Here is a 57,671-nt window from a genome sequence, read left to right on the forward strand (position 1 = left end):
GTTTAGGTATGAACGCAGCCTACAAAGGCTTTGACCTCTCCCTGCTTTTTGCAGGCCAGGCGCAGGTTAGCCAATATGTACTGCCCGAATCGGGGACAATTGGGAATTTTTATAGTTCGTGGGCCGATAATGCAACAAGCCCTGCCAATCCCAATGGATCCTATCCGAGGGTTTCGGACCGTGCTTCAAGCGCTGTGAGCGGAGGACTTTACAATAGTACATTCTGGCTTAATAACGCTTCTTTCATAAGGCTTAAAAATATTCAGCTGGGCTATTCTTTACCATCAAATGTCCTGTCACACTTACATATTGCAGGCTTAAGGTTATACGCAAGTGCATTTAACCTGTTTACCATTACCAAAGTCAAGGATTACGACCCGGAAGGGACCAGTGGGACAGGACAGTTTTATCCTGAACAGAAAATTATCAACATTGGTGCCAATATCAAATTTTAAAAACCATGAAAAATATTAAATATATAATAGGTAGTGCAATGCTTTTTATGGCCTCGCTAACGGCCTGTAAAAAAGACTTTCTTAATTTATCTCCGACAGACAGGGTTACAGGTAATTCGATCGCAAGCGATACAACTTTGTTTGAAGCTTACGTAACAAACAGATATCTTGGGGTTACCTTGTATTCAAAGGAAGGGAGTTATTCGCCACCGGGCTTTGGTCGTGGCTTTGAATATGCGATGTGGAGTTCTGTTACCGATGAATCCATATATACCAATAATGACGGGTCATGGGTCTTGCAGCAGGGCCAATTGTCGGCCGACAACACCGGGATTGCCGGTACACTTTGGGCACGTAGCTATCGCAGTATCCGGGAATGCAATTATGCCTTGAGTATCATTGATGGTTTGCCGTTGAATGCGGCACACAAAAACAGACTGCTTGGTGAAATCAGATTTATCCGCGCCTTCAGGTATCATGATTTGATTCGTAATTACGGTGGAGTGGTACTGATCGGTGACAAGGTCACAGACCTAAACAGTAATCTTCAGGACCCGAGTCTTTTTAAAAGGTCAACTATTGCTGAATCCATTAACTATGCAATTGCACAATTGGATGATGCTACATCGAAATTACCATTGAACAACAGTTCAGCCTGGGCACTGGGACGGGCGACTAAAGGTGCAGCCCTGGCGGTAAAATCAAGGCTGCTGTTATATGCTGCGAGTCCTTTGTACGATGCAGGAACATGGCAGGCAGCGGCGGCAGCAGCCAAAGCAGTTATGGACCTGGGAAAATATAATATAGACCAGGGCGGTTATGCTAAACTGTTTTTAAATCCGAACAGCCCCGAGATTATATTTGAACGTCTTTATTTTTCAAATACAGCTATACATTTACCAATAGAGCGGGCTAACGGGCCAAATGGATACGATGCATGGGGTGGCAATACACCATTACAGAACTTGGTGGATGCCTATCCGATGGCGAATGGCAAGCCGATCACAGATGCTTCCTCCGGATATGACCCCCAGAATCCCTATGTAAATCGGGATCCGAGATTTTATGCCACGATTTTATATAATAAAGCACCATATCGGGGTAGCACGGTAGATATTTACCTTCCCGGCGGAAAAGACAGCAACCAGGGGCCATCAAATTGGAATACCAGTTTAACAGGTTATTACCTCCGCAAGTTTATGAACGATAGTTATCCAATAGTTAATCCAGCGAGTGTGGCCGGTGCACAGCCTTGGATTTATTTCCGGTATGCGGAAATACTACTCAATTATGCTGAGGCACAGAATGAGGCAGAAGGGCCGGATCAAAGCGTTTATCAGGCTATCAATACTGTCAGATCACGTGCATCTGTGCTCATGCCCCCTCTATCAGGTCTCTCGCAAAGTGAAATGCGCACTGCCATACAGAACGAAAGGCAAATTGAGCTTGCTTTTGAAGAGCATAGGTTTTATGATGTACGCCGCTGGAAAATTGCACCGCAGACGGAAAATGTACCTGCATATGGAATTTCTGCAACAGTAAACAGCGCAAACCCATCAGGTTATACCTATGCTAAAAAAGTGGCATTGACCGGCCGTACATTTAAAGATCAGGAATACTGGTTACCCATCCCATTGACAGAAATACAGGCTTCCAACGGTCAGTTAAAACAAAATGCAGGTTACTGATGCAAAGGCATCGACACATATTATCTAATGATATCCGGAAGCATTATCCAACAAATATATAAATGTTGATTTTAACAGCCGGAACAGTTGTTTTCCGGCTGTTTGATATTTTTAAGCCATGAAGTTATTTTTAACCGCTTTCTGCTTTTTTGCTGTTTTTTTTTATATCCGGCAAAATATTGATGAAAATACACCGATCAATAAAATACAGGTGATCGGATCACATAACAGTTATAAAAAAGCGATAGATCCTGCCCTGATCAAGTTTCTTTCGCGAAAAGATTCAACAAGATATAACTGGCTTGATTACGAGCATACTCCTCTTGTGGACCAGCTGAGCATGGGACTCTGCAATCTGGAAATTGATGTTTATTCCGATAAAAAAGGCGGTAGATTTTCCCATCCCAAAGGCTTGGACTGGGTGAAAGGCCAACCTGAATACGACCCCAAAGGCGAAATGATGGCACCTGGATTTAAGGTTTTCCATATGATCGATATTGATTTCCGGAGCCAGTGCCTTACTTTGAAGAACGGGCTCCAACAGTTAAAGGTATGGTCCGATGCGCATCCAGACCATAACCCTGTGTTTATCACCATAGAACCCAAGGACGATGTATCTGAAAATAAAGAAGTGACAAAACCAGAACCCTTCACCAATGAAACCTTTGAGGCACTGGACAGGGAGTTTTTGGATTATCTGGGAGACGAAAAAATCATTACCCCTGATAAGGTAAGGGGTAAATACGCTACGCTTGACGAGGCTGTGCGGCATAGCAGTTGGCCAACGCTTAAACAGGCTAGGGGTAAGTTCCTGTTTTTGCTGGATAACCGGGATGCCAAACGGGCAATGTACATGAAAGGCCATCCGTCCTTAAAACACCGGGTTCTGTTTACCAGCGCTGATGTGAGTACTCCAGAGGCGGCAATGATGATCATCAATAACCCTAGAGATCCTCAGATACCCCAATTGGTGAAACAAGGTTACATCATACGCACGCGTGCCGATGCAGACACCAAGCAAGCGCGTACAAGTGATTATAGCGATTTTATTGCTGCACAAAATTCCGGTGCACAGATTATCACTACCGATTACTACAAAAAAAGCAATCATTTTAAATCCGATTATATCATAGCATTTGATGGAGCGGATAAATATTTTAGGGTTAATCCTGTAATTAAATAGAAGCCTGTTTATTCTAGTTCACTGGAAAAGCGAATCGAATGGCTGACGCTGCAATGTTGAATTATTGAAACTCGGATTATGGGTGCTTTTGTAAAAGGGCTATAGTTCATGATATCATGAAGACAGATCTAAACCAAAGATCTGTCTTTCCTATATTATAAAATTATAAATGCTTAAAGAAAATTACCATCTCTGCTCAACATCTTTCTTTATGTATTTGTCATAAATACTATTTACAGCTTCTAATTCTTCTTTTGTTAAATCATTTAAATTTAATGTTGAGAGATTGCTTTTGACCTGGACAGGGTTACTTGCGCCTGGAATAACTGCTGAAACCTCTTTATGCATCAAAACGAACTTAAGAGCTTTCTGCGCTAAATTGTCATTACCTAGTATTGCTTTTAGCGCTTCTACAGCTTGTATACCGTTCTCATAATCAACTCCGGAGAATGTTTCCCCTTTGTCGAATGCTTCTCCATTTCTGTTAAATTTGCGATGGTCATTTTCCCCAAATACGGTTTGTCTATCAAATTTTCCTGTCAACAGACCACTTGCCAGAGGAACTCTTGCAAGTATGCCCAAATCTTTTTCAGTGGCCTTTTCAAAGAATAATTCACGCGGTTTTAGCCGGAACATATTGAAGATGATTTCTACTGCTGAAATATCAAACTGGCTCGCATTGATAGCTTCCTCAACTGTTTCTACACTCACACCATAATGCGCGATTTTACCTTGTTGTTTTAGTGTATCCAGCGTTTCAAACACTGCAGGATCTTTATAAACTTCGCTTGGAGGACAGTGAAGCAAAACCAGGTCCAGACTTGAAACTTGTAGATTATCTAAACAAGCATCCACGTATTGTGTTAAATTAGCCTTATCATAAGCTGAAGCAGTATGTGGATTTGCTTTACGGCCGATTTTTGTAACTACATATATTTTGTCTTTGACCGTTTTTATAAATTGCCCAACAGCTTTTTCACTAAGACCATCCTGGTAAATGTCAGCTGTATCAATCAGATTTACACCGCCCTGGTATGCTTCCTGAAGAATGTCAACAGCTTTCGAATGATCGAATTGCTCTCCCCACTTTGCACCTAGCTGCCACGTTCCTATTCCTATTTCGCTAACCTCGTAAGATGTCTTTCCTAATCTTCTATAATTCATATTACTTTCTGTTATGATAAACCACGCTATTTAATATTTATAATCAATGAACAATGTCATAAAAACTATGATGCAAAATTAAAACAACATTCTTCAATCGGCAATATATGGTAACCCAATCATATACTGATAAATTTATCAGTATAGCCTGTATAGTCAAATCCAATATTTTGTTGTAATTTCATACATCCCAAATTGATAAGCAGATATGCACCAGCGAAAGATTCCATTATACGCAGGTTGTGGTTATAGTTTTACCATGCAAATCATTGGTGGGAAATGGAAAATCTGTATAATTGATGCATTGCGGGATGGTCCGTTAAGACCCAGTGAATTGTTTAAAGCGATCCCCGATGCCACTGAACGGGTGATCAATCAAAAGATTAAAGAGTTGTTAAATCACAAAATCATAAATAGAACGATTTATGCTCAGCAGCCTCCGCGCAGTGAATACTTTTTAACCGAGCTTGGTAGATCGGTTTTTCCATTGATCGATTCATTGGATGACTGGGGCGAAAAAAACAGAGCGGTTTATGAAGATGTCAATCCGGAAAATATAAGCAGATAATTGAAGTTTTCAACGTAAATATATTTCAATGGAACCCCTTATTATCAGGAAAGCAGCGTTAAACTTATACCTTTTATTAGTACTGGCAGTTTTATCGTTTCTGTTTTTTATCTATATTTTCAATGAACATTATACAATGATAGCTGTAGGCATCATTGCTGTTGTCGGGCTATTTCCTGGATGGCTTTTTTTTTATGCAATTCGTGAGCTCATCAAAAAAAGCCCTTACCTTACTTTTACCGAAGATGAGCTCATCATTAAAGATCGTGATTTTTACAAGTGGGAAAAGATAGAAGGGTTTGCATTCAGCATAGAAGAAGTAGGACGTGATAATGCAGGCAGCATATATAAAAATTACATCACCCTATCATTAAAGGATGGCACTTCTGCAAAAATTCCGGTATCCCATCTGGACAGGAAGTCAGATGAAATCCTGTATTTACTTAACGAATATAAGCGGGAATCAGATGGTGCAAACGGGCCTTTGAAAGGTTCAGGCTAGGTACTGGAAATGAAATGACAGCAATGTCTTAAAAAAAACGGAAAGAAACAACGATAAACCCGATGAGTTGCACCTACTGTAGAATAGCGAAATTTGCAGACAAAATTCCTCAATTAGCAAACTTTTGATTACTGAATTCCATAGACCTTTGTATAAATAAATAGTAAACTCAAAATGAAAAAAGTACTGATTACCTGAGCCAATAAAAGTATTGGCCTGGAAACTGCAAGACAACTATTGAAAAAAGGATATTATGTTTTCTTAGGGTGTCGTAATCTAAAAAATGGTCAGGAAGCCATTGAAAAACTTAAGTCGGAAGGCTTGAAAGAGGCTGAAGCCGTCTTGATTGATATCACAGATCAGAATTCGGTTGAAGCAGCACGTGCTGAGGTCGGGAAGAAAACTGACGTTCTGGATGCATTGATCAATAATGCTGGAATGAGCGGTGGTATTTCCCAAACCCCATTGACCGCCAACGTTGATGTTATGAATACCGTATTCAATACGAATGTTTATGGTGCCGTAAGGGTTACCCAGGCATTTATTGACCTATTAAGAAAAGCCCAACAGCCACGGATTGTGAATGTATCATCTGGTATGGGTTCTTTGACCCTGTGCAGCGATCCGACATTTCCATATAAGGATTATGTAGGAGGTATCTATAGCCCATCAAAAGCAGCACTTAATATGTATACGATTGCTTTATCACTTGAATTACGCGATTCACCTTTCAAAGTAAATGCTGTAGATCCTGGTTTTACCGCTACTGATTTTAACAATCACCGCGGTACAGGTAGTGTGGAGGATGCGGGTACACGCATTGCCAAGTATGTGCTAATTGGCGAGGATGGGCCAACAGGTAAATACATCAGCGAGGAAATGAACCCTCAAACAGGCGAAATTCCCTGGTAAAATTGGTTATAACCGGCAATGATGATACTGCCGGTTATAATTGTAAAATTGTCGAAATGAAAAAAGAATCTAATACCCCCTTTAAATTTGAATCCCTATCTGCTGTACATCTGTCGTTTGGTTTACCTAAACCCCAGCACCCACTGATCAGTTTGGTGAATAATTCAAACAATGAAATAGATTACAGTAGATTCCCTAATGGAAGTATTCTTAATTTTTATAAAATATCTTACAGAACCATCCTCACCGGGAAATTAAAATATGGCCAGGCATACTATGATTTTGATGATGGCGGCTTGCTGTTTGCTGCTCCCGGCCAGGTGATTGGTAGCGCGGACCATGAAGGTGACCACTCCGGCTATTCATTATTAATCCAGCCCGATCTTTTGTGGGGTTATCCCTTGGCAAAAAAAATCAGACAGTACTGGTTTTTCTCTTATTCGACTAATGAAGCATTACATCTATCTGAATCGGAAAAACTAACCATCCTTTCAATTTTTAAACTCATCGAAGAGGAGTTGAACAACAGAATTGACGATTTTAGCCAAGACGTAATTGTCTCACAGATCGAATTGTTGTTGACTTGTTGTAACCGTTTTTACAAAAGACAATTCATTACCCGCAAGATCGTTAACAATGACATTTTGCTAAGAATGGAGGAGATTTTAGATTTGTACTTTGAAGCAGAAACAGCAATAAATAGGGGCACACCCACCGTTCAATATCTATCGGATCAATTAAATGTATCTCCCAGTTATTTAAGTGATATGCTTCGTACTCACACTGGACAAAGTGCACAGCAACATATCCATGCCAAAATTATAGAGAAAGCAAAGGAAAAGCTATCCACAACAAGTTTATCGGTCAGTGAAATAGCTTATATACTTGGCTTCGAACGCCCGCAATCGTTTAGTACATTATTTAAGTCTAAAACCAAACTTTCACCACTGGAATTCCGGCAATCATTCAATTGATTGGAAAAAACGAAATTGATCACCCCCTTCTCTCTAGAAACAATTTGATGTTTACTTGCCCGCTGATCTACAAGAATTGGCGTTGGTTCTTCTGGCAAGAGTTACACACACCAATTCCAACGGTTTGTATACCGTCCACTATGGGTATGTTCTGGTGGTCGATGGAACATGACATGATTCATTGCCTTAGAAACAGGCACCCGAAAAAGGTGAATTTACGAACCAACTGATTTTTATTTTAATAACGATAGGTAAAAAGGAGGGCCCGATGGCATATCCGTCAGGGGGCAAGTTATCTGCAGATGCATACGATTAACAAAAGTTTCTGGTGCCGACCGGGAGATATAGCCTGTTTTTTTTAAAAATAGCTGAAATAGGTTGCTAAGTTTATACCATTGGAAATGATTTTTTTGCATCGTTTCTAATTCCTATATGCAGCTGGACTGGCTCAGGACATTCATCAAGTGTCGCATATTTTATCGAATGAGATTCATGAACTGCTTATTCTTCCATGTCACAAAGATACTTTATTATAGAAAAATTGTACTGGTTATGTGTTGGTTAATCCAATACTATCAAAGAGGTATCCAGTGTGATCCCACCCAGCGGTCTTAGCTACCGTACACCGAATACTTTTCTCATTAACTCAACCATCACACCGCTAACCCCTACCGTTACAGGTGGTATAAATACCTACACGATAACCCCAGCTCTTCCATCAGGATTAACTTTGAACCCGGCAACTGGGGTGATCAGCGGCATTCCAAATGCAGCCAGTGCAAAGGCTTTTTACCAGGCTACAGCCACAAACGAAGTTGGAAGTACGACGTTTGCTTTTGTCATCACAGTAATACAGGAACTTTCCGTTAAAATCGCCTCGCAGACTGACGCCACGAAATTCGGGGTTATAGACGGATCTGTTAACCTATCGGCAATTGGAGGTATACCACCATATCAATACAGGCTGAACAATGGGGATTTTCAAAATTCAGCTTCTTTTACCAAACTGGAAGCAAAGGAATACATTGCTGCCGTTAGGGATGCAGATGGCGCTTCAGCTACCGTTCTGCTTATGATAAAACAACCTATAAAGGTTACGGAGACGCCGAAAGATATCACTAATGCATTTAGCCCCAATGGAGATGGTATAAATGATAACTGGGTCATAACAGACATAGAATCTTATCCCTCACACCACCTGACTATAACCGACAGGGCAGGAAAGGTGATTTATTCAGTGAAAAACTATAAAAATGAATGGAATGGAATGTGGAACGGAAATTACGTAAGGGAGGGGACCTATTACTATTCTATAGTGTTCGACAACAGGGAATTACCAACAAAAAAAGGATTTATAACTATTGTAAGATAATCATGGACAGAATCAAAAAATAACGGGTTGAAAGTGATCGTTTTGCTTTTAATGATGACTTTAACAAAAGAATCAATTGCGCAGGTGGCGCCCCATAAAACCCAGTTTTTCGAAAATAACGCATTAGTAAACCCCGCCTATGCCGGTGCAAAAGCAACCGGGTCAGGAGCGTTAACCTATGCATCACAATGGAACAGGGTAGAGGGCTCCCCTAAAGTCATATCAGCTGTTGTCAATACACCCTTATCGGAAAAAACCGGCATTGGATTATCTTTCCTTAACGATAAAGCAGGCCTGATAAACCGTACAACTGTACTGGCGGCATATAGCTATAAAGTGAGATTTAACGAAACCAGCGCTATCCGCTTTGGTCTGGGGGCAGGTATAATAAATGATAAGTTTAGCAGTTCTGATGTCAACTCTCCGAACAACAGTTCCGATCCAGCATTCAACAACTACAATAACCACCATGGACTGTCCTGGAAGGCGGTAACCGGCGCTGTATATACGAGTGGAAAGTTTGAAGCACAATTGTCATGGCATGATCTGAACAATAAATTGTCAAACCGTACCAATACCGTTAATGATCCGGGATTGACCGCCAGTGTATCTTATAGGATTAATGTACTGGACAGTGTTAATTTACGTTCCCTAGCAGGGATCAGACAGGTTAATGGATATGGCAGTTATTATGATATAGGTTTTAACGCTGAATACCTAAGATTATTGAACCTGACAGCCCTTTACCATACCAATAAATCTTTAACCTTTGGTTTAGGCCTGAATTTGAAGGATAAGACCCGCTTCGTTTTTTTATATGGAACACAATCCTCGCAGCAGGGGAGCATTACGGGTGAATCGTATGAAGTCTTATTTGCCGTTCCTTTCCGGTTAAAAAGATAGCTCCCAATTTTAATACCATTAAGCTGTTCAACAATTGCGTTGGACAGCTTTTTAGAAATTTTTCGGGAATTACAATCAGGAAAACTACCATATCCAATAGATAATTTAAGAACCTAGGCATGTAGATCAATATGTTTGTCTGTAGAATTGTACACAAAAAACTAGCCGTAGGCAGGGGATCTGGTCTCTGATAACGTTTGCCTTATATTACTTTCAGGCACGCTCAATTAATCCTAATTAGTCGCGTTTATCTTATTTGAATTAGGGGACCCATTAGCGACTTGTTAATTCTCAGCGCCCGTTTGGAAAATATTATTGTTCATTTTCAGTGGATTATCTTTCAGTCCTTGATTTTATGGTTTATCGGTATATTTTTGCGGAATGACCGTAACCGTACTGGCTATTTTAGAGACCGATTTTAAACCCGAAAAAGCATTGGCGAAAGTAATGAACGACCGTTTGGTACGTGCAGCAAAAGAACTTCAGGATGTACATTTTAAACCTTTATCTGGCAGGGGCTTCTCGCATGATGACCTTGTGGTTTATATCAGTTATAACCCGAAATACAAAATCCGTTTCCGTATAGTTAATGATGTTCCTGCGGATATAGAATATTTTGTCGCCGAGTGCTGCGGTAGGCTTGGCTTTATTCTCTGGAAGGCTAACTCAATCGGGATAAGCACTGAATCCGGACGCTCTGATTTTCTTTAGTTCTCTTTGTATTTTCCCTGAAATGTTTAGTTTTGGGCTGGAATACGGTTTCCTATATAATATAATCAATATCCAGGGTCTTTGACCCTTTAAAAAAACAGTTATGGACAAATTCAAACAGGTACAGGAAGTTCTTGCTTCAGTTGAGGCTGATGTGGTAAAATTCTATGATGGTGGGAATGCAACAGCAGGTACACGTGTACGCAAAGCTATGCAGGACCTTAAAAATTTAGCTCAGGAAATCAGGACTGAGGTCACAGAGAAAAAAAACAGCGCAAAATAAATTAAAGACTGTTTTGGGAATAAGGCCACTGGTGTATATCAGTGGCTTTTTATGTATATATAGGATTGATAAGGGAGGGCGTATCACCAAAAACAAAACCGTAAAGGTTACAAATCAAATCCCATATAAGCGGAATTTTTTGGAAAATTATTATTTAACTGTAAATTAATATATTGCAGCCTAATTTGTGATGGTGAAAAATTATAGTGATCAGCAACTTGTCGAGCTCCTTCAAAATGGAGATGAACAAGCCATGGCCGAAATTTATGATCGTTATTGGCAGAAGCTGCTTGCCGTTGCATACAAGCATTCCCGGGATAAATCAGCTGCCAAGGATATTGTGCAGGATATAATGATCAAATTGTGGGACCGCCATGAAGGTGTTCAGATCAGTTCTCTGTCCGCTTATCTTGGTACCGCCGTGAAGTACTCGGTATTTAGTTACCTGGTACGTGAACGCCGGAGAAACGAAATTGCCGATCAGCTTGGTGCACATAATGACCGGGATAAGGGCGACGAGGAAATCTATGCCCAGTTCCTAAAAGAATATATTGATGGAATTGTGGAGGCGCTGCCCGAAAAATGTAGGCTCGTGTTCAAAACCAGTCGTGCAGGCGGCAAAAATATACCACAGATTGCAACGGAATTAAATATCTCAGAAAAAACTGTTGAAGCACATCTAACGAAAGCCCTCAGAACCATTAAATATTCTTTACGTAAATCGGGAATCATTACTAGCTTGTTTATCTATCTCTGGCTGAAATAATATCGCCAAACCTGTTTTTTTGCTCTGTATCTCATCTCAGATTTGCTTGTCAAAGGGCCTTGGCTTAATCCTAATGTTTATTATTTTGAACTTCCTGCCAATACAAATTTGAGCCTCTCACAAACTAATCTTATCGCTAATTAGTCCAATTTTGCTTTATAATTTTAAATTATATAAAATATGAGCAAGAGAATTTTAATTACAGGGGCCGCAAGTGGATTTGGAAAAATAGCTGCATTTGAGTTGGCTAAAAAAGGACACAAAGTAATTGCTACTACGCAAGTTTATCCGCAAATGAGCGACTTGATAAGAGAAGCAAAAGAACAGGAAGTTGAGCTAACCGTTGACAAATTGGATGTAACCAACGCGACCGACATTGCTTACATAACGCAGAAATACGACATTGATATTTTAATCAGCAATGCCGGAGTTATGGAAGCTGGCCCAATCGCTGAGCAACCTTTACATCTAATCCGGTCGATGTTTGACGTTAATGTTTTCGGTGGACTGCAGCTGGCACAAGGGTTCATCAAAAAATTCATAGACGAGAAGAGAGCGGGTAAAATTGTTTTCACAACTTCAATGGGTGAGCTTTGGACGGTGCCTTATGTTGCCGCTTACTGTGCGTCAAAACATGCAATGGGTTCAATTGCCGAAGGTCTTAAAACAGAATTAGCGCCGTTTAATATCAAGATTGCGACTTGTAATCCCGGTATCTTTGGAACTGGTTTTAACGACCGTGGCGTGGATACCATTTTCCGTTGGTACAATACCGAAACCAATTTCACACCCTCATCAGCCTTCGATGGAACGGCGGAAGCTTTGGCTAATCAGTTAGCTCCACATTCTATGGCTGATTGCATTGTTGATGTGGCTTTAGACGATAATTCAAACTTTAGAAATGTACATCCTAAAGAAACTGAAGACTTTGTAAAACAATTGCAAGCAGATGCTTGGACAGTAAAAAGCTAAATAAAATTCTAGAGGGTACAGTTCATAAACTGTGCTTTCTTTTCTCATTAATTTAAATTAAAATAAGATGAACATAACCTATAGCGAAGCAACAAAAGCATTAAGTGCTTCGATAGAAAAAGCAAAAACATTGAAAATCCCCGTAAGTATTGCATTGGTTGATGCAGGTGGACATTTGGTTGCTTTTGCAAGATTAGACAGTGTTTGCGGAGTAATAGATTTTGCAGTTAAAAAAGCCAGAACAGCCGTAATGTTTGGCGTAGAAAGCGAAATAATGGGGGCAATTGTTTCTGGAGCGGAAATTCACGGATATGGAATGTTGAATTCAAACGGTGGATTATTAACTATTGCAGGCGGTGTTGTAATCAAAAACAAAGATGGCAATATCATCGGAGCTATAGCTTCTTCAGGAGGTTCTCCAGAACAAGATAAAGAAATAGCGAGTGCAGGAACTGTTGCGCTGAATTAAAATTTGAGATATTTGTAGAATGGAAGCAAAGCCTGAAATCATTTTTGATAAGTTGGTCTATTCCTGTGTTTTTGAAAAACACAGGGGAAATGAAGAATTTATTCCCGAACATTTTTTAGGGTTTCAACTATCGGGTGAAACACATGCTTTTCACGCAGAAGGGAATACGGTTATTCCTGAAAACACCATCATATTGGTTCGAAAGAACCAATTAATAAGAACGATTAAATATCCGGCGAAGTCCGGGAAATATCAATTTTTATCCATTACATTGGACAAAGAAACGTTGCAAAAATATGCCCTGGAAAATAAGATCGTGGTAGAAAAAAAATATGCTGGTAAACAGAAGTTGTTTTTTGAACCTGATGATTTTCTGCAAAATTATTTCATTTCATTAAAACCGTACATCAACAAAAAAAAAGAAGCAACACCACGATTAGAAGATTTAAAAATCAGGGAAGCGATAGAATTATTACTGCAAAGCAACCCTGGTTTTAAACAGATCTTATTCGATTTTTCCGAACCCTACAAAATGGATTTGGAAGAATTTATGAATCAAAACTATATGTTTAATGTTCCGGTCGCCTCATTTGCAAAACTTACCGGAAGAAGTCTTTCTGGATTTAAGCGAGATTTTACAAAGGTATTCGGTACAACACCAAAGCAGTGGCTTTTGGCAAAACGTTTGGATGAAGCTTATTATTTAATCAAACATAAAAAACAAAAACCGGCCGATTTTTATTTGGATTTGGGATTTGAAAATATATCTCATTTTTATTCTTCGTTCAAGGAAAAATTTCGTTTAACCACTTCGCAAATCTAAAAATGGATTTCTCACAACATCTTCAAACTTGAACAAAGGTGATGTTATCGAAGGGAAATGGATGGCCGGAACCGCCCTGCTTAATATTTTGTCTGTTTGTGCCTTGCTTATTAAAGGCATTGATTCGCTTCAAAAAGGAATGCTTATTACATTGGGTTTATTGTTACTGATGAATGTAGGTTACGGTGGCGATTTATTTTTTTCCAACCAAAACATTTTGAACAGACAGCAGAATAATTTCAACTAAATATTTAGGTTACAGTTAATGCCGAAGGATCCAAAATTAAAATGGATAACAAGAGTTATACATTTACAAAGTAGGTTTTGGATGAACATACTCGTTCTTTCTGTTATCTGTTTTTTCATTACCAATAAAGTCTATTTTCAAGGATTAATGCTTGGTAGATAATAATATTTTTGGGGTATTACTGATTTTTTACAAAGCTATACATAACCGCTTTACGTGAAATCCTCAGTTGACAAGATTAATTGCAGTCAGTTATTGATTACAAGGTAATCAAATGCATTATGTACCATTGCCAAATCCTTATCTATACAAAATACTCCTCTTGTAAATTACTCTATATTACCCGATTTTGGTTTTGATAATCTTTTTATTACAAAAATATTTTTTTTAGACTAAGGGTAAAGTGCAGGGTTATGTAACTCTGTATTATAAACCCGAAAAATGGAAAAAGAATATCTGGATTTTCTGATGAGAAAGTTTCTCTCCGGAACTGCAACGGCAGCCGAACGAAAAGAACTAGATCAATGGTACCGTCAAAGCAACGCAGAAGATGTGATCTGGGAAGAGGATTTTGCTGGAGAGGCTGAATTGTTGAAGACCGGGATGCGGAATGATCTGCTAAAGCATATCCATTACAGCCGGATCAGGCGCTTTAATCCATGGTGGGCAGTTGCCGCCTCTATAATAGGGCTGTCATTTTTGGTATATATTTACCTACTATACCCGGATTTGACCGCACCAGACAGCAATAAGATCGTGGCTTCCCTATCAGAGCGGGCCACCGAGAATAAATATCTTTTTTTGCCGGATAGCAGTAGGATTGTATTGCATCCCGGAAGTACTTTCCGGTATAACTTCAACGGAAAACTTAGAGAGGTAACTCTGACCGGTGAAGCTTACTTTGATATCAAGCATAAGAGAGAACCTTTTGTAATCCATACAGGTAAAATTATAACAACTGTTTTAGGTACGGCATTCAATATAAAAGCTTATGCGGATCAGCCAGTTGTGGTATCTGTGACACGCGGAAAGGTAAGCGTTACCGATGAAAACACAAAGAAACTCGTGTTACTCACACCAGATCAGCAGGTGCAGTATTCAGTAGGAACTAAATTATCGGATCGGCAGGCAGTATCTTCTCAAAAGGTGATCAGTTGGGTGAAAGCGGATATGGATTTCCAGGAGCTTGAATTCGGGAAGCTGGCCGGAATACTTGAACGGCGCTATGGTGTCAGTATCCAATTCAAAAACCCCGAGATGCGAAACTGTCTGATAACAGGAATGTTCAAGGGGACAGAATCTGTAGATGAAGTGTTCAGGATTATTTCTGCTACGCTATCCTGCGGTTATGTGATCCAAGGGGATTCTGTTATAATCGATGGCAAAGCCTGTGATCAATGAAATTATCAACACTAAACCGTAAATATCAAACCAAAAATTAATATGAAGGAAGTCTACAAAAAAAACTGATCCACTTTTATCCTGCGTAGGACACGCAGCATAAAAAAAACTCCCCGGCCTTGGACAGCAAAGAGGAGTTCTGATTAAAAAAATTGTTTATCATTTTTAAACCATACAAATAATGCAAAAAAAAACCGCTTTTGCAAAGGAGAACTATTATGCGATCCTAACCAAATTTCTACAACTAAACCGGCTTTTTATCATGAAATTAAGCTTATCCTATACGGTTGCATTCATGTTCGGTTTTTCTCTTCTGGCCTCAACAAGGTCATCAGGGCAAAACCTCAAAACCACGCGGCTGACCCTGGCTGTCAAACACGAACCACTTAGGACTGCCCTTCAAAAACTGCAGGCCCGGTGCGGGCTGGGTATATTTTATTCATCGGTGAAAATCAGTGCTTTCAGTGATGTCAGCACAGATAACCGTCCGCATTCAATAGCTGAATTACTGGATATGTTGCTTAAAAACACTAACCTGGAATATAGGCAGGAAGAATCGGCAATCATTATCACAGAAAAAAAGACGGGTAGTTCCCCGCTCCCTGATAGACAACAGAAAAAAGTACTCGGGATCGTCACGGACGAGAAGGGCCAACCGATACCAGGGGTCAATGTTAGGCTGCGCCTGGACCTTAAGAACGCCACATCTACAGATCAGAACGGGCGGTTCCAGATAGATGTGGAAAATGATGATGACTTTCTTCTCTTTTCCTTCGTCGGTTATCAGCCGCAGGAAATCTCGGTAAAGGAGATAGCTGCGACGACATTGAAGGTTTTGATGAAGCCTATGAGCGGAAGCTTGAATGAGGTTCAGATAATAGGTTATGGAACCACGAGCAGAAGACTCAATACTGGTTCAGTCAGTTCGATTTCTTCAGAAGAGCTTGCCAAGGAAACAGTCAGTAATCCCATACAGGCACTGGCCGGTAGAATACCGGGTATGACTATATCGATAAATAACGGAAATCCGGGAAGCAACCAATCCGTAAATATACGAGGCGTAAACAATCTTGGGAGTTTGGGCCTTTCGGGATCATTGCCCCTTTTTATTATTGATGGTGTTCCATTTACAAATTTTAATGCCAATCTTCCTTTTAACGATAATCTCAACAGCTCCGGACTTATCGGTGCAGCAGGAGGACTGACTGCCTTTTCCTCTATCAATCCGCTGGATATTGACCGGATCGATGTGCTTAAAGATGCGGATGCCACTGCAATTTATGGCTCGCGCGGAGCCAATGGGGTAATACTCATCACAACCAAAAAGGGAAAGGAGGGAAAGGCGCAGCTCAATGTCAACCTTTATAGTGGAATAGAAAAAGTTGGACATTATGTAGATATGCTCAATACAAAGCAATACCTTGATCTCAGAAGAGAGGCATTTAAAAACGATGGTGTTACCGCCAACACTGCAAACGCACCGGATCTTTTGAGCTGGGATACAAATGCTGATACCGATTTTCAAAAACTGTTGATCGGTGGTACGGGGCATCTTACCGACGGTCAACTGAATTATTCAGGAGGAAATGAACGTATCCAGTTTTTTGCCAGTGGGAACTACCATAATGAAGGCTCTGTATATCTCGGTGACTATGGAGATACCCGTCTTATCGGCCGCCTCAGCCTCAGTACCAGCTCTTTGAACAAGAGGTTTAAGGCAGGCTTCAGTATCAATTATACAGATGACCAGAGCAACCTTCCGATATCAGACGTCTCAAGCGCAATGAGCCTACCGCCAAATTATCCGTTATATAACGCAGATGGCTCACTGTTCTGGGGCGCCGGTTTTACCAATCCGATGGCAACCCTTTTAAAAACCTATAAAAGTTCAACACAGAACCTGATTGCCAATGGTAATCTGGATTATAATTTTGGATATGGTTTTCATGCCAAGCTGAATGCAGGCTATACGCGCAATACCCTGGGCCAGCGAACGGCCAATCCGCTTGCTTCACAAAATCCGGCCAGCGCGACCTCCAACTCCGCTGCCTTTGCCAATATTATTGCTACCAATTATATTGCAGAGCCGCAACTTGATTATTCAATCGAAAAAGGTAAGCACAAGCTTCTTGCGCTGGCAGGGGGCACCTTTCAGCAGAACACGAGCGATGCTACAACCGTGAGCGGAACAAACTATGCTTTTGAATCCTTACTGACCAGTATCAACGCGGCAGGAACGGTAACAGCTTTAAATTCAAACAGTTTATATAAATATGCTGCGCTGTTCGGGAAACTGAACTACGGCTTCGACAATAAATATCTGTTAAATCTTACCTTCAGGAGAGATGCGTCATCCAGGTTCGGCCCGTCGAACCGCTTTGCAAATTTTGGGGCCGTAGGTGCTGCCTGGATATTCTCTGATGAATCCTTTATGAAGAACAGGCCGGCTTTCCTAAGCTTTGGAAAGCTTAGGGCGAGTTATGGAACTACAGGAAATGATCAGCTCCCGAATTATGCCTATCTGGCCCTATACGATAGCGGAACGGCATACCAGAACAGTTCTACCCTTATACCCAGCGGGATTGCAAATCCGAACCTGAAATGGGAAACTACGCGGAAGCTGGAAATCGGCCTTGACCTGGGCTTCTTTAATGACCGCATCCTGCTTACGGCCGATGCTTACATGCACCGATCAGGGGATCTGTTGACCTATGCGAACGCGCCGAGCCAGAGTGGTTTTAATACCGTAAATGTAAATCTTGACGCAATCGTTCAGAACAAGGGCTTTGAACTTCAGATCACCAGTACAAACATACAGATGGCCAACTTTAAATGGACCTCAAATTTTAATATTTCTTTCCAGAGAAACAAAATGTTAAGTTTTGCCGATGCCAAAACAGCATTTTACGGGACCAGTTTTGCTGTTGGATATCCAGTACCACCAACATTTTTATATTCCTATGCTGGGGTTGACCCCTCCAATGGGAAGGCTGTTATCAATGATCTTGACGGCAATAGTGCAGCTCTTTCACTTAGTGACCGGTACATCCTTGATCTGGGAAATCCTTATTATGGTGGACTGAACAATACATTCAGATACAAGCAGTTCACCCTCGACTTTTTCCTGCAGTTCAATCACCGTATAGGAATTATCAATCAGATAAACGGCATCCGGCCGGGAAGCCTCAATAACCAGAATATATCGGTTTTGAACAGGTGGAGGTTGCAGGGTGATACCGGTACTCTTTTTCCAGGGGCTTCTTCCAGCTCGGGTTCTGATATTTATGCAAGCTATAGCCTTTTACCTTCTTCTGATTTTTATTATGGCGATGCCTCCTGGATCAAACTACGGTCGGCAAGTGTATCCTACACGCTGCCTTCAGCGCTCACCAACAGGATCAGGCTTGGGAATGTCCGCTTTTTTCTTCAAGGGCAGAACCTGCTGACTTTTGCCAAGAACAAATATGTCCTGGATCCCGAATCCGGGAACGCACTTCCACCGCTTAGGACCATAGTGGCCGGTTTAAATTTTACCATTAACTGATAGATCATGAACAGCATAAAAATATACTCTATGACCATAGCCATATTAATGGTCTTAGCTTCCTGTAAAAAATTTGTCGATGTCGTGGCGCCTGCGGGATCAATAGATTCCACCGTTGTTTACAATAACGAAAGTTCTGCAACGGCAGCGGTCCTCTCTCTGTACAGTAACAACAGTATCAGGGACAATATGGCCTATATGAACGTATTTGGGGGACTTGCTTCGGATGAGCTCAATTACTTTCAGACCAGTAACACCTATCTGGACTTTCAGAACAACAGCCTTTCGCCGACAAACGCCCAGTGGTCAAATATACTCTGGCTGTATCCCTATAGTCAGATCGTCAATGCAAATGCGGATATAAACGGTCTACAGAAAGCAGTAAGTATCAGTGCCGCAATCAAAAACCAGTTGTTGGGAGAATCAAAATTCTGGAGGGCTGCATCGTATTTCAACCTGGTAAACTGTTTCGGAGGTGTGCCACTGGCTCTGTCTTCGGCTCCCCTGGACAACTCACTGCTTCCCCGCGCTTCCGCAGAAGATGTTTACGCTCAGATTATCCGCGACCTCGTGGATGCAAAAAACCTTCTACCCATAGCCTATCCATCAAGCGAACGGGCGCGTGTGAACAGATATGCCGCTTCTGCATTATTGGCAAGGGTATACCTTTATCATAAAGATTGGGCGAGTGCTCAGGCAGAAGCAACGGCTGTTATAGGAAGTAATATTTATACGATGTCTTCTCCCGAAACTACCTTCCAAAAAACCAGTAATGAAACCATATTTCAGATTTATAATTTAAGGGGTTTCACCCAATGGGGAGTATTGCTGGTGCCTTCCTCAAGCACAAATATTACTTTTCATCTTATGCCCGGTTTTGTCGCTTCATTCGAACAGGGAGATAGGCGGCTTGCCAATTGGGTGTCGGTAATCGGAACAAGCGGGAAGTACAGTGTAAACAAATATAAGCTCAGAACAGCCTCTGCGGGAAATGAGTATTTTGTGATGTTGCGTCTTGGTGAACAGTATCTGATCCGTGCAGAAGCCCGCATGGAGCTCAACAATATTACCGGTGCCCTGGAAGACCTGAATACCGTCCGGTCAAGGGCAGGCCTTGCTGCCAAGTTAAATCTCAGCCCTTCTGCGGCCGCGCTGGCAATAGAGCAGGAGCGCAAGGTTGAGCTTTTTGGTGAGTACTCGCACCGCTGGTTCGATCTCAAACGTCGTCCAAGTCTCAATATCTCGGGTAGGACACGTGCCGATGATATAATTGGAGCGCTTAAAACGAATCTTTGGCAACCTACCGATATCCTATATCCGATCAGTGCTACCGAAATTGAGAAAAATCCTAATCTGATCCAGAATCTGGGTTATTGATTAAAGGTTTAGAAATGTCCCTTTACGTTTACTGTAAAATATAAAAAAATGAAAACAATGAAATTTTTAGCCGCTTTGCTTATTGCCATTCTTAACTTTTGGCCATGCAAAGCGCAGCAGCTACCGGCCGACAGTCTGGTCCGCTATTACGTTAACCTAAAGAAGTCCGGAAAACCGGAAGATCAGGATAAAATTAAACTCGGTATTCAAAAACTGGCCGATCAGGATGAAAAAGGGATACTGCTGGCAACACGCATTGCTGCAGCAGTAAAAGAAAATATTGTTGCCGACTCTCTGCACAGATTAACGATATCGCGCTATCCTAGGGGTATTACCGCAATGATGAGCGGGTATCGTAATCTTGCTGCAAGCAATGTGACTGCCACTGAAAAGGAGAAAGAGTACGAAAAGTTTCTTCAGGCTTTTCCCGAACCGGACGCGGGTTCAGATATTGTTTATGATTATGCGCGTTCTGAAGTCGCACGGGCATATGCGCTGGAAGCCAACGGTAAACAGAACCGGGTATGGATTGATAAAATCAGGGACAAAGGGATCATTAACCTATTGGAAAACGGACATGCATGGATACTTCTTTCAAAGGGTGATACCCTCTCTGCTCAGGCACTGGTTTCAACAGCAGTTAAGAACGCTGCCCTGGGCCTGCAGAAGGATGAAAATCCGGACACAAGGAAAAGTTATCTAAGGAGCTTGATGAACCTGGCAAAGTTTCAGTACAAACTCCAGCAAAATGGCCAGGCTATGGAAAATATAACCAAGGTATATGCAAAAAGCGAGGAGAAATCCCCACAGCTTCTGGATCTTTATGCACTGATCCTGACAGCTAATGGAAGGGGCAAGGAGGCTCTTCCACTATTTGAGGATATATTTTCAGACGGCAAGCAAAGTAAGGAAGATATGGAAGCTGTCAGGACAGCCTATAACCAGGCCAGGGGCAGTGGGTCCGGATTTGATAGCTTCATGGCTGATGCGGCTGAAAAAGCCAGTGTCAGCCTAAGGAATGCAACAGTTAAACTTATGGTAGATGAGCCGTCGCCAGATTTTACGCTTTTGGACCTGGATGGCAAAAGCGTTTCCATGGCAGGATTAAAGGGCAAAGTAATTGTACTTGATTTTTGGGCTACATGGTGCGGTCCCTGTAAGAAGTCTTTCCCGGCTATGCAAAAGGCAGTGGTCAAATATCAAAAAGATCCACAGGTGAGGTTTTTGTTCATTGATACCTGGGAACGGATCCCGGATCCCAAGAAGGAAGCTGCCGCATTTATTGCACAGAATAATTATTCTTTTCAGGTCCTGCTCGATGACCGTAAAAGCAATGTAGTCGAAATGTTCGGTGTCAAGGGTATTCCGGCCAAATTTGTTATCGACGGCAGTGGTAGGATAAGATTCAAACTTACAGGTTTCAATGGCGCGGAAGAAGCAGCGGTACAGGAAATTTCAGCCATGATCGACCTGGCAAAAAAACAGAAATAATTAATTTAATAATATGTGGAAAAAGTCGCCCTATTGTTTCGCTCTGGTTGGGAATGGGGTTAAAATATTCATTTCGGGCACAAAACTGATCCTTTCATAACAGAGTTTGGAGAAGTTCCGGAATGATTTAAGCGGGTAGGATCTGTTTGGTTAATGATGACTTCTCCGGTCAGGTAGGATTACCACCGGAGATACCCGCTTTTGCTCTAAGGAAATAGGCGTGTAACCGGATTTTTGCGACAGCATTCCGGCGCTAAGGGCCTGGAAGGTGATTATATATCACCCCTCTCTTAGGTATTCTCCAATAAGCCGCTGGGTATCCGGATTTAAAGTTACTTTGATGTCATTGATAAGTTTGTGTTGGCAGGAATTAAATTTTTCTATAAAAGTGGCCTCTCTGCCGCTGTACTTAAGATAGCCCTGTTCAAAATACCGTTCTTCTATTTCAGATGAAGAATCCGAAGAACGCAGCCATAATCTGATCAGTGATAGAGATAGTTTGTTGAAATACAGCCAGTAATAAATTGATGGTCTATTAGCTTCTTCGTTAAGGCCGTGGATTTTGATCTCCAAGATCATAATCTGTGTATTTTCGAACAGTTGAAGGACTTTGTAATTTGGCAACATCATTGCAAAAATAATATTGAAGGACCGGATAGCCATATAAAATTACCCACAGCACTTTTCATTGGGAAAGATTCCCCTGTATTTATCCATTAGCTCCTGAAATTAAGAATGTGAAATGTCGTGATCTCTGTGTTTTTTCCAAACATGTTATCCTAATATCCCGGATAAACAGTAACAGTTTTATATTTCCGCACAGCAGCCAATGTGTTATGGAAACAGTTTTTGATTTATGTCATAATCACATTGTGATTTGTTACTAAAACGATTTATTGATATAACTTATGCCGATTATCAAGTCAGTCTAATCTAAATATGAATTTACCCAACTCTCACCAGGTCGCCAGCGCGCAACCGCTTATTTCTTATTTTGAATTGTTTTCCTGGATGCCCGGTCAGATGAAAAGCATCATTGCCAATGAAACTTCATCGGTTTTTTTTCTCAAGAATAAATTTATTACTGGTCCTTCGGATAATAGGCAATGTCTTTATTTTATCGTGAAGGGATCAGTAAGAGGTTTCGTAAAAGATGGGGGGCAGGAAATTACTACATGGATATGTACCGAAGGTAGTATTGTTGGAGCCATTGCCGGTGATCTGTCATTCAGGCCGGAAAAGCATGAGTATATACAGGCACTGGAAAAGGTTGAGGCAATTTCGATTCCCTATAAACTCATTGATGTGCTTTATACGATGTTCCCTGAAATGTCCATAATCGGACGGAAAATACTCCGGTTATTTTATCATGAAGTTGCTGAGCGGAATTTTATGATCAGGCTTTCAAGTGGTGAGAAAAGATTTCACCGGCTCATGCAGACCCACCCACATTTTTTTATCAGGATAACAATGAAATATCTTGCCTCTTATCTGGGTATGAGATTAGAAACCCTTAGCAGGTTAAGGGGAAGGATCATGGTAAGAGAGAAGGAGTTAAGGGCATCTGAAAATCAATAGCTTTATATTTAGAGTAAGGGAGTACTAAATCCGTATGGAGAACGGGCTCTTGCGGTCCTTAATAAAAACAATAAGATGGGGCCTATCATTTTGTAGTCAATGATGTAACCAGGCGGGAGACTGCAAAAAAAACGACACTGGAAATTGAAAGATTGGGTCTTACCAGAGCAATGGAGCCTTATAAGGCAACTGGGGGCATTTATTGATTTGATGCAAAAAACCAAAAACCGATCAATCAATTGTTCATAGCGCTTACCAATAAGGATATTGCCGAGGCGATGGATTTTTTTAAATAGGGCAAACAATACGGTTCTTAGTATTGTCAGTTAATAGCGACCTGTTACACCATTTGCAAATTAAATAATTGAATGCCGAATATCATAACACGGTATTCATATTAGTTGACCATAATACTAAACCACGTTGGTCGATTTAAAAGGCAATCTAATATTAAGGGAAGAACTGAAACGGCTCTTCCCTTTTATTTTTTATCTAGAGTAGGACCGTGTCTGCTGGCCTTACAGTTATGATAAGAACTTTTTATAAAAGTGTAGATTTTTATTTGTTGATCAAAATCAGTTTGCCAAAGCTGATACCTGTCTCTAACAGTATATGTGCGGCGATTGCGTTCTCTAATGGGAATGTTTCGCCGATGAGAGGTTTGATCTTACCATTTTTAGCAAGATTGAATATTTTGTCCATCCGCCCTCTTATTTCCTTGGGAGGTATGGAATTTAGGCTAAAACATGACAGGGTCAGGGACCGCTGAAATCTTTTTAGCCAACTCATACCAAAATCTGGGAAAGGAAAACCGCCCGCAACGCCATTGATGAGGTAGGATCCGTTTTCTTTCAGTAGTTCCACAAAAGTGTCTATATCTTCTCCGGCGACAGGATCGACCACTGCGTTGAATTCTAAAGTGCCGGCTTTCGCCTCGTCCATGGTCAGAAATCGTCTTACACCTAGATTATGCAGATCCTGTTTTTTCTGTGGAGAGGAGGCAATAACTGAAACCTCAAACGAGTTTGCGATGGCTAATTGCACGGCCATTGATCCGATGCCCCCACCTGCACCGCGTATTAGTACATGATCATCCTGGATTAATCCCGAGCGGTGTAGGGAATAGTCAGCCACCAGCGCATTAACTCCCAAGCCTAATGCCTCATTAACCGTCAGCTCGTCGGGTATAATGATCGCCATATCTTCGTCAACAATAACCTGTTCAGCATATGCGCCCAAACCTGTTATGGCGAAAACACGCCTGCCGACCCACTGTTTGTCCGCTTGATCTCCTACAGATATAACCGTACCGGCAGCTTCAATACCTGGTATGAAATTTGCCTGGGTCATTCCTGGATAAACACCTTTTCTTAAGAGAATGTCAGCAGCTCCAACCGCTGCTCCCTCAACCTGGATCTTCAGCTGTTTATTTACGGCAACAGGTTCAGGAACTTCCTCGAAAGAAAGTACATCTGCGCTTCCAAATTCATTAATTTTTATCGCTTTCATAATTAACTTTTTTGATGCAAAAATATCTGTTAAGAGGGGAAGGAAGTGATTGTGTTACCTGGGGGTAACTGATTACTTTGAGGTAACTTATCAATTAATTGATATTTTTATAAAAAAAAAGATGCCTATGAACAATAATCAGCATAATCTGGTTTCTGTAGAATGCAAGCAAAATATTGTCGCCGTACAGGACGCTCTCGACATACTGACAGGCAAATGGCGTGTTCCAATCATCGTTACACTCACCATGCGCTCCGAGTTGCTGTTCAATGAGTTGAAAGCTGAATTACCGGTAATCTCCGCCAAGGTGCTCACTGAGGAGCTCCATTACCTATATAAAAATAATTTGATCAGTCGGGAGGTTCTTAAAACAAAACCGATCAAAGTGAAATACAAATTGACTGAATATGGAAGAACACTGGAAAATGTAATTTTTACACTGTTGGACTGGGGGCTTACTCATAGGGAAAGATTTGTCGGAAAACGAAAAATTGATGTCTCAAACGCAGAATATATTGGTGATCTCAGATCGAATTTGCCTGCTCATCAATAATATATAATTATTAAGTAAATAAATTCTCAATCTTGGGATTTCGGCAATAATGATTCTAACCTACTTTTGGTGGGGAACTGCTCCCCGAAAATACAGTAACGAAATATCCTATTTTGCAAGTTAATCTAGAGCTATTGAAATGCTCTATTCGATCGCGATTTTATTCCACCATCAAAAGAGGGAAGAACCACTTACCAGGAAATCTATATAAGATACAGGTAGATCTGATGGAAGAATCTATACTAAAGAGTCAGGTTTACGAAGAGATTTTATATACCTGAACTTCTTTACCTGTATTAGATTATTTTTATCCATTCAAGGTTAGAAATATCTTTGTTTCCATTTGATCTTTAATATTACAAGCACTTTGTGCAATGGTTAATGGAGGTACAAGATGCCGCAAGTTAGAATATAAGTTTGTACCCGGCACCGCGGATACTCAAATGTAAACTTGGATCATCTTTTAGCATTTTTCTTAAGTGGGACATGAATACATCCATGCTCCTTGCATTGTAAAAACTGTCATCACCCCACATCTTGAGTAACGGCACCTGCCTTTCCAGAAAGATATTACGGTGCGAGAAAAGTAAGATAAGCAACTCTGTTTCTTTGTAGGATAGTGGATAAGAGTCTTTTGGTGTCCTCAGTTGTTGTTTCACTGTATCAAGTTCGCATTCACCAGATTTTCTGTGACTTGAGCCAGTTTCAATTTTGTCCGCTGATCTGCCCAACTGGGCAAGCAATGCTTCCATCCGGGGTTGGATTATTTTTTATTTATGCTCTTCCAATCTTTATTGCCCTTTTATATGGAGCAATAATCATAGGATAATTCTTTAAATGATTTATTAAAGATTTCAGAGTTTTCCATTGAGCTTCTCCCTAAAAAAGTCGAGTATGTCAATCGGAAGCTGCTTATGGAATTCTTCTCTGTCAAAACCTATTGGATCTGTTGAGGGAAGAAAATTTGCATTTTTCATTTTAGCAGGGAATGGACTCAGAAATGAAAAGTGCCCTGCATTTTCAATCTCTTTAAAAGTTACTTGGGATTTGTCAGGTATATAGCTTAATATGATATCTCCATTCCATTTGGGGGTAACTGGGTCGTGTTCAGCGGTAAACATTAAGATTGGAATTGTAACTTTATCCAATGAGTACTTAAACCAACCTGCTCCCGGTGCAAGTAAGGTGATAGCTTTTATCCGGGAATCTATGGCGACTTCAATTATAAGCCCTTCTTTAGTCCGGGGAATCCCGCCTGCCAACGCCAATGCGGCATAACCGCCCATTGAATGTCCTATAACTCCAATTTTGTTTGTTTTGATATTATTACAGAATGAAATGTCCGAAAGTAAAAAATCAATTGTCAAACTAACATGTCTTGGCCGGATAACAAGATTTTCGGTCGTATTTTCCAATGTGTTGTTATTACGGTTATTGCCATAATGTTCGGGCATTGCAACGATGTATCCGTTTTTTGCCAAATGCATACTGATCGTATGATACAGCAGATGTGAGCCTCCGTTGCCATGTGAAATAATTACAAGCGGAAATTGTTTTTTTATGATTTCTGCATCAGGACTTACATTCATTGTATACGGTCCAAATCCAATAGGTTGCGATATCTCGTTAGTCGGATAATGTACTAGAACTGGGAATGAAATATTTTTTATTTCGTCTCTAATGGTCAACTGTTTGCTGCCTACAAAAAAATCTGTCATCTTCAAATATTGGTTTCCTTTGTGTTTCTATTCGGTTAATCATACTAAAGGCTCTGGGACAATGTTCGCACTTGAAAAGCATTGATCCAAACCTGGCAAGAATTTAAATAGCATTGCTAATTCGGGTATGCATTTCTGCCCAACTAGCATAAGATGATATGCCTGTTGTTTTTTCTGATTTTAATTATTCAATGGGTATATGTAAGTCTACGATACATTTTTTTTCAGGATGCTCATTGAAGTCGTTGTGATAAATTTCATATGGATGTCTGTCTGCTTTCTTGTAACCATTTTCACTCATCCAGATGAATAGACTGCTCCAGGATTTTTCAAATTCTTTTGGTTCAATAACAAAATGTCCAACAATATTTTTACCCTTTTCCATTGTCGTTAGTCCAAGCCACCTGTCAACCTTTATCTCATGTGGCGTAAGGATACCAACGCTCATTCTTACTTTTTCGGCATCAGTTAATTTAAAACTGTCATGAAAAACCCTGCAAATGTTGGTGTCGCTTTTTGTAAGCAACTCTCTGGGTATTGCCCATTTAACAATCTGCTGAAAAGTTTCCCCAATTCCTTTTACTCCAAGTTGGGTAACATATGCCAGATTCATCTTCGGCATTTCTGTAATTTTAATTTTTGCATTTACTTTTAGCCAATCTTTAAGATTATCAATGTTGCAAAGATATTCTTCAGTAACGTAGTTGAATTTACCATTATTGCTATTCACTTTACTGATCTTGCTATAATTTCCTAGGTTTGCTCTGCGGAAATCCGTCGGACTTTGTCCGTAAATTTTTTTAAACGTCCTAGAAAAAGTAGAATCGTTTTTGAATCCATATTTAACAGAAATTTCAGCTATACTTAGCTCCTTATGATGAATAAGCATCATTGCTGTCCGTTCAATTCTTTTGCGGGTTACATATGAACTCAGCGTTTCATTTGTAATGGCTTTAAAGATTCTATGGAAATGGAATGAAGAATAAAAAGCAATATTGGAAATGATGGCTAACGATAGGTCTGAGTCTAGATTTTCGTCTATGAATGTCAAGATTTTATTTATTCTTATAATGTGTTCTTCTTCCATTCTTGCCTGTGATGTTACCGTTTAATCTGCACTAGTGCATAAGTATAAAATATTGGAAAGATAAATGTATTTGAGTTAAAAGAAAAGCTGATCTAATAGAATATCTGAAATAGCTCATGGTTTAGTTCCGCTTGTTTGAAGCAGCCCGTACGCCTGCTCTTAACCGATACTAACCCCTTAAAAATTGCAGTTATACAAACTTTCAATAAAGAAAAGTTATAAAATAAATGGAAAAGTTGATTCTTCCAATTTTGGTGAACGAGGCTATATTCGGAATAGATCTCAATTTGTATCATTACAGAATTCGTCATCCAGCTTTAATTTATTATGGGGGTGGTTACAATATTTTTTAAACAATGCATAAAGCTTTAAATAGAAAATACTAGTTTAGTGAGCTAAATTAAATGCTTGTTGTTATTATCTACAGTTTATAATTCTTCTCCTTCTAAGTGAGTAGGATACCATATTATTCTTAATTATAATCTACGCTCGTTTATTTAAGGAAAGGTTTTAAGCAAATGTCAAAGCCCCCGGTTTAGCATTAATATCTATATGATCATAAATGAATGATAACTTTTGGGCAGTCCTCGAAGAAATAAAGCCAGAGATTGAAGCTTTTCATGAGCATTTTTTAAGAATGGAAAATAAGCACTTCAAAGGAACGCAGGTTTTTTTCTCCCCCTTTATACCAGAACCTAGATTTCTATTTATCGGCATCAACCCAGGTGCAGGATATTTTAGAGAAAATAAAGCCCCAGTAAAGCGCTTTTTTCCAATGGAGCATTTCGAATATCTGCACTATAATTATCAACTGGCCAGAGAGACCAGAACTGTTTTTAAAGTGGCTGGAATACTCAATGATCTTAAAAGATCCATGAAGATCAACTATTACAGTTTTGCCACAAATGACCAGAAAGAGCTGGATCAACTGCTTTGCTCAGCAAAAGCAGAGAAAGTATGGTACAAGTCAAAAATATGGACAGACAGGCTGATAATGGCCATCAATCCAGAAATCATCATTTGTGAGGGTAGACATGTCTTCTTAAAAATAGTCCAGGGCGAAAAAATCACGGCCTTTTCTGATGGTATTTACACTGCTCATGCGGGTGGAAAGCTAGTTGTTGGGTACTCCAGATATAGAAGCCTAATTAGAAATAAAACGGCGTTGGCCAGCCTACTCGCTCAGCTAAATAGAGAAAAGTCGGATATAGAGAACTTGGTAAAAATAGAATCAGCTTAATATAAGCAAAACAACTAAAGTTTTATGGGAATCCAAATTGCAGATATTGTCCCAATAGCGGAGTTTATACAAAATAAAAAGCTATTGATCCCACATTTTCAGCGCCCTTATAAATGGGCAGTTAAAAATGTAATCCAGTTGCTGGAGGATATCGACCGCTTTAAAAATCAGCCGTCTTATCGGATTGGTACGATAGTTATCTTTCGAAATAGGGAAGGCGATTTTTTAGTCGACGGTCAGCAGCGCACGATAACCTTTCTGCTTATCATCAAAGCATTGAGCCGGCTGCAACCCGAAACGGGAACGTCAGAGAAAATTATAAAACGGGTAAAGGAAATCGAGAGAAATATATTTAAGCCAGCTTTTAAAAGTATGATTTCCAAATCCAATATTCAGGATAACTTCCGGGAAATTAACCGGAGAATATCTCAGCTCGATGAGGACTTTGTTACTTTTTTCCTTGATCAATGCACGGTTAACTATATCGTACTTGACCAGGTTTCGGAAGCATTTCAGTTTTTTGATTCTCAGAATGCCAGGGGAAAAGACCTTGAGCCACATGATCTTTTGAAAGCCTTCCACCTTAGGGAGCTTCAATCGCTTCGACAGCCCCTATCTGAGGAAGAAACGGGTTTATTGGTAAATACCTGGGAGAATATGAATCAGGGTGAGTTATCCAAACTATTTGCCGATTTCCTTTACCGGATAAGAGGATGGTCAAAGGGTAAACCATCAAGATATTTTTCAAAAAACGATGTTGGCCTTTTCAAGGGGATCAACCTGGAAAAGACCGATCGTTATCCTTATGTTAGAATCTATGAGTTCGCTGAACAGCATTTGATCGGCCAGAATAAAACGGACAGACAGTTTTTTCCCTTTCAATTGGACCAGATGATTATCAATGGAAAACACTTTTTTGAAATGGTTGAGCATTATAAGAAGGTTTTTGACAGTATCGAAAATCAGTTCAATAAACTGGATGTTCAGGCCAATGAAATCATAAAAGTGCTAAACAGTTATCCAGGTCGAAACCGAACGGGTGATCGCTATGTTCGTATGGCTTTTAATTGCGCTACTCTTTATTACACCGATAAATTTGGCTTCCATGATATCTCTGGTGCCATAGAGAAACTTTTCATCTGGGCATACACTCCCCGTTTAAGATTGCAAAGTCTTCAGTTTGCCTCAGTAGACAATTATGTCGTGAGGGACCAGAATATCTTTAGCATCATCAGAGATGCTATCAATAGTGAAGATGTTATTAGACTGGAATTTACCGGGGTAAAGGGCGGACATATCACCGAAAAGACAGAAGCAATAAAAGACCTGTTTGTTAAAATGCAATATTATGAAGATTGAGCCACTTAAAATAAAAACGCTTTTGGATGGTGGCACGGACTATGCAATTCCAATTTACCAGCGAAACTATGCCTGGGGCGCGAAAGAGATAGAACAGCTCATTCAGGATATTCTTGATTATGCAGTGCAGGATTCGCCAAACGATTATTATATTGGCACCTTAGTGGTTTCCCGTGAAGAGAAAAATGGACAGGAATTCCTCAATACAATTGATGGACAACAAAGGCTAACAACTTTATATATCCTTAGCGCTGTTATCCGAAATGAATATGCTGAAGTGGATATGGAATGGTTTAAAGATACCAAACTAAAATACTTAAGCAGAACCAAGTCAACCAGATCGCTCAATTCGCTTTTTGAGGGCAAAAAAAGCCAGTCCGAAGATCCGCATGACGCTAAAGATAGTTTTATGCTAAATGCTTATCAAGTCTGCTTAGAGCAGCTTAATAAAAAAACTGAGGAAAGGAACATAACGGTCAGGGCCTTTGCCGAGTACCTATACGAGTATGTCAAAATTCTAAGGGTTCCATTATCCAAAGGGATTGACCTCAACCATTATTTCGAGATCATGAACAGTCGGGGCGAGCAGTTAGAAAAACACGAGATCCTTAAGGCAACGCTAATGGGATGTTTTAAGGAACAGGATAATCGGGACACCTTGGAGGCTAGTTTTGATCTCATATGGGAGGGATGCGCCAATATGGAAACGTATATCCAGTATGGTTTTTCGGTAGAACAACGAAACACCATTTTTGGTGCGGGTTGGGACGGGCTGTCTGTTTCAGATTTTGATGAATTTGTACGGCAAATCTCTCCCACATTGAAAACCATAGATGCTGACCAGGAGCAATCTATCGATGAGATCTTAAATACAATGCTCGTCAAAACAAAGCCAAATCAGGAACAGGATATCCCTGATCGATTTAGTACGGTAGTCAATTTTCAAAATTTTCTCCTCCATGTGCTCAGGGTTCAAACAGGAAATGTTGAAGCTGCACTCGATGATAAACGACTCATCGTTATCTTCGATAAATTCATTCCAAAGGAAGCAAATGCCCGGATAGCTTTTGTGAAGAAATTCATTTTTGATCTTCTGAGAAGTAAATTGCTATTTGACCGCTATATCATCAAAAGAGAATTTACCGCCAATATAGATCGATGGAGTCTAAAAAGCCTTCATCGTACCAGCTCAGGCAATCAGACCAGCTACAGTAATACTTTTTATGATGGAAATGCAGATCCTGCAGCCTCAGACAATAGGCGTATACTGATGTTGCTATCGATGTTTCATGTATCAATGCCGACAATGTCATATAAATACTGGCTCAGCGCGGCACTATCTTACCTATACAACGAGTTTGAAGTAAGCAGCCAGCATTACATCCGCTACTTAGAACATATTGCCAAGGGCTTTGTCTTCGATCGTTATCTTGCATCCCCAAACGCTGGGATACAAAAAGGGGAATACCAACAGCTGATTTTTGAAAGTGGGGCCAGGATGCTTAGAAATATGGCAGGTATAAACAACGAGAAAATGACATATCACCAGATCGAAAATAACCTGGTTTTCAATTTTCTGGACTACCTATTATGGATAGAACTTAAAGATGTGGAAACAGATCCACGGGTGAAGAACTTCGAATTTACCTTCCGTAGCTCCGTCGAACACTATTATCCACAGACTCCTATTAATGATGAGATCGAAAAGTTGGATCCGAGTCTCCTGCATGATTTTGGAAATCTGTGCTTGATCAGCCATGAAAAGAATTCCAGGTTCAGTAACTATCCTCCCGATGCCAAGGCAAAACAATACACCTCTACTACACCAATAGATAGTATTAAACAGTACCTAATGATGAAGCAACGGAACTGGGGGAAAAAGCATATCCTGCAGCATAGCGAAGAGATGATGATCGTATTTGCCAGACACCTTAATTCGCTTTATCGGCCCAGTACCGCCATTACACAGGCACAACGGTTATTCGCAGAATATCGGGTGAAAAATGCAAATTTACTTTCCAGGGCACTGCTCTGTTTTGGTGACTGCACTCATCAGATCAGGGGAGAGAAATATAGCTTCTCGAATTTTAACCTTATGCGTGAAAGTGAGGCATTTATTCAAATGGAAAAGTTTTTGGACGATAATCCTCATATGGGATTTCAGGAAATCATAGATGAGCGAATGAATGATCCAGAGATCATGGCTGATTTCCGTTACCCAATGATCAAATACCCCGAGGTATTAAATTACGCCAGTAACGGGAACTTTCTTTGGAGAGATGAAGGAAGAGAAGTTATCATGCTCCGCTCAGAAAAAAGAACTACGCATCAGGCCAAAAACACCTACTCTATATTGATAGAGAATTTTTTAACAGAGCGGCTTAAAGTAGGACTACATGGAGATAAGACATACCTTTATGTCAGACTTGATTACAGCGAGGGAAAATATTATGCTGTTGAGCGAAATGTGCCCTTCGCATTGGAGCTGTTTATCTGGATCAATGGAAGCTACTCGGTTAACCACTTTTTAAAAACAAATGTGAACGGGCACTCCAGAGCAGTTAAATCTTTATGGGAGAACAAGTGGATACGGGGGGATGATAACTTGATCTATCGAGTGGGGAAATCAGAACTCTTATTGCTAAAGGACAACTGGGCTAATAACATAAATAAAATTTATTCGGCCGTTACTGGTTTATTTAAAAATGGTTTTGGAATACAAATTTAAGCATAGACTCTAAAGCATGGAACTACTGTACATTTACTTTTCAGAAACGGAAAATATTATGCCCGCAAACCTCAATTTTGGTGGCAGTCATCTTTTTCAATACTCAACGCAAGCAAAACAGATCTCTATTACACTGAATCCTTATTACGTAAAAGATTTTTTTCAAACCAAAGGAAATTCGGAAGAGTCAATGGCTCAGCTTTTAAACATTAGCGCCATAGTGGGGGAAAATGGGGCTGGAAAAAGCAGTACGCTAAATAATATTATTCAGGTTTTGGAAAATACGGGAGTCGGACTGAAATCCAAGATAATCGTTGCCATTAAAAAAAATGAAGAGGTCATCGTTTATCATACCAAAGGACTGCTTTCTAAGGTTCCGGCTGAACAAGCTACATCTGGCTGTAGATTCGAGCAACTTAACATTAAAGAAAGCCAACCTCATCTGCCTCTTGGCGGATTAATTATTCAAGAATTCCCTGTTATTCCCGGTCTGGATAAACTTGACATCGTATTCTTTTCGAATATTTTTGATCTGGCAGTGGAAAGCAGTGGGACACATCTGCGGAATATCAGTACGAATTTTCTTTCAGAAAGAAAAAGGGAAGTGCCGGATCTGAATAAATTACTGAATAGCGAAGCCAGTGATAAGGAAGAATTTAGGTTTCGGGAGATCAGAGGACAAATTGATCTGCTATCCTCACTCAAAGCCGATATATTACCTTTTACCACCCCTGAACAGCTCATTGTGGGAATACGCTATGATTACGTCGAGCGTTATGTGTTTGATAAGGATGGCAACCTGCTAACGGGTCCTAATTCTTATGATTTTTATTACAGTATTTACAAAGTGTTTTCCGAGGAACTTTCCACTTTGAAAGACATTAAAAAGAAAATAAAACTTCAGTTCCTCGGAGCGGCCATGTTTAATTTTCTCTCAGAATCCATTCATCAATATGATGGTTACGGACCCTTTGTTAACACTGCTATTGATAGAATGAACGAGAATAAATGGAGTTTTACTGAGCTTATTGAGCATCTCACGACAAATTTTGCACTGGAAGATATGAACCTGATGAAAGAAGTAGCTAACGAGGGATTCGAACAGCACTTTTTGAATACCAAAGCGGGAAAAATGCTTGCCTATATGACCTTTGTCAAAAAAATGGAATTTACCAATAATCACGTCGGGGATGGTGATGGAAAAGTTATCGTATTTAATATGCTTAAAGAGGTAGAGTCTTTCTATTCTTTCTATCAGCTTTATAGAGAAAGCTACCTGGATAGACCCTATTTGAATTTCACTTGGAGGAACCTGAGTAGCGGTGAGCGCGCGCTATTTTCGATTTATGCCAGGTTTTATTCGCTTTCAGACCAAATGTTGAAAAACAGTGATCGTTTAAAAGAACATGTTCTGATACTAATGGATGAGCCTGACCTGTATCTGCACCCGGCCTGGCAAAAGCAACTAATGGAAAATTTACGCAAATTTATACCGGTAATTTATAGTCGGGTCGATAAACAAGCGCCAAGGACAGTGCAGTTGGTAATGACCTCTAATAATCCCTTGACTATATCGGATTTACCTCACACCAATATAGTTTTGTTGAGGAAAGACGGCGATAAATCGGTTGTTCAGGATAGCCTCGAGCAAGGAAAACGGACCTTTGCAGCGAATATTTTTGATCTTTATGCGGATTCATTTTTTCTCCAGGATGGCTTTACCGGTGATTTTGCGGTCCGCATAATTAACGAAATATTTGAAGAGCTACGTGAAACTAAAGTTTTATCAGAGGAAAGGAAAACCGAAATCAAAAAAATCATACAGATGATCGGAGAGCCCATCCTGAAAAACAAGTTGGTAGAAATGTATCATATCAAGGAACAGATCGACAATTCATTTGATCAGCGACTGAAAAGAATTGAAAATAAACTTTTTGGAGATGATCACAATTAAAAGAAATAATACCCATTCGATAGCCCAGACTCACTATGAAACGGTGATGAATGGAAACCTGGGTAAGAATCAGTGGAAGTTGTCAAGGCATCTGAGAAGTTTAAGGGGCTCATATCACGACGGCGATTACGAGGTAGAATTTATCGATGTTCTTCTTGAGGATATCGAAATGGAAAATGACGATCATGAGTCCAGTATCATTACATGCAGTCCAAAAGCATTAGAAGCTAAATATCTCGAATACGACCAAAAATTTTCCTATCTCAAACACGATAAAGACTTCCTGAAGAAGCTGGGCAAATCCTTTTTTTATGGTGACTATGACAGATGGAATGCATATCAGCTGGCAGATCAGCTTCAGGTTAATGTCTGTCCTTATTGCAACCGGCAGTTTACTTTTACCGTTGGAACAGATTTAAACAAGATCATCAGACCTCAATATGATCATTTTATCAACAAAGCAAAAGCACCTTACTTTTCCCTTTCCTTTTATAATCTTATTCCTTCGTGCAGTACCTGCAATTCCGGTCTGAAAGGGGATGCATTTCTCAGCCTAATAAAATACATTCATCCCTATGTTGATGATACTGCAGATGATGTACTTTTTTCTCTGGATACAAAAGATATCGGTTTTCTAAATGGAAAAGCATCATCTTATTCGATCACGGTCGAAAAATCAATCATATCCACAGCAAATGATGATCAGGTTAACAAAACCTTTGAAACCTACAAGATGTTTAAGGTGATTGAAATTTATCAAAAACACAAGGATTATGTTGATGAGGTCATCAAAAAATCGAGGATATATAGTGATGCCAATATCAGATTGATCTATAATCAGTATAAAGGTACCCTGTTCAATGATTTTAATGAGGCAAAGAGAATGCTCTATTCAAATTACCTCTTATCTGAAGAGCTGGAGAAAAGACCGCTTTCTAAGCTCACAAGAGATATTGTTGCTTATATTGAATCGCTTAAGGAATAGATTTGAAGCGGCATGGATATCGGGGTAGGATTTATTAAACTTAATTTGTCGGAAGCAAGAAAACAATCGGTCCTGGATTTATCATGTCGTTAAAATATTTACGTGAAACTCCCAGCGGGTTTAGTTTACGGAAGTTTATGTTTTTATTTTAAAATAATGATTACAAAACTATTCTTTAGGCGAAAAAGATGTTTATGCTTTTTAGTAAACTTGTGCGCAGGGTCGAAAAACCATTTTTGATCATCTATGCTGCACTTGGGCAGCTGTGTATCTTCTTTTAAGGTTCAACCTGGAACTTTATATTGACCATACGCCCTCATGGATATGGTGGCTGTCCTTTCTAGCCATTCTCCCCATCAGCTTATATACCATTTTAAGGATCAAATCATCAAATAATAACAACTGGGATGAAAAGGGCCGGTTATTTTATAATGTATAGTTGATTGGTCTTTTAACCTGCATATATATCATTGTCAATGGTGATCTTCTGATCAGCTCTGGTATTAACCAGGAAAGCGTCGCTACTGTGGAGTTGACAGAAATCCGTAAAGTATTTTACAAGAGCAGGTTCGGCCATACATCGGTGAGCCTTAAAACTGCTTCCCGTACGATTGTTTTACAGGGTAGGCCATCTATCTTTTTTTTCTCAATGATAAAAAAAAATAAAAGCGCGTTCGGGAAGATCTTATCTGGGAAATGAATATATCTATACAATAGACATCGGCCGCAAAGAAAAGCTTGGCGCAAGATGGCTGCATTTAAAAGATCAGCTTTACCGAATGTGGGTGTTTATTGCGATAATGTCTGTAATTATGCATGTAGGATTGTTTTGGCCTAAGAGCCATTTTCAAAACAAAGTTCCAGAAGCCATCAGTTGGGGCTTCTGGAAGCTGATGGGCATTGTTATGGGTATCCTATCCGGGGTATTACTGCTGTTCTATCTGGGGCTGCAGGTGTATGTGGAATTTTTTGCCGCTCATCACCGGTAACCCCTTTTATAATATGCTGATTAAATACTTTGTTAGAGAACTAATCACCGCTGGTCTTATATCATATTGTGCTCTCGTCAAAATGATAAGCAAAGTACATCTAATATGCTTGGGTAATTGATAGAAAAGATGAATAAGGAGATGTACGAAATAAAGCGTAAACGAGAAAGTGATAATATAGTAGAAGAAGCTAATTGTAAGAAGAAAGCGTTGCAAGTAAAGAACTTAATGTTTATATTTGTGTTATTACAAAAGGAGGAAAACCAATGAGTGATAAAGATATCGAATTACTTATCGAGTTAGCTAATGCTAAACTTGATAAAGGTGTTTCTAAACAAGAAGCATTGGACTCTTTTGTTAATGCGGGTATATTGAATAATGAGGGTACTTATACAGAGCCGTATAAGGAACTGGAAGAAATGGCTCTATAACAACTTCCTATGTATGACATCCGACCCAATTTAGTTATTGGATTTCATGGATGTGATAAATCAATTGCTGATAAGCTTATTTCTAATCAATCAGTAATCGAAAAAAGCGAAAAACCTTACGACTGGTTAGGACATGGAATGTATTTTTGGGAAAACAACCTAGAACGGGCGACGCTTTGGGCGAAAGACAAAGAGCGAAGAGGTGAGATTAAAGAAGCCTCCGTTGTTGGTGCTGTGCTGCAACTTGGCAATTGCTTGGATTTTTTAGATAGCAAGTATTTGAATCTTCTAGCGGTCTATTATAAATTGATGACGGCTAACTTTGAGGCACTGAAGAAACCCATTCCAAAAAACAGGGACGCAAAACAGGATGAGCACAAGGATAAACTTATGCGGGAGTTAGATTGTGCGCTGATTGAATTTATGCACGGGCAGATTTTCTCAGATTACCAGCAGGAATTACACTCGAGTAATGGGTATACCAATGTAAAGTTATTCGATTCTACCCGTGGAGTATTTACTGAAGGTGGAGAAGCTTTTCCTGGCTCTGCTATACAAATGAAAAATCATATACAGATCTGCGTAAGGAACCTTAATTGCATAAAAGGCTTCTTTTTGCCGCGTAATGAACAGGATTTTGTAACTGTTCTTAAAGAAGAATACGCAAGAAAGAACAGACTTGCAAAATGAATGCAGTTTCAGATATTGGTTGTGCTGCCAAGGATCGGTAATTCCAATATGTGGATATTTTGCAGGTTATAGACCTTGATAGAATTTCTAAATCATTTGATTTTTTTTCTAATCATGTGCTCAAATAACCACTATAATGAACGTATCCTTAAATTACAGAAAGAAAGGATTGCAGAAATTATAGGGGAAATCAAGGTTAAAACTGAAGATGACAAATGGTGGGACTGGGAAGGGTAGGATTAGGATGTAGATCTTTTAACGAATGGTATGGTCATCGTTTTTAATCATTGTTAAAATTTTAAACAATAAAATTAAACAGACTTACTTTAACTAATTGACAACATTGGAAAAGTGTGAAATTTTTTCTTCACTCAAGTTCGAAATTCAAAATTCTATCTGTTCGGATTAGCGACTTTACAAGGCAGTTTGGGTTCAATCCTATGGGTGATATCTAATTAAGTTGAGTTAAGCGACTGCCTGAATTTAATGTCCCTTTATCAATTATTTTGAGGGGGCTTTTTGTCCCTAATTAGCTGGAAGTAAATAGTGATTTCTAAAAGCAAACAAGCGTTTAGCACTTGATAACATTTGGAAAAGGCATTATTATTTTCTTATGAAGAAAAGGGAAAGTCCAAAATAAGGTAAGCGCGGGGTATGTAAAATAAACTGTGTCAAATCTAAAGTAATGCTTCTCAAAAAAATCTAGTTCAAATCTAATATCATTCTATCAGGAAACCAAATGGCAAGTTTCTGTGCAGTTGTAGCCCAATTGCTCAGAGGCATAGTCCATTTTTCGCTGATGTTCTTTTGCGCCAGATAGATCAGTTTTAGCAATGCCATATCTGAGGTGAAGGCACCTTTCGTTTTGGTGACTTTCCTCACCTGTCGATGGAACCCCTCAATGGTATTTGTGGTGTAGATCAGTTTTCTGACTGCAGCATCGTATCGAAAATATGTGGTAAGTTTCGACCAGTTTCTTCGCCAGGATTCCAGCACCTTTTCGTATTTTTTGCCCCATTTCTCTTCAAGTTCCTCTAGCCTCAACTCTGCCAGCTCAAGCGTCTCCGCTTGGTAAACAGGCTTCAGATCTTTCATAAATGCTTTTTGATCCTTTGAAGCTACATATTTTAAGCTGTTGCGGATCTGGTGGACGATGCAGGTCTGTATCTCCGTTTGTGGGTAAACGGCGTTGATCGCCTGTGGAAATCCATTCAGGTTATCTATGCAAGCAATTAGAATATCTTTTACCCCACGGTTCTGCAAATCGGTAAGTACGCTCAGCCAAAAATTAGCACCCTCACTTTGTGATACATACATCCATAAAAGTTCTTTGTGCCCATGGCGATTTATCCCAAGAATATTGTACACCGCATGGGAAACCATACGATGGTCCTCTTTTACCTTGTAGTGCATGGCATCAAGCCAGACTACCGTATAAAGTTCTTCCAGTGGCCTGGATTGCCATTCCTTTACCTCGGGTATAATCTTATCGGTGATGGAAGATAGTGTTGAATGGCTGATATCTGTATCATAGATATCCTTTATATGCTTGGAAATATCACGTAGACTCATTCCTAGCCCATACATGCCAATGATCTTACCCTCAAGGCTCTCTGCCAGGATAGTTTCCCTTTTACGGATAATCTCAGGCTCAAAGGTGGAATTTCGGTCTCGGGGCGTCTGAACGGAAATTGTCCCAGCGGTGGACAAACCAATTTATTTGACCCCATTGCACCAATTTTTAATTTTTTAGAAGTTTATTTAAAGCTAGGATGTTATGATAAAATTATTTTTGGCGACATGGGGTCACTCGGCAACGGTTTATCCAGCTAAACAAAGAAAAGTTGAATATAGAGAACTTGGTAAAAATAGAATCAGCTTAATATAAGCAAAACACCTAAAATTCTATGGGAATCCAAATTGTAGATATTTTCCCAATAGCGGAGTTTCTACAAAACAAAAAGCTATTGATTCTACATTTTCAGCGCCCCTATAAATGGGCAGTTAAAAATGTAATCCAGTTATCGACCGCTTTAAAAATCAGCCATCTTATCGTATTGCTACGAAAGTTATCTTTCGGAACAAGGAAGGCGATTTTCTAGTAGATGGTAAGCATCGTACGATCAACTTTCTGCTGATCATCAAGGCATTGAGCCGGCTGCAACCCGAAACGGGAATGTCAGAGAAAATTATAGTACGGGTAAAGGAAATCGAGAGAAATACATTTAAGCCTTATTTATAGCTTGTCTGGTGAAAAATTGTCTTTCGTAAAATCGTTGGCTGTTTATGGTATTCTTATTTGTGCTCAGCCGGCATTAGTTTTTGCCAGATTTTGTTAAACAGCCGCTGTTCTTTGATGTAGATTAACGCATCTCCGTTCAGTCCGTTCTGGAAAGCAATTTTAACATTGTTACTTGTATTAAGCCCGTTCTTTAATTTAATGGATGCAAAGAAGCCGCTATCGGAAGCAATCGGAGAAATGAAGTCCAAATTTCCTTCGATATAGCCAAATTCCTGGAAAGGATATGCGTTAATCCTGATCTGTACATTCATCCCTTTTTGTATCCTTCCGAAATTGTTCTGGTTGAGATAGGTTTCGCCATAAACCACCTGGTTTTCGGGGATTACAAAAGCCACGGGATGAGAGGGATCGAGCAATTGGAATTTGAAAAGTGGCCGTGGAAATACCAGTATGCCGGATTCTGGCGCTTTTACCAGGTGATTGAGCATCCATAAATCAATCTCCCTTTTAAAATCGGTAAGTGCAGCCATCATCTTCTGGCGTGGCTCCCCGCTTTTCTGGTGCAGCATTTTAAGCTGTTTTCCGATATCGATTAATTCCTGTTGGCCCCTTATGCGGTTTATTTCTGCCTCTGGCAGGCTAAGTTGTGATTTTTGATAGGCAGTTTTTTCCTTAATCATTTCCGATTGGGCAAGGGTGCCCTTCAGATAAGCGCTCTGCGCCTGTTCGTATCTTTCTCTAGCCAGCAGCGTCTCTTCTTTTGCTACCTGTTCCTTACCGCGCAATAGCTTATTGTAGCGGTTTTGGAGCGTAAGGCTCTTATACAAAACATTTTCATCCTGTACCGCTAAACTTAGCCGGCCATCGAGTTTGGCAAGCAATTGCTGATAAGCAGGCTGCAGTTCGCCCAGGTCTCCGTGTTGGCCTAAAAGCGATTTAGCTTCACTGCCATTGGGTTTCGTAATCATGCGGCTTAGGCGATCATTTAGGGCCATTACAGAGTGGTAGTTGGCGGCACTCTCCATTACAGCAACCAGGTCTCCTTTGTGTACCTTATTACCACTTTCAAAAAAAATAGTGCTGACCTGGCCAACAGTGTTAACGCTCAACGGTTTTGGTGAATTTGGCAGTATCAGTTTAACCCTCGTTTCTACTGTTTCCGGAAACCTGATAAACCAGGCCATTGCAAAACACAGCAAAACGGTTAATATGAGTACCGGAACAATCAGTCTCTCCAGTGCATCGGGTTTATGGCTGATTACTTCCTGTGCTGCTGCAGAACGTTGGGTTATCCGTGCCGATAACCTTTTTTCGGTCAGGATTTCTTTTTCGTTGTCTATATTAAAATCTTCATTCATGGCTTAAAATCAATTACCGAGTTCGAGCTGGTTTTTAACAAGGTGATGGTATTCTCCGCGTTTTTGGATCAATTCATCATGGGTGCCTTCTTCAGCTACCCTGCCGTTGGCCAGTACCACAATCTTATCTGCATTTTTTACGGTACTAAGCCGGTGCGCAATAACAACAACAGTACGGCCCTGGTAAAACTTCTCGAGGTTGGCCACAATCTCTCTTTCGTTGTTGGCATCCAGGGCATTGGTAGCCTCATCAAAAAACAGGTAATCTGGCTGTTTGTATATGGCACGGGCAATGAGCAAACGCTGGCGCTGGCCTTGACTTATGCCGACACCTTCTGCACCAAGTTTGGTATTATAGCCATTGGGCAATGTTTCTATGAAGGGTAAGATGTTGGCAAGCCTGCAGCTATCGGTCAGTTTTTCGTAATTAATTGTTTCATCGCCAACGGCAATATTGCGCGCCACCGTATCGTTAAAAATAAAGCCGTCCTGCAGCACTGCACCCGATTTTCTGCGCCAGAAAGACGGGCTAAATTGTCTGTAATTCTGCTCGCCGATCCTGATGTTGCCCTCATAGCCCTTATATATTTTTAGCAATATTTTCAGTAAAGTAGTTTTGCCACTGCCACTGGTACCAACAATTGCCGTTACCTTGCCATAAGGTATGGCCAATGTGATATCGCGTAGCACTGGCTCGTATCCTACACCCGGATAAGTGAAATTCAGTTTATCGATCGTAATGCCCTTATCGGCCGGAAGTTTATTGAAAAAAGTCTGGTCTTGTGGCTCTTCGTCCTCGATCTCGTAAATTTCATTCAGACGTTCCAAACTTATTTTCGCATCCTGAAAAGTTTGTGATAGGTTGATAAAATCGTAAACGGGTTGGTGCAGCTGGCCTATGATATACTGCACAGCAAGCATGGTACCAAAGGTTAACTGCCCGTCTACCACGAGTTTTGCCACAATAAAACTGATAAGGATATCCTTTGTTTTATTGATCATCAGTGCACCTGCCGATTGCCATTGCTCGTAATTGAGGCCTTTGAGGTTAAGTTTGAAAAGTTTGGCCTGTACATCCTCCCATTCCCATTTTCTGAGGTGTTCGGCATTATTGAGCCTGATTTCCTGCATGCCCTGGACCAGTTGTAGGGTTACATTGTTCTCCTTTGCTGAAATGCCGAAGCTTTCGTAGTTCATTTTTCGCCTTACACCCAAAAACAATTGTATCCAGCCAAAATAGATCAGGTTGCCTATGCAGAAAACAATGAATATTTTAACGCTGTAGAAAATCAAAATTATTGCATATACCAGAAAATTGATCACAGAAAACACAGTGCCAAATGCCTGTCCGGTAATAAACGATTGCAGCCTATGGTTGTCGCCGATGCGCTGGAGTGTATCACCGGTATGCCGGGTATCAAAATACGAAACCGGTACACGGATAAGCTTGCTCCAAAAATCGGAGAGTACCGACATATTGATGATGCTGGATACTTTCATCTGCAGGCGGCTCCTGATAAAATCGATAAGGGTGTTACTCAATGTGAGCATAAGCTGTGCAATGAGTATCAGGTTGATGAATGAAAGGTTACGGGCGGTAACACCCTTATCAACCATCGATTGGGTAAGGAAAGGGAAAATAAATTGAAGTACCGAGCTGACCAGCAGCGAAAGCATAATCTGCGATAGCCTCCATTTATTGGGTTTCAGGTACTGGGTTATGATGCCCCAGTTAAGGCGTCTTTGCTGATCGCCCTCGTTTTCGAAAAATACGGCGCTCGGCTCTAATAATAGTGCCGTACCCACTTTGCCAAGGTCCTCAAGCTCGTTAGAAAACCAGCAATCGCCAAATTCTTTCCGGTTAAAGGTTAATGCACCGCTTTCGGGATCGGTTATCCAAACCTTTTTTTTATTTATGGCGGTTAACACCACAAAATGGTTTTGTTGCCAATGCAGGATAGCAGGCAGGGGCACTGTTTCTAATTTATCGTAGCTAATCTGTACGCCCCTGGTTCGGAAACCCATTTTTTCGGCAGTTTCGCTAATGCCCAGTAGCGAAACGCCTTCTTTGTTATAACCTGCCTTCTCCCTAATGCTATCGATATTATAGTGTACCCCATAATATTTACTGATCATTCTTAAGCATGTCGGACCACAGTCCATTGCATTAAGCTGTTTGTAGAAGGGCAATGTCATATCGGAGAATGTTGTAACTGTAAATTAAAATAATTTGAATCTGGCCTTTACCATTACCTGTGCAGGCCTCAGATCGAAAAGTGCATAATAGTTTCCAAATGCTGTATTGTTGGAAATGAGGTATTGCTTCAGGTTAAATATGTTGTTGTACTCAAGTTTCAGTTCTATTTTCTTCTGCTTGTACTTTATGGCCAGGTCGGTAAAGCTTGTAGCCTTTTGGGTGCCATTAAAGGCGCTGTTTTGGGCATAACTGCAGGCTACGTTAATGGTAATACCTTTAAGCGGGAAAAAGTTTACCTTAATGCCCTGCAACAGGCCCTTAACGGGAGCGGCATCGGGGATGTCGCCAGAAAAATAGCTCCTGTTCTCGCTGTATGAAATTGTGTAATTGATTATGGACCAGTCTGTTGGTTTAAGGTCTATGCCCGCACTTGCACCTAGGCCGGTACTCCTGATATTTACCTTGGTATCCTGCAAAACCTGCTCACCCTCGTTTGTACTCTGGTTGATTCCCAATGTGATCCGCTGGATAAAGGTATCGGTAAATCCCTTGTCAATATTGCCTTGAAAGCCGTATGAGGTACTTTCGTTAGGTATGGCATAACTTTTTTGAATGGCCAATATGCCCATATAGTTGCTCCCATAAGTTAGATCGACGGTATTCTTTGATAAGTTTGATCCAGCAGTTATGTATAAGGAGGTGATCGGGTTTTTGTAGCTTATGCTGGCCGAAACCGTTTGGGAATTGAATTGCGGCAGTTGTACAGCGTTCCTGATCAAACTCCTGTAACTTTGCATGATGTAGCCGGTATAACCGTTTTCCATGCCAGCTATGTAACTATAATATCCTCCGTTGGCGCTCAGCCCCCAAAAGTTGCTGATCTTATACTGAAGGCTTACTGATGGCAGAAAGAAGAAATAACCATTTGTTTTTCGGTCGACATACTTATTGTTGATCTGCCTGTAAAAATAACTCAGCGGAAGCTGTACATTGATTTTTAGTTTTTTTGACAGGTAACTGTAATCGGGCTGCAGGAAAAAATATTGGCTTTTCCATAAAGTGTTGTTCGATAACGAGTCGGCACCATTAATAAAGCGGCCGTTTGGAAGCGAGGCATAAAGCCCAGATATTAGTTTCTGGACATCGATGTTATAGCCAAAAGTATAATTTTGCCTGAATGCTCCGCTTTTTATGGCAACCGCCATTTTAGAATAAGAGGCAAAATAATTCTGGAAAAGGTCCTGTACCATGCCGTCTATCCCTGCCTGTGGAAATAAAGCTGTGTATACCAGCGGACTGATGCTAAGCGATTGGCTGTTCCTGCTGTAACCATTGTAAGAAAAGAATTTGTAGCTGATATTCTTGATGTTTCTTACCAGTTCGAAGTTATTGCTCAGCTTAAAAAGATGCTGTTCGAGGTATTGTGCCAGCGTATCGCCATTGATAATCGAACCATCAACAGTGCTTAACTGGCCATAAAATTTTAGCGAATTGTCAAGATAAAGGGTTTCCGTATTACGGTTAAAATTAACCTGGGCATTAAGCTGACTGAGCTTTTCTGTAGCGTGTATATTTTCTGAAATATCTAGCACCTGTTGTCCCGGTAAAAAATTACTGGTTTGCGAATAGCTGCTGCGTATGCGTCTGTCATTCCTGAAGCTAATATTGGCTACAATTTTTTCATCTTTTTTCAGGCTCCAGAGGTTGCTCAGCGATAGGGCATGGTCGCTGTTGTCTAAATAGCGGTTACCGGCTATTCCCGGATCGATGGGCGACTGGGCATACAGCGAAACGGGGTACGCCATATTTGCATCACCACCATATAGGCTTCTAGAGTCGGCAGCTGCATCATTTCCTGTATTGTTGCCTTTGTAGGTAAATATGCTTTGCCTTTTTTTACTGAAATACATGCCAAAGAGTTCATTCTGCCACAATAGGGGGGCAGCACCAATTCCTATTTCGGTATTGGCAATCAGTATATTTTTTGCAGAATCTGTAAGTTTGAGGTTGAGTGCGGCCTGGTCGGTAAACTCAGCCCCGGCCAGGGCCTTAACGGGTTGATGGTTTTCGAGCACCTGTACCGATTTTACATCCTTGGCTTCGATATTGTTGGTAGCCAGGCCATAACGGCCCTGTAATAGGTCCTGGTTTTCGATGTAAAAACGGTTGATAGGTAAATTATTGTAGGTTATAGATCCATCACTGGCCACTTTTATGCCGGGTATCTTTTTAAGCACATCACCTATGGTCCTGTCGTTTTTATCCGAAAAGCCACTGGTAAGAATATTGATCGTGTCGCCTATTTTACTTGCCCGTGGTGGTTTAACTTTAATCTCTTTTAGCACAATTGTGCCCGGATTGAGCTGAAAATCCAGTTTTTGGGCAATATTTTGTTTAGTGGCGAGTATCCGCTCGAAATTTAGTGCGGTAACTGTAATGGTTATGCTATCGGCATTACTTTTATAGGTTATTTTATAGCTGCCATTGGCCTGTGTGGTACCGTAGGCAATAACCTGGCTGCTGCCTTTTTCCCTTAACGAAATGTTTACGCCCTGTACCGGCTTTTGGTCGTTTTTGCCCATAGCCACGCCAGAAAGTTCCTGGGCTGAGGCACAGAAAACGGATAAACATATTAATAAAAGCAGCTTTAGTTCTTTCATTGCATTTCGATATCAGTATTGGCTGATCTGCGCTTATCAACCGTAATCTTTAATGCCCCGCCGTTAAAAGAGGCCTGGTAGGATGATGCTCGGTTTTTAAGCAGTTTGATAAAGTCATCACGATTACACTTGATCGCATCACTGTCATCAAGATGCATCGCATAGGAGGGCGCTACCTGTTTGATGCCGATGAGCTGAAAGGAAAAAATACTTTCACTATCCTCAACCTTAAGGATCAGGCCTGGTAAACCATAAAATTTCCACGGACCATCGTTTACCGGTATTTCGGTACTGAACCATGCCGTATAGGTGCGGCCCCTGAAGCGGAGTTTTGCCGATTGACAATTATAGCCCAATAGGGTATCGAGCTTATCGCTAACCTCCCAATCAAGCTGGCCGATGTGATCGGTATAACTATAAGTTGTTCGTAGGATAGGGTTAATGTAATCCAGTATCTGTAGCGATCCCTTTGTCCTGTTTTTGAAGATCTGGTAACTTTCGCCCTGATTGGTTTTCGGTATGCTTTGCTTTTCGCTGCCGTTTCCTTCTTTCTCGTTATCTACATCCAATACGGTTACTGATTTGATTTCTGCCTCATCCTGAGGAATTACCGATGATAGGATGGAATCTCTCATTAATCTTTTCGGATCAAAAAACCTGGAAAAATCTTTCCCGATCTCCAGCTGCATGGTATCCGTACGGTAAGTTTTATGCGTAAGGGGATCGTTTTTCGAAAACAGGTAATAGCATTTAACCTGTACCGAATCGATGACCTTCAATTTGCTTTTTTGCTGTGCTTTAACAAGGCTTACGCTGAACAACAGTAAGGTCGAGATTAAAGCAAATCGGGAGGTTTTTATTTTCCTATTCATGGTGACATTTTTTAGGTAATCAGTATACTTTATATTTAAGCGACTTTTTCGGTTTTTAACCTAAATTTCCGGTAAGCCCTTTGTATAGTTTGCAACCTGCTGATGCTGTTGTTAAAAAGCCTGTCGATTAAATCTTTGTCCTGGTGGTGCATGGGGGTAACATCAGAATAGCCAAAGTTTTTTTGTGTGGATACGAAAGGGAAAAGCACCATTTTATTACTGGTCATCTGCGAATAGGCAATATCAGCGATAATTTCCTCGTCGAAAGGTTCTGAAAGTATTTTCTTGAACATTTTTTTGAAAATTACCACAAACTGGGTAGACAGGCAATGGTTTACCCAATACCTGTTTTCGGTAAGGGGAAGGGCAAAGCCAAACTGACCGGTGCCGCCCGACAGGTAATAGGCGCCATCCCTATGTGCGTGCAGGATGTTGCTTAATAAATAGTCGGGACTGTAATGATCGGTAAACTGGTGGTCATCTTCGCATATAATGATCACATCATCATCGTTATCAATTGCCATTTGGATCACCCTACGGATGCTCATCCACAGGCCAAGTGCGCCTACCTGATGTTCAGTTGCTTCTACAATGGTAAGGTCGAATTCAGGTTTCCCCTCAAATTCCGCTTTAATGTGTGCAAGGCGCTCGCTGCGCCCGGGCAGGTTAATGGCGTAGGTTGGAATGCATATTGTGCTTAAATCGGCCTGGGCAACATAATCCGGGCCTGCCACTTGATGTTTACTATAAAACGAATCCACATCCTGTATGGTCTTAAAACCCCTGCTTGCCCATTTAAATAGATTTTTTACCCTTCCTATTTCATTATTGAGGTCGGTAGCATCCGAATAGCCAAATTCTTTCTGTACCGATAAAAACGGGAAAACGGCCATTTTATGGATGGTAAGTTCGCTCATGCGTGCATCGGCGGGCGCTTCGCTCTCATCGTTATTAGTGAGCATTAAATGGTAAAATTTTTTAAAAACAACAAAAAACTGCGTGCCCGAAAAATCTTCCAGCCAAAACAGTCCGTCTCTTAAGGGGATACTGTTCGAAAACCAGCTCACACTTCCGAAAAGTAAATCTGCCCCATGCAATACTGCATTTGATATGGCATTTATCAGTATTTCTTTTGTATAGTTATTGGTAAACTTATGGTCGTCTTCGCAAATGATTACATAATCAAGATCATTGCCCAATGCCGATTCAATTATTGAACGCATGGTTTTCCATAGCCCTAAGGCACCGCATTTGCTCTGTTGTGCAGATACGATGTTTACATCAAATTCAGGTTTGTTCCTAAATTCCCTAAGTACCGAGCGTTTTCGGTCAGTGCGTTTATCCAGGTTAATAACAAATGTTGGGATGGCGTTCATGTCAGGTATGTTAAGGTGATGACAGGTAGTTAGCTGTGTAAAGATATTGGGCCTGCATTCTTGCAGTGCCCAATATGATTTAACCTTTTACACCACAGCGTGTAAGGCATCCTGCACTACTGTAGCAGCCAACATATTCGTTGCCACATGTGCAAGGTGCAGTTCCTGTAGGGCAGGGAGCGCTACCGGTTGCTGAACCTGTTGTACTGCCGCTGCCGAATCCTCCCCCAAGCACATTTTTAAGTTGTTTTCTTGTTAACACTTCCATGTTTCCGAGTTGAAGTGCTTTTAATTTTAGTTTTTTCATTAATTTAATAAATCAAGGTTAGAAATGCTTCCATAAATGAGCCCGGAAGATCTGGCTTTCCCGATACACTGCAGTTTTTGCAATGCTAGCCTGCTCGGTATTTCTCTCTTCGGCTATGTGGAGAGAAAGTATTTTAAATCCGATACGGTGTACATATCGGGTAACTGGTTTCCGTTGATAAATAAAGTTGGGGTAAAACTGATCTGGTTGTGATGGCACCATTGGCTCATGGCCTCAATTTTTTGATGTTGCCTGTCCAGGGGCTCCAGTACCGGCATCTTTTGTGCAAAATTTTCGTAATCTGCAGCGCCAATGGTATACCAGTTGTGGATTGCATCGCTGATCTGTTGTTCGTTTCCGGTTTCCGATATGGCCAGCAATTGAGATACGGGTAACCTGCCCTTGTCTGATTCATGGCTGGAGGTGGTAAATATGATCTGCAACTGTATTTGGTTGTTATTGGCAAGTAGTTGCGCCAGGGGTTTGTGTGCATCAGCACACGGGCCGCAATAGGGGTTACATACTTTAATAATCTTGATTTTTCCGTCTGGATTTCCTAAATAAATCCCAAAATTTTCTTTCTGGGCGTTAACCTGTTTCTGCCTCATCAATAAGGCTTCAAATATCTGAGGGTCGTGTTTCAACCGCTGAAGTTCGATGGCACGGTTGCGGCCCTGTTGCGCGTGGGAGATGAAAGGAATGATAAAGGAGACTAAAAACAGGGGCAATAGGTAACTTATGGCTACCGTTAAGAGCAACGCAGGACCGATATGGGGTACGGAAGAAAGGTTAGCGGTGCCTAAAAAGCCTATTATCGCATGAATGGTAAGTATTAGCAGAGTGTAGAGGCAGAGCGTACACCATTTTTTAAGCATAAGGGCCTGTAAGCTTAGCGAGTATATTATAAACGGCGAGGCAGCGATAGCCCCCCAAAAAACCAGTGTGGGTATGCCGGGTGTACCGCTAGCTGTTAACAGCATGATGAGGTTTCCGAAAAAATAGCTAAAGCCGATTGTGCTCCAGCTGATTCCGAATATTTTTGCCCTGGACGATGAAAGCACTTCACTACAGCTTCCGTTATTGCCTGTAGCAGCACATACTTTCTTTAATAACATATTCGATGAATCGACCTCGTGCCACAGTAAAAGAAAACAAATAAACAGGCCCGACAAGGAACTTATTGCAGACAGTGATACCCAAATGCCAGGAATTCCAATGGTAAAAATATTAACTGCCACGAAGACCAATACCGCTAAGGGGATAAATAAACCCGCAGTATATTTTAACAGTCTGCTAAGTTTTTCTTTTTTACGGGCATCGCCATAGGCAGGCTCACCAGCTTGTTCATCAGGCTCTACCGCGAGTACGATCCCAGTAAAGCTTTCCATAAAATCAGCTGTATCTGCTTTGTGCCATAGCCTTTGCTGGTAATCATAAAAAACCACACTATCGTGTTCAATGCTTTTAACTACGCTAAAACGGGTATGGCCGTTATCAACCTGCTGTACCAATAGGGGTAAAGGCAATGTTTCAAGGTCGTGCGGTTTAATGCGCAACGAGAGGCTGGCAATTCCAAACTGCTCAAAAACATCGTTCACGCTCAGCATGCTTGGGAAATCGGGATGTAACAGCAGGCTTTCGGTTAAGGTAGATTTTGTTATGTTAAGGCCCAGTAAGTTAATGACCAGCCAGGCTGCCTCTACACAGTCTGACTCCGGAAAAATGAGTTGCCTCAAGGTTCGTAATAGCATTTTGTATGTTTTTCGAAAAAAAAAGGTAATAGGATTCCACTAATAGTCTTTTTATTGACTATTAAAACGTTTTACTTTAAATCTTAAAAAAAGGGCTAATGCCTGAAAAAGTAAATTTTAAGGTTATTGTCGTAACAGGAGGACTGAGGGAGGAAGAGGTTGTTGATTACTATCATAGCGTTAATGTAAATGATTACTATATTGTTCGGGTTAAAACGATTTTTGTTAAAACGTTTTACTAAATGCGATTAGACAGATCACATCTTGCGGAAACAATATAATTTAAATTTAATATTTGGTTATCTAACTCTAAGCTAACAGATAAGATCGAACATTGCAAATGTTTTTAAAAATTAATGTTGTTTTTTTTTCTACTCACTGCCAAATGCACTATATTCAGTTCAATTTTAACCAGATTTATCAAATTAACACTTAAGCAGGTTGCTCCTTTCACGGGTTTAAACTGTTTCAATTTTATATTTATGAGGACCAAAAAGAAAAAATCTCCGCATTTGCCGGGTTACAATTCATCTATTTTTACCGAAATTTATACCAAAAACCTCTGGGGTGGGGCTAAGGGCGAATTTTACTCGGGTTCTGGCTCTTATAATGCTCACATTGAGGGTTATATCGAGTGTATCGCCAATTTTATCATCCAAAATAATGTTAACCAGATTGTAGAAATTGGCTGCGGCGATTTTAACGTGAGCAGCAAGATGTTAAATGTACTGGATGCCAACGCAAAAGATTATAGTTATATCGGCTACGACGTTGTAAAACCACTTATTGCACATAACAAAAAACTGTTTGCCACTGACCGTACCGATTTTAGGTTAAAAGATGCCGTTAACGGAAAAATACAGGGTGGAGATCTTTTGATCATCAGGCAGGTATTGCAGCACCTGGATAATAAATCTATCGCAAAAATTACAGAGAAATTTTCAAACTATAAATATGTTATCGTAACCGAACATCAGATTTCGGAGGTATATGGGGATAAAGTTATACCGAATTTAGATAAGGGAACCGATGCCTATAACCGTGTGGTGCTATTTTCTGGGGTATATCTGGATAAGCCGCCATTTAACTGCCGGGTTGAAAAAAATATCTACAGTTTTTATGAAGCCCAGGTGGGTTTGGATGCAAATGTTAATACGCTACTGATTTCTATCTAAAGGCATATGGGAGCTTCTGAATGCCGCTTTTTTAAGGGGCAATGCATGGTATGGCTATTTGTAATGTTATTGATGTTCATTGCAGGTAACACAGTTGCGCAGGAAACCGGCGTTATCGAAGGGAGATTAGTGAATAAAGATGGCCGGCCCCTTGAGGCTGCTACCGTGTTTATAGCAGGCATGACCAAAAAAACGCTTTCGGATAGCGATGGAAAATTTAATCTGGGCAGGTTTGTTGCTGGTACCTATCAATTGTCGGTATCAATGCTGGGTTACGAAAAACTGAAATACGATGTACTGATTACGGATGGGACGGTTTTTTTAAACCTTAAGCTTAATCCACAGGATATCCTTTTAAACGAGGTAGCGATTTTTGCAAACAGTACTCAACGGAAAAAAAACCTTGAACTGTTTAAAAAAGCTTTTTTGGGCAGTTCGGGTAATGTGGGGAAGTGCAGAATATTAAACCCGGAAGTATTAAGCTTAAAAATGGACAGGGAAAGGGGGCTGCTTACGGCAGACTGCGACGATTTTCTGATCATTGAAAACATGGCTCTTGGTTATAAGGTAAGCTACCTGCTCAACAGTTTTAGTTACGATACCAAAAAGGATATTGCCCTTTACAACGGAGACATCGTTTTTGAGGAACTTTCAGGTATTGCAGGACAGCTTAAAATATGGAAACAGGCACGGCTAAAAACCTACCGGGGCTCCCTGATGCATTTTTTTAGGTCGGTGTACCGCAAAGAGGCCGCCGCCGAGGGTTTCGAGATTCATCAGGCCTTTGAAGATGTCCCCAAATTTAGCGGATGGGGCTTTGGCAAGTATGTTGTAGAAATTGATCGGCAGCAGCTTGAACTTGAAGAAAAAAATGCCCCCCACCCGCAGGGGCTTCTACCCCTGCATTTTGTTAAAATACTGGTACGCTTTTACAGTGAAGGTTTAAACCAAAAAGCCCGTATGATACAGCCAACCGGTCGCGAAGAAACCATCGTTGGCGAGGGCTCATCAGTTATTTACCTGCTTAAAAAAGGGCTGAAAATTGATGCCAAAGGGGATTTCTCTGACCATCAGAGCCTGTTTATTCATGGTGCATTTGCCCGGCAGCGGCTTGCCGACCAGCTGCCCTACGAATATATGCCATGAACTCGGTTTTAAGGCTTATTCTTTCATGAAAATAAGTCCCTCATCCGAAATCTGGTTTTCGAACATATATGTAAGTGTTTCCAATATCTGTGCTTTGTTAACCAGGATTTTGCTTGAGGGTACAAGCATACTATCAAATGAGGCCAATGGTTCGTAAAATTGTGCAATGCTTACCCCGCCAACATACTGAAGGTGGTGTGGCAGAAACTCGATCATAATGCATTTAGCCCTATCAAGCAGATTGGGCATTCCTTTTAAGGCGAAATATTCCGAACCCTCAATATCCATCACAATCATCCCGAATGTATGTGCGGGAAATTCATCGTCGAGCCTGCGGGCAACCACCTTTACTTTTTCGGGATCATCGTAATAGTACATATCCATGGCCACCAAAGGTTTACGCTTGCTGCCACCCGAATTTTGGCGGTTTGCCAGAAATTCGATTTCTCCGGGTTGATCCTGTGCTGCAAACTGGTGCGCATGGCAGTTGGTACAGCCATTGAGCAGTATATTTTTTGCCAGCAGGGAATAGGTATTTGGATTGGCCTCAATGGCATGAACGGTTTTACATATTTTGGAAAGTGGAATGGCCAGCGTTCCGATGTGTGCCCCTACCACCAGCACATCATCTTCAGGTTCGAGAAATTCGGCCAAAAGCGAAACCTGCTCGGCAGAATTTTCGCCCTTTAAGCGAAGCTCTTTACCGATCACGTTATCCATCGGATCGACCAGGTACGACAGGCCATCGCTACAGGTTGCCAGTATAGCCCTGCTAAAAGGTTCGTTTTCCAGGTTTGGCAGGTTTTGTGGATTTTTTGCTCCTGTTTTTTTAGGGCTTGTTGGTTTTGTTGTCATGCATTTTGCGGTTAATCTATAAATAGGTTCTGGTGTTCACCGGCTATCCAGGAGTGCCCCCAAAAGTGGATCATCAGCTTGTTTCTGCCATATACAGAAGCCTGTCTGATTTCCGAATAGTCATATTCAAAAATATCTTTAACATCTATGACGGTCTGTTGGGTGATGCGGTAACGCTGGTAGGCGGTTTTCATACGGTATGGGCCCGAGTACTGCGGGGTTTCCATCAGTTCGCGCTCGCCCCTTTCGTAGGTATGTATTATGTCGTGAACGAGGTGGAGAAGGTAAGCTTCGCCCGTGGGAGCTGCAAAATGCTCAGAAGCAAGGGTAAGGTTTTTCTTATCGATCAACAAATAACCTGTACGGTTGGATGAGGCAAGCGATAAAAAGCCTAAGCTGTTAAAAAGCAGGATATCCCAATCTACATAATAGCCGCCAAATCGGTGGATAATGAGGTAACGGGCAATGTCTGATGCTTCTGCATGGTTTCTGGCATTGATAAAGGCATCGAGGGCAAAAGCATAATTTTCACCGATAAACAGGGCCAGGCTTTCATCATTCCATATCCTTATTTCAAAGCCCTCTTCAGTAAGGGCTGCCCATGATGCCAAGCATCTTTTAATCAGAGCGGATGGTGCCGGCCCAACAATCTGGTGGATTATTTTTGGTGTCATGATCGGTTTTTATAGATATCTAAAGGTAATTGGTTATCCAGGTAGGGAGTTCGAAGCCAAACAGCGACTGCAGGCGTTTATCGTTTTTCTGAGCGGCCATTAATACTAGTCCAATGCCCGGCAAGCCCACGATGCCGTTCCCGTAACCCGGTGTCAACCCGCAGATATTTGATGTATTTTTTTTAAGTGCTATTATTATATTAGCTGCGCAGCGGTCTCGGGCGCTTAAAGCCTCTCTGCTAAAGCTGTGATGTGAACCTTCCAGCATGAAGTACATTTTGAGCTGTTCTGCTAAGTTTAAAGTTTCTGATTGACCGTTTTTGTCGAAATTCAAAGCCAAGTTGATTATAGGGAGCAGGGTAGCGGCCACTTGCGTTTCCGATATTAAAGGCCATAAGCTGCTGTTTGTGTAAACCAGGTTATCACTACCGGTGTATTTTAACTGATAGGTATCGTAGCCTGTTTGGTCCTGATGGTTATACTGCCTTTCTGCACTGTTTGCCAAGAGTGCTATGTATCCCGAAATAAGGGAGGTACAGGTAATTGTTTCGATTTTGTAGTCCCGGCACCTGGCCAAAAACTCAATAATTCCCATGTTGCCATGGCTATAGCCCATATCCAATATAAAACGGTAATCTTCTGATGAAAATGTTGGCCATCCTGTACCATTTTCAACCGTTTGTACTTTCATTTTAAGCAGTTGAATAGTCTTTTGGATTGCCGTTATATTTTTTCTTTTCAGCCAGTAATGTCCTATAGCGGTAAGGCCATTATCATGCGTAAATTTTTCCTGGGCAGCAAGGTAATCGGAAGCAACAGACAGGTAATTGTCCGTGAAATCCAAAAAAAAGGTTTCTGTAGCCGGGATAACTTCCCGATCCTGGAGCGACTGGAAAAGCCACGCTGATGAGATTACATTTCTGATATTTTGAGGGGTAAAATCAACGGTCTTAGCGGCACGCTCCACCATTTCATCCATCAGTTGCTGACATACTATAGCAAGCTTATCATCGTCCGACTGTTCGTAAAAGGCCAGCAAAAAAAGCAATGGTGCAGTTATTCCCCTGTCATTTGGGAGGTCTCTATCATTTAGGTATTCCAAAATGTTGGTGCACAGCTGTTTTAGTAGTTTATCGATATTGTTCATCTGTAGTGCAGTAAATTAGCGGTTGGCCAAAATGTAGTGGGCAAGCAGTTCGTTGTTGTAAAAGGGCATTTGTCTTAATTTTTTTAACTGCGCCAGGCACTGTTCTTCCAAAAGGCCTATTGCTTTCGGGGCAGCAGCAATATCAACATCGCCATGCATATCGATAAAATTCCCCTTTAGGTATTGGTTAATACTGCACGATTTTTCGACTCCCCTGGTTTTAAATAACTTGTGTACGTTCCAAACCTTTTCTTTTTCGTCGGTTATGTCCCATTTGTGTAGGTTCCTGTGCATAAAAATAATATTGCCGCTGCAATCATGCTGGGTCATGGTAATGCCGTGAAAACTTCCGTCATCAGCAGTATAACCGCATGCGCCGGGCGCATGTGCTATAAGGTGGTAAGGCTGGTCCAGGTAATGCCAGGCAATAGAAAAGGTATCTTTGTCGCCATACATAAAATGGTAAAAATTCCCGCTGTTAATGTTCAAATAAGCCGCCAGTGAAAGGGCCTGGTAGCACCTTTTTTTGTTTATCAAAAGCTGTCCGCTCTCCTGTTCAGGCGTGTTCAGTGGCTTTACATGCAATATATCCCAGATCTGGTTTTCGTTCGAATATTTCCAATAGTCGGGCCAAAAAATGCTTCCGTGTTCAATATATGCCGGTTCGTAAAAAAGATATTCGGGGTTGCTTAGGCAGGTGTTATCAGCATCAAGCATCAGTACTTCTGCAAAGTGACTGTACAGGATCGATAGTGGTTTCATCAGAAAACCATGGGGTCTATCATCTACCAGGGGCATCATGTCGCGGCAGGTTACACCCATTGCAGAAAGCGTAGCAATCATCTCGCTTGAGAGTTCGTTGCCGTAATGCCATACCTCTATAGGTAACTGGCAGCCTGTTTCCCTAAGGTTTGCAACAAGGATATAGGTGCAGGTAAAATATTTAAACCCACCTGCACTGATTACAATGCCTTTTCCTTCTCCAAACTGCGGGCTGAGGGTGAAATCGTTGTTTAACAGGAACTGGTCTAAGTGTTTTTTTATCCTTTTAGCATCTTTTTCAGATATCCTGAAATGGACATCAATTAAGGGATTTTGGAGATTTTCCATTCGAGAGTGTTAAGCCTATGGTTAGATATAGAATAATCAGGATTTGATAAAACGTTTTACTAGCTGGTTAAAAAAAACGCGGCCTTAAATTTTGTACTGGAAAGTTATGGTTATGGAAGAATGCCCGGGTGCAGGAATTGTAATGTTTTTGAGTCATAGCGTTAATGTAGCCCTT

52 protein-coding genes (1 of these 52 running past the window's edge) are annotated in these 57,671 nt (G+C 40.8%); 34 read left to right on the forward strand and 18 right to left on the reverse strand.

Annotated features, from left to right (window positions below; genetic code table 11):
- The 3 genes from R2R28_RS09785 to R2R28_RS09795 all read left to right on the forward strand — a co-directional run.
- Positions 1-455, forward strand: partial view of a TonB-dependent receptor gene (locus R2R28_RS09785; protein ID WP_316825497.1) — the 3' portion only. Its footprint begins 2,740 nt before the window's first position; only the last 455 of its 3,195 coding nucleotides appear in the window; its start codon lies beyond the left edge, outside the window; it ends in the stop codon at positions 453-455.
- Between the two features lie 5 nt (positions 456-460).
- Positions 461-2,143 (forward strand): RagB/SusD family nutrient uptake outer membrane protein, encoded by a 1,683-nt coding sequence (locus tag R2R28_RS09790; RefSeq protein ID WP_316825498.1) that lies wholly within the window; start codon positions 461-463, stop codon positions 2,141-2,143.
- A 118-nt stretch (positions 2,144-2,261) separates the two neighbouring features.
- Positions 2,262-3,326: a phosphatidylinositol-specific phospholipase C1-like protein gene (locus R2R28_RS09795; RefSeq protein WP_316825499.1), complete on the forward strand. Its 1,065-nt coding sequence runs from the start codon at positions 2,262-2,264 to the stop codon at positions 3,324-3,326.
- 183 nt (positions 3,327-3,509) lie between these two features.
- Here the strand turns inward: R2R28_RS09795 and R2R28_RS09800 are convergent, their stop codons facing one another.
- On the reverse strand, positions 3,510-4,490 hold the full coding sequence (locus R2R28_RS09800) for an aldo/keto reductase (protein ID WP_316825500.1): 981 nt from the start codon (positions 4,488-4,490) through the stop codon (positions 3,510-3,512).
- Between the two features lie 259 nt (positions 4,491-4,749).
- Between R2R28_RS09800 and R2R28_RS09805 the strand changes: the two genes are divergently transcribed.
- The 17 genes from R2R28_RS09805 to R2R28_RS09885 all read left to right on the forward strand — a co-directional run bounded on the left by R2R28_RS09805 (position 4,750) and on the right by R2R28_RS09885 (position 21,805).
- A complete protein-coding gene (locus tag R2R28_RS09805) occupies positions 4,750-5,058 on the forward strand; it encodes a helix-turn-helix domain-containing protein (protein ID WP_316825501.1) in 309 nt (102 codons plus the stop codon).
- Positions 5,059-5,086: 28 nt separating this feature from the next.
- Entirely contained in the window at positions 5,087-5,560 is a 474-nt protein-coding gene (locus tag R2R28_RS09810; protein ID WP_316825502.1) for a hypothetical protein, read from the forward strand.
- A 210-nt stretch (positions 5,561-5,770) separates the two neighbouring features.
- Complete coding sequence (locus tag R2R28_RS09815; RefSeq protein WP_316825618.1) at positions 5,771-6,472, forward strand: SDR family NAD(P)-dependent oxidoreductase; 702 nt, start codon at positions 5,771-5,773, stop codon at positions 6,470-6,472.
- Positions 6,473-6,528: 56 nt separating this feature from the next.
- On the forward strand, positions 6,529-7,446 hold the full coding sequence (locus R2R28_RS09820) for a helix-turn-helix domain-containing protein (RefSeq protein ID WP_316825503.1): 918 nt from the start codon (positions 6,529-6,531) through the stop codon (positions 7,444-7,446).
- 592 nt (positions 7,447-8,038) lie between these two features.
- Complete coding sequence (locus R2R28_RS09825) at positions 8,039-8,818, forward strand: gliding motility-associated C-terminal domain-containing protein (RefSeq protein WP_316825504.1); 780 nt, start codon at positions 8,039-8,041, stop codon at positions 8,816-8,818.
- 33 nt (positions 8,819-8,851) lie between these two features.
- On the forward strand, positions 8,852-9,721 hold the full coding sequence (locus R2R28_RS09830) for a PorP/SprF family type IX secretion system membrane protein (RefSeq protein ID WP_316825619.1): 870 nt from the start codon (positions 8,852-8,854) through the stop codon (positions 9,719-9,721).
- A 381-nt stretch (positions 9,722-10,102) separates the two neighbouring features.
- The gene (locus tag R2R28_RS09835; RefSeq protein ID WP_316825505.1) at positions 10,103-10,432 is read left to right on the forward strand and encodes a hypothetical protein; all 330 of its coding nucleotides are present in this window, start codon (positions 10,103-10,105) and stop codon (positions 10,430-10,432) included.
- Positions 10,433-10,535: 103 nt separating this feature from the next.
- Complete coding sequence (locus tag R2R28_RS09840; RefSeq protein WP_316825506.1) at positions 10,536-10,715, forward strand: histone H1; 180 nt, start codon at positions 10,536-10,538, stop codon at positions 10,713-10,715.
- A 190-nt stretch (positions 10,716-10,905) separates the two neighbouring features.
- Positions 10,906-11,481, forward strand: a complete 576-nt coding sequence (locus R2R28_RS09845; protein ID WP_316825507.1) for an RNA polymerase sigma-70 factor — start codon at positions 10,906-10,908, stop codon at positions 11,479-11,481.
- Positions 11,482-11,661: 180 nt separating this feature from the next.
- Positions 11,662-12,453, forward strand: a complete 792-nt coding sequence (locus R2R28_RS09850; protein WP_316825508.1) for an SDR family oxidoreductase — start codon at positions 11,662-11,664, stop codon at positions 12,451-12,453.
- Positions 12,454-12,520: 67 nt separating this feature from the next.
- Positions 12,521-12,922: a heme-binding protein gene (locus R2R28_RS09855; RefSeq protein ID WP_316825509.1), complete on the forward strand. Its 402-nt coding sequence runs from the start codon at positions 12,521-12,523 to the stop codon at positions 12,920-12,922.
- Positions 12,923-12,941: 19 nt separating this feature from the next.
- Entirely contained in the window at positions 12,942-13,745 is an 804-nt protein-coding gene (locus tag R2R28_RS09860) for an AraC family transcriptional regulator (protein ID WP_316825510.1), read from the forward strand.
- Positions 13,746-13,773: 28 nt separating this feature from the next.
- Positions 13,774-13,992, forward strand: a complete 219-nt coding sequence (locus tag R2R28_RS09865) for a hypothetical protein (RefSeq protein WP_316825511.1) — start codon at positions 13,774-13,776, stop codon at positions 13,990-13,992.
- A gap of 441 nt (positions 13,993-14,433) precedes the next feature.
- Positions 14,434-15,393: a FecR family protein gene (locus R2R28_RS09870; RefSeq protein ID WP_316825512.1), complete on the forward strand. Its 960-nt coding sequence runs from the start codon at positions 14,434-14,436 to the stop codon at positions 15,391-15,393.
- A gap of 181 nt (positions 15,394-15,574) precedes the next feature.
- Entirely contained in the window at positions 15,575-18,937 is a 3,363-nt protein-coding gene (locus tag R2R28_RS09875; protein ID WP_316825513.1) for a SusC/RagA family TonB-linked outer membrane protein, read from the forward strand.
- 30 nt (positions 18,938-18,967) lie between these two features.
- Positions 18,968-20,314, forward strand: coding sequence for a RagB/SusD family nutrient uptake outer membrane protein (locus tag R2R28_RS09880; protein WP_316825514.1), 1,347 nt, complete (start codon positions 18,968-18,970; stop codon positions 20,312-20,314).
- 48 nt (positions 20,315-20,362) lie between these two features.
- Positions 20,363-21,805, forward strand: coding sequence for a TlpA disulfide reductase family protein (locus R2R28_RS09885; RefSeq protein WP_316825515.1), 1,443 nt, complete (start codon positions 20,363-20,365; stop codon positions 21,803-21,805).
- Between the two features lie 279 nt (positions 21,806-22,084).
- Here the strand turns inward: R2R28_RS09885 and R2R28_RS09890 are convergent, their stop codons facing one another.
- The gene (locus tag R2R28_RS09890; RefSeq protein WP_316825516.1) at positions 22,085-22,468 is read right to left on the reverse strand and encodes a hypothetical protein; all 384 of its coding nucleotides are present in this window, start codon (positions 22,466-22,468) and stop codon (positions 22,085-22,087) included.
- A gap of 276 nt (positions 22,469-22,744) precedes the next feature.
- On the opposite strand from R2R28_RS09890, the gene R2R28_RS09895 reads away from it, so the two are divergent.
- On the forward strand, positions 22,745-23,383 hold the full coding sequence (locus R2R28_RS09895; RefSeq protein ID WP_316825517.1) for a Crp/Fnr family transcriptional regulator: 639 nt from the start codon (positions 22,745-22,747) through the stop codon (positions 23,381-23,383).
- A 558-nt stretch (positions 23,384-23,941) separates the two neighbouring features.
- Here the strand turns inward: R2R28_RS09895 and R2R28_RS09900 are convergent.
- The gene (locus R2R28_RS09900) at positions 23,942-24,892 is read right to left on the reverse strand and encodes a zinc-binding alcohol dehydrogenase family protein (protein WP_316825518.1); all 951 of its coding nucleotides are present in this window, start codon (positions 24,890-24,892) and stop codon (positions 23,942-23,944) included.
- Between the two features lie 127 nt (positions 24,893-25,019).
- Between R2R28_RS09900 and R2R28_RS09905 the strand changes: the two genes are divergently transcribed.
- A complete protein-coding gene (locus R2R28_RS09905; RefSeq protein ID WP_316825519.1) occupies positions 25,020-25,445 on the forward strand; it encodes a helix-turn-helix domain-containing protein in 426 nt (141 codons plus the stop codon).
- Between the two features lie 404 nt (positions 25,446-25,849).
- Here the strand turns inward: R2R28_RS09905 and R2R28_RS09910 are convergent, their stop codons facing one another.
- From R2R28_RS09910 to R2R28_RS09920, 3 genes are all read right to left on the reverse strand, one after another.
- A complete protein-coding gene (locus R2R28_RS09910) occupies positions 25,850-26,197 on the reverse strand; it encodes a winged helix-turn-helix domain-containing protein (protein ID WP_316825520.1) in 348 nt (115 codons plus the stop codon).
- 102 nt (positions 26,198-26,299) lie between these two features.
- Positions 26,300-27,163 carry an alpha/beta hydrolase family protein gene (locus R2R28_RS09915; RefSeq protein WP_316825521.1) on the reverse strand — a complete coding sequence of 288 codons (864 nt, stop codon included), beginning with the start codon at positions 27,161-27,163 and terminating at the stop codon, positions 26,300-26,302.
- A 184-nt stretch (positions 27,164-27,347) separates the two neighbouring features.
- Positions 27,348-28,250, reverse strand: coding sequence for an AraC family transcriptional regulator (locus R2R28_RS09920; protein ID WP_316825522.1), 903 nt, complete (start codon positions 28,248-28,250; stop codon positions 27,348-27,350).
- Between the two features lie 562 nt (positions 28,251-28,812).
- Between R2R28_RS09920 and R2R28_RS09925 the strand changes: the two genes are divergently transcribed.
- The 9 genes from R2R28_RS09925 (at position 28,813) to R2R28_RS09965 (ending at position 38,863) form a co-directional block, all read left to right on the forward strand.
- Entirely contained in the window at positions 28,813-29,490 is a 678-nt protein-coding gene (locus tag R2R28_RS09925; protein WP_316825523.1) for a hypothetical protein, read from the forward strand.
- A gap of 24 nt (positions 29,491-29,514) precedes the next feature.
- Positions 29,515-30,849, forward strand: a complete 1,335-nt coding sequence (locus tag R2R28_RS09930) for a DUF262 domain-containing protein (protein WP_316825524.1) — start codon at positions 29,515-29,517, stop codon at positions 30,847-30,849.
- Complete coding sequence (locus R2R28_RS09935; RefSeq protein ID WP_316825525.1) at positions 30,839-33,577, forward strand: DUF262 domain-containing HNH endonuclease family protein; 2,739 nt, start codon at positions 30,839-30,841, stop codon at positions 33,575-33,577. Before R2R28_RS09930 ends, R2R28_RS09935 begins: the two co-directional genes overlap by 11 nt.
- A gap of 16 nt (positions 33,578-33,593) precedes the next feature.
- Positions 33,594-35,531, forward strand: coding sequence for an AAA family ATPase (locus R2R28_RS09940; protein ID WP_316825526.1), 1,938 nt, complete (start codon positions 33,594-33,596; stop codon positions 35,529-35,531).
- On the forward strand, positions 35,518-36,516 hold the full coding sequence (locus tag R2R28_RS09945) for a hypothetical protein (protein ID WP_316825527.1): 999 nt from the start codon (positions 35,518-35,520) through the stop codon (positions 36,514-36,516). The genes R2R28_RS09940 and R2R28_RS09945 overlap by 14 nt, the downstream gene beginning before the upstream one ends.
- A 779-nt stretch (positions 36,517-37,295) precedes the next feature.
- Positions 37,296-37,505, forward strand: coding sequence for a hypothetical protein (locus R2R28_RS09950; RefSeq protein ID WP_316825528.1), 210 nt, complete (start codon positions 37,296-37,298; stop codon positions 37,503-37,505).
- A gap of 266 nt (positions 37,506-37,771) precedes the next feature.
- Complete coding sequence (locus R2R28_RS09955; protein WP_316825529.1) at positions 37,772-37,936, forward strand: hypothetical protein; 165 nt, start codon at positions 37,772-37,774, stop codon at positions 37,934-37,936.
- Between the two features lie 9 nt (positions 37,937-37,945).
- Entirely contained in the window at positions 37,946-38,626 is a 681-nt protein-coding gene (locus R2R28_RS09960; protein ID WP_316825530.1) for a hypothetical protein, read from the forward strand.
- 114 nt (positions 38,627-38,740) lie between these two features.
- Positions 38,741-38,863: a hypothetical protein gene (locus R2R28_RS09965; protein WP_316825531.1), complete on the forward strand. Its 123-nt coding sequence runs from the start codon at positions 38,741-38,743 to the stop codon at positions 38,861-38,863.
- A gap of 465 nt (positions 38,864-39,328) precedes the next feature.
- Here the strand turns inward: R2R28_RS09965 and R2R28_RS09970 are convergent, their stop codons facing one another.
- The 8 genes from R2R28_RS09970 to R2R28_RS10005 all read right to left on the reverse strand — a co-directional run bounded on the left by R2R28_RS09970 (position 39,329) and on the right by R2R28_RS10005 (position 51,389).
- On the reverse strand, positions 39,329-40,336 hold the full coding sequence (locus R2R28_RS09970) for an IS256 family transposase (protein WP_316825532.1): 1,008 nt from the start codon (positions 40,334-40,336) through the stop codon (positions 39,329-39,331).
- Between the two features lie 585 nt (positions 40,337-40,921).
- The gene (locus tag R2R28_RS09975) at positions 40,922-42,226 is read right to left on the reverse strand and encodes a hypothetical protein (RefSeq protein WP_316825533.1); all 1,305 of its coding nucleotides are present in this window, start codon (positions 42,224-42,226) and stop codon (positions 40,922-40,924) included.
- Positions 42,227-42,235: 9 nt separating this feature from the next.
- Positions 42,236-44,422, reverse strand: a complete 2,187-nt coding sequence (locus R2R28_RS09980; protein WP_316825534.1) for a peptidase domain-containing ABC transporter — start codon at positions 44,420-44,422, stop codon at positions 42,236-42,238.
- 24 nt (positions 44,423-44,446) lie between these two features.
- Positions 44,447-47,083: a hypothetical protein gene (locus R2R28_RS09985; RefSeq protein ID WP_316825535.1), complete on the reverse strand. Its 2,637-nt coding sequence runs from the start codon at positions 47,081-47,083 to the stop codon at positions 44,447-44,449.
- The gene (locus R2R28_RS09990; protein WP_316825536.1) at positions 47,080-47,955 is read right to left on the reverse strand and encodes a GLPGLI family protein; all 876 of its coding nucleotides are present in this window, start codon (positions 47,953-47,955) and stop codon (positions 47,080-47,082) included. Before R2R28_RS09990 ends, R2R28_RS09985 begins: the two co-directional genes overlap by 4 nt.
- A gap of 35 nt (positions 47,956-47,990) precedes the next feature.
- Positions 47,991-49,331, reverse strand: coding sequence for a hypothetical protein (locus R2R28_RS09995; protein WP_316825537.1), 1,341 nt, complete (start codon positions 49,329-49,331; stop codon positions 47,991-47,993).
- 87 nt (positions 49,332-49,418) lie between these two features.
- Positions 49,419-49,568: a hypothetical protein gene (locus tag R2R28_RS10000; RefSeq protein WP_316825538.1), complete on the reverse strand. Its 150-nt coding sequence runs from the start codon at positions 49,566-49,568 to the stop codon at positions 49,419-49,421.
- A 183-nt stretch (positions 49,569-49,751) separates the two neighbouring features.
- Complete coding sequence (locus R2R28_RS10005; RefSeq protein WP_316825539.1) at positions 49,752-51,389, reverse strand: vitamin K epoxide reductase family protein; 1,638 nt, start codon at positions 51,387-51,389, stop codon at positions 49,752-49,754.
- 98 nt (positions 51,390-51,487) lie between these two features.
- Here R2R28_RS10005 and R2R28_RS10010 point away from each other — a divergent pair, with 98 nt between their 5' ends.
- The 3 genes from R2R28_RS10010 (at position 51,488) to R2R28_RS10020 (ending at position 53,710) form a co-directional block, all read left to right on the forward strand.
- A complete protein-coding gene (locus R2R28_RS10010; protein ID WP_316825540.1) occupies positions 51,488-51,631 on the forward strand; it encodes a hypothetical protein in 144 nt (47 codons plus the stop codon).
- A gap of 240 nt (positions 51,632-51,871) precedes the next feature.
- On the forward strand, positions 51,872-52,564 hold the full coding sequence (locus tag R2R28_RS10015) for a class I SAM-dependent methyltransferase (RefSeq protein ID WP_316825541.1): 693 nt from the start codon (positions 51,872-51,874) through the stop codon (positions 52,562-52,564).
- A 45-nt stretch (positions 52,565-52,609) separates the two neighbouring features.
- Positions 52,610-53,710 (forward strand): carboxypeptidase-like regulatory domain-containing protein, encoded by a 1,101-nt coding sequence (locus tag R2R28_RS10020; RefSeq protein ID WP_316825542.1) that lies wholly within the window; start codon positions 52,610-52,612, stop codon positions 53,708-53,710.
- A gap of 15 nt (positions 53,711-53,725) precedes the next feature.
- Here R2R28_RS10020 and R2R28_RS10025 read toward each other — a convergent pair whose 3' ends face one another.
- Genes R2R28_RS10025 through R2R28_RS10040 form a run of 4 tightly spaced genes read right to left on the reverse strand, consistent with a single transcriptional unit; the run spans position 53,726 to position 57,496 of the window.
- On the reverse strand, positions 53,726-54,565 hold the full coding sequence (locus tag R2R28_RS10025) for an FkbM family methyltransferase (protein WP_316825543.1): 840 nt from the start codon (positions 54,563-54,565) through the stop codon (positions 53,726-53,728).
- A gap of 11 nt (positions 54,566-54,576) precedes the next feature.
- The gene (locus R2R28_RS10030; protein ID WP_316825544.1) at positions 54,577-55,239 is read right to left on the reverse strand and encodes a glycosyltransferase family 32 protein; all 663 of its coding nucleotides are present in this window, start codon (positions 55,237-55,239) and stop codon (positions 54,577-54,579) included.
- Between the two features lie 19 nt (positions 55,240-55,258).
- Complete coding sequence (locus R2R28_RS10035; RefSeq protein WP_316825545.1) at positions 55,259-56,386, reverse strand: hypothetical protein; 1,128 nt, start codon at positions 56,384-56,386, stop codon at positions 55,259-55,261.
- Between the two features lie 15 nt (positions 56,387-56,401).
- Positions 56,402-57,496 carry a hypothetical protein gene (locus tag R2R28_RS10040; protein ID WP_316825546.1) on the reverse strand — a complete coding sequence of 365 codons (1,095 nt, stop codon included), beginning with the start codon at positions 57,494-57,496 and terminating at the stop codon, positions 56,402-56,404.
- Positions 57,497-57,671 lie beyond the last annotated feature (175 nt).

The sequence above is a fragment of the Pedobacter miscanthi genome (assembly GCF_032678605.1).
GTDB lineage: Bacteria > Bacteroidota > Bacteroidia > Sphingobacteriales > Sphingobacteriaceae > Pedobacter > Pedobacter miscanthi_A.

Coding starts and splice junctions, on each gene's coding strand:
- R2R28_RS10010 (WP_316825540.1), top strand. CDS start 51,488: ATGCCTGAAAAAGTAAATTTTAAGGTTATTGTCGTAACAGGAGGACTG.
- R2R28_RS09905 (WP_316825519.1), top strand. CDS start 25,020: ATGAACAATAATCAGCATAATCTGGTTTCTGTAGAATGCAAGCAAAAT.
- R2R28_RS09845 (WP_316825507.1), top strand. CDS start 10,906: ATGGTGAAAAATTATAGTGATCAGCAACTTGTCGAGCTCCTTCAAAAT.
- R2R28_RS09850 (WP_316825508.1), top strand. CDS start 11,662: ATGAGCAAGAGAATTTTAATTACAGGGGCCGCAAGTGGATTTGGAAAA.
- R2R28_RS09980 (WP_316825534.1), bottom strand. CDS start 44,422: ATGACATTGCCCTTCTACAAACAGCTTAATGCAATGGACTGTGGTCCG.
- R2R28_RS09945 (WP_316825527.1), top strand. CDS start 35,518: ATGATCACAATTAAAAGAAATAATACCCATTCGATAGCCCAGACTCAC.
- R2R28_RS09910 (WP_316825520.1), bottom strand. CDS start 26,197: ATGGAAGCATTGCTTGCCCAGTTGGGCAGATCAGCGGACAAAATTGAA.
- R2R28_RS09805 (WP_316825501.1), top strand. CDS start 4,750: ATGCAAATCATTGGTGGGAAATGGAAAATCTGTATAATTGATGCATTG.
- R2R28_RS09930 (WP_316825524.1), top strand. CDS start 29,515: ATGGGAATCCAAATTGCAGATATTGTCCCAATAGCGGAGTTTATACAA.
- R2R28_RS09940 (WP_316825526.1), top strand. CDS start 33,594: ATGGAACTACTGTACATTTACTTTTCAGAAACGGAAAATATTATGCCC.
- R2R28_RS09985 (WP_316825535.1), bottom strand. CDS start 47,083: ATGAAAGAACTAAAGCTGCTTTTATTAATATGTTTATCCGTTTTCTGT.
- R2R28_RS09885 (WP_316825515.1), top strand. CDS start 20,363: ATGAAAACAATGAAATTTTTAGCCGCTTTGCTTATTGCCATTCTTAAC.
- R2R28_RS09990 (WP_316825536.1), bottom strand. CDS start 47,955: ATGAATAGGAAAATAAAAACCTCCCGATTTGCTTTAATCTCGACCTTA.
- R2R28_RS10040 (WP_316825546.1), bottom strand. CDS start 57,496: ATGGAAAATCTCCAAAATCCCTTAATTGATGTCCATTTCAGGATATCT.
- R2R28_RS10030 (WP_316825544.1), bottom strand. CDS start 55,239: ATGACACCAAAAATAATCCACCAGATTGTTGGGCCGGCACCATCCGCT.
- R2R28_RS09975 (WP_316825533.1), bottom strand. CDS start 42,226: ATGAATGAAGATTTTAATATAGACAACGAAAAAGAAATCCTGACCGAA.
- R2R28_RS09820 (WP_316825503.1), top strand. CDS start 6,529: ATGAAAAAAGAATCTAATACCCCCTTTAAATTTGAATCCCTATCTGCT.
- R2R28_RS09950 (WP_316825528.1), top strand. CDS start 37,296: ATGTGGGTGTTTATTGCGATAATGTCTGTAATTATGCATGTAGGATTG.
- R2R28_RS09840 (WP_316825506.1), top strand. CDS start 10,536: ATGGACAAATTCAAACAGGTACAGGAAGTTCTTGCTTCAGTTGAGGCT.
- R2R28_RS10005 (WP_316825539.1), bottom strand. CDS start 51,389: ATGCTATTACGAACCTTGAGGCAACTCATTTTTCCGGAGTCAGACTGT.
- R2R28_RS09800 (WP_316825500.1), bottom strand. CDS start 4,490: ATGAATTATAGAAGATTAGGAAAGACATCTTACGAGGTTAGCGAAATA.
- R2R28_RS09995 (WP_316825537.1), bottom strand. CDS start 49,331: ATGAACGCCATCCCAACATTTGTTATTAACCTGGATAAACGCACTGAC.
- R2R28_RS09810 (WP_316825502.1), top strand. CDS start 5,087: ATGGAACCCCTTATTATCAGGAAAGCAGCGTTAAACTTATACCTTTTA.
- R2R28_RS09795 (WP_316825499.1), top strand. CDS start 2,262: ATGAAGTTATTTTTAACCGCTTTCTGCTTTTTTGCTGTTTTTTTTTAT.
- R2R28_RS09960 (WP_316825530.1), top strand. CDS start 37,946: ATGTATGACATCCGACCCAATTTAGTTATTGGATTTCATGGATGTGAT.
- R2R28_RS10015 (WP_316825541.1), top strand. CDS start 51,872: ATGAGGACCAAAAAGAAAAAATCTCCGCATTTGCCGGGTTACAATTCA.
- R2R28_RS09870 (WP_316825512.1), top strand. CDS start 14,434: ATGGAAAAAGAATATCTGGATTTTCTGATGAGAAAGTTTCTCTCCGGA.
- R2R28_RS10035 (WP_316825545.1), bottom strand. CDS start 56,386: ATGAACAATATCGATAAACTACTAAAACAGCTGTGCACCAACATTTTG.
- R2R28_RS09900 (WP_316825518.1), bottom strand. CDS start 24,892: ATGAAAGCGATAAAAATTAATGAATTTGGAAGCGCAGATGTACTTTCT.
- R2R28_RS09835 (WP_316825505.1), top strand. CDS start 10,103: ATGACCGTAACCGTACTGGCTATTTTAGAGACCGATTTTAAACCCGAA.
- R2R28_RS09880 (WP_316825514.1), top strand. CDS start 18,968: ATGACCATAGCCATATTAATGGTCTTAGCTTCCTGTAAAAAATTTGTC.
- R2R28_RS09875 (WP_316825513.1), top strand. CDS start 15,575: ATGCAAAAAAAAACCGCTTTTGCAAAGGAGAACTATTATGCGATCCTA.
- R2R28_RS09860 (WP_316825510.1), top strand. CDS start 12,942: ATGGAAGCAAAGCCTGAAATCATTTTTGATAAGTTGGTCTATTCCTGT.
- R2R28_RS09890 (WP_316825516.1), bottom strand. CDS start 22,468: ATGGCTATCCGGTCCTTCAATATTATTTTTGCAATGATGTTGCCAAAT.
- R2R28_RS09790 (WP_316825498.1), top strand. CDS start 461: ATGAAAAATATTAAATATATAATAGGTAGTGCAATGCTTTTTATGGCC.
- R2R28_RS09895 (WP_316825517.1), top strand. CDS start 22,745: ATGAATTTACCCAACTCTCACCAGGTCGCCAGCGCGCAACCGCTTATT.
- R2R28_RS09925 (WP_316825523.1), top strand. CDS start 28,813: ATGAATGATAACTTTTGGGCAGTCCTCGAAGAAATAAAGCCAGAGATT.
- R2R28_RS09955 (WP_316825529.1), top strand. CDS start 37,772: ATGAGTGATAAAGATATCGAATTACTTATCGAGTTAGCTAATGCTAAA.
- R2R28_RS10020 (WP_316825542.1), top strand. CDS start 52,610: ATGGTATGGCTATTTGTAATGTTATTGATGTTCATTGCAGGTAACACA.
- R2R28_RS10025 (WP_316825543.1), bottom strand. CDS start 54,565: ATGACAACAAAACCAACAAGCCCTAAAAAAACAGGAGCAAAAAATCCA.
- R2R28_RS10000 (WP_316825538.1), bottom strand. CDS start 49,568: ATGTGCTTGGGGGAGGATTCGGCAGCGGCAGTACAACAGGTTCAGCAA.
- R2R28_RS09855 (WP_316825509.1), top strand. CDS start 12,521: ATGAACATAACCTATAGCGAAGCAACAAAAGCATTAAGTGCTTCGATA.
- R2R28_RS09935 (WP_316825525.1), top strand. CDS start 30,839: ATGAAGATTGAGCCACTTAAAATAAAAACGCTTTTGGATGGTGGCACG.
- R2R28_RS09965 (WP_316825531.1), top strand. CDS start 38,741: ATGTGCTCAAATAACCACTATAATGAACGTATCCTTAAATTACAGAAA.
- R2R28_RS09915 (WP_316825521.1), bottom strand. CDS start 27,163: ATGACAGATTTTTTTGTAGGCAGCAAACAGTTGACCATTAGAGACGAA.
- R2R28_RS09920 (WP_316825522.1), bottom strand. CDS start 28,250: ATGGAAGAAGAACACATTATAAGAATAAATAAAATCTTGACATTCATA.